The 47,522-nt window shown below is 73.1% G+C and carries 45 protein-coding genes and 1 pseudogene; 28 read left to right on the forward strand and 18 right to left on the reverse strand.

Annotated elements, in window-relative coordinates; genetic code table 11:
• Positions 1–152: 152 nt before the first annotated feature.
• A complete protein-coding gene (locus ABD323_RS03425; RefSeq protein ID WP_344438913.1) occupies positions 153–1,745 on the forward strand; it encodes a multicopper oxidase family protein in 1,593 nt (530 codons plus the stop codon).
• Positions 1,746–1,801: 56 nt separating this feature from the next.
• A complete protein-coding gene (locus tag ABD323_RS03430; RefSeq protein WP_344438916.1) occupies positions 1,802–2,251 on the forward strand; it encodes a hypothetical protein in 450 nt (149 codons plus the stop codon).
• A 72-nt stretch (positions 2,252–2,323) separates the two neighbouring features.
• Here the strand turns inward: ABD323_RS03430 and ABD323_RS03435 are convergent, their stop codons facing one another.
• On the reverse strand, positions 2,324–2,608 hold the full coding sequence (locus ABD323_RS03435) for a hypothetical protein (protein ID WP_344438921.1): 285 nt from the start codon (positions 2,606–2,608) through the stop codon (positions 2,324–2,326).
• 751 nt (positions 2,609–3,359) lie between these two features.
• Here ABD323_RS03435 and ABD323_RS03440 point away from each other — a divergent pair.
• Positions 3,360–4,529: a PLP-dependent cysteine synthase family protein gene (locus ABD323_RS03440; RefSeq protein ID WP_344438923.1), complete on the forward strand. Its 1,170-nt coding sequence runs from the start codon at positions 3,360–3,362 to the stop codon at positions 4,527–4,529.
• A gap of 8 nt (positions 4,530–4,537) precedes the next feature.
• Positions 4,538–5,806: an MFS transporter gene (locus ABD323_RS03445; protein WP_344439024.1), complete on the forward strand. Its 1,269-nt coding sequence runs from the start codon at positions 4,538–4,540 to the stop codon at positions 5,804–5,806.
• 86 nt (positions 5,807–5,892) lie between these two features.
• Here ABD323_RS03445 and ABD323_RS03450 read toward each other — a convergent pair whose 3' ends face one another.
• A complete protein-coding gene (locus ABD323_RS03450) occupies positions 5,893–6,414 on the reverse strand; it encodes a hypothetical protein (protein WP_344438926.1) in 522 nt (173 codons plus the stop codon).
• 5 nt (positions 6,415–6,419) lie between these two features.
• Complete coding sequence (locus ABD323_RS03455; RefSeq protein WP_344438928.1) at positions 6,420–6,608, reverse strand: hypothetical protein; 189 nt, start codon at positions 6,606–6,608, stop codon at positions 6,420–6,422.
• Positions 6,609–6,724: 116 nt separating this feature from the next.
• On the opposite strand from ABD323_RS03455, the gene ABD323_RS03460 reads away from it, so the two are divergent.
• Positions 6,725–7,390, forward strand: a complete 666-nt coding sequence (locus ABD323_RS03460; RefSeq protein ID WP_344438931.1) for a TetR/AcrR family transcriptional regulator — start codon at positions 6,725–6,727, stop codon at positions 7,388–7,390.
• 374 nt (positions 7,391–7,764) lie between these two features.
• Here the strand turns inward: ABD323_RS03460 and ABD323_RS03465 are convergent, their stop codons facing one another.
• Positions 7,765–8,229: a hypothetical protein gene (locus ABD323_RS03465; RefSeq protein ID WP_344438934.1), complete on the reverse strand. Its 465-nt coding sequence runs from the start codon at positions 8,227–8,229 to the stop codon at positions 7,765–7,767.
• Positions 8,226–8,909, reverse strand: a complete 684-nt coding sequence (locus tag ABD323_RS03470; protein ID WP_344438936.1) for a hypothetical protein — start codon at positions 8,907–8,909, stop codon at positions 8,226–8,228. Before ABD323_RS03470 ends, ABD323_RS03465 begins: the two co-directional genes overlap by 4 nt.
• A gap of 537 nt (positions 8,910–9,446) precedes the next feature.
• Between ABD323_RS03470 and ABD323_RS03475 the strand changes: the two genes are divergently transcribed.
• Complete coding sequence (locus ABD323_RS03475; protein ID WP_344438939.1) at positions 9,447–9,731, forward strand: hypothetical protein; 285 nt, start codon at positions 9,447–9,449, stop codon at positions 9,729–9,731.
• Between the two features lie 83 nt (positions 9,732–9,814).
• Positions 9,815–10,003, forward strand: coding sequence for a hypothetical protein (locus tag ABD323_RS03480; protein ID WP_344438941.1), 189 nt, complete (start codon positions 9,815–9,817; stop codon positions 10,001–10,003).
• Between the two features lie 24 nt (positions 10,004–10,027).
• On the opposite strand, the gene ABD323_RS03485 is transcribed toward ABD323_RS03480, so the two are convergent.
• The 4 genes from ABD323_RS03485 to ABD323_RS03500 all read right to left on the reverse strand — a co-directional run bounded on the left by ABD323_RS03485 (position 10,028) and on the right by ABD323_RS03500 (position 13,041).
• Complete coding sequence (locus ABD323_RS03485) at positions 10,028–10,252, reverse strand: hypothetical protein (RefSeq protein ID WP_344438943.1); 225 nt, start codon at positions 10,250–10,252, stop codon at positions 10,028–10,030.
• Positions 10,253–10,497: 245 nt separating this feature from the next.
• Positions 10,498–11,634 carry a phosphate ABC transporter substrate-binding protein PstS gene (gene pstS, locus ABD323_RS03490; protein ID WP_344438945.1) on the reverse strand — a complete coding sequence of 379 codons (1,137 nt, stop codon included), beginning with the start codon at positions 11,632–11,634 and terminating at the stop codon, positions 10,498–10,500.
• Between the two features lie 197 nt (positions 11,635–11,831).
• Positions 11,832–12,500, reverse strand: a complete 669-nt coding sequence (locus tag ABD323_RS03495) for a class I SAM-dependent methyltransferase (protein ID WP_344438947.1) — start codon at positions 12,498–12,500, stop codon at positions 11,832–11,834.
• A 25-nt stretch (positions 12,501–12,525) separates the two neighbouring features.
• Positions 12,526–13,041, reverse strand: a complete 516-nt coding sequence (locus tag ABD323_RS03500; RefSeq protein WP_344438949.1) for a MarR family winged helix-turn-helix transcriptional regulator — start codon at positions 13,039–13,041, stop codon at positions 12,526–12,528.
• A gap of 280 nt (positions 13,042–13,321) precedes the next feature.
• Between ABD323_RS03500 and ABD323_RS03505 the strand changes: the two genes are divergently transcribed.
• From ABD323_RS03505 to ABD323_RS03540, 8 genes are all read left to right on the forward strand, one after another.
• On the forward strand, positions 13,322–14,650 hold the full coding sequence (locus ABD323_RS03505) for a SulP family inorganic anion transporter (protein ID WP_344438951.1): 1,329 nt from the start codon (positions 13,322–13,324) through the stop codon (positions 14,648–14,650).
• Positions 14,651–15,104: 454 nt separating this feature from the next.
• Positions 15,105–15,335, forward strand: a complete 231-nt coding sequence (locus tag ABD323_RS03510; protein WP_344438953.1) for a hypothetical protein — start codon at positions 15,105–15,107, stop codon at positions 15,333–15,335.
• A gap of 84 nt (positions 15,336–15,419) precedes the next feature.
• Complete coding sequence (locus ABD323_RS03515; RefSeq protein ID WP_344438955.1) at positions 15,420–15,836, forward strand: BlaI/MecI/CopY family transcriptional regulator; 417 nt, start codon at positions 15,420–15,422, stop codon at positions 15,834–15,836.
• 4 nt (positions 15,837–15,840) lie between these two features.
• Complete coding sequence (locus tag ABD323_RS03520; protein ID WP_344438958.1) at positions 15,841–16,770, forward strand: M48 family metalloprotease; 930 nt, start codon at positions 15,841–15,843, stop codon at positions 16,768–16,770.
• 288 nt (positions 16,771–17,058) lie between these two features.
• Positions 17,059–17,919, forward strand: a complete 861-nt coding sequence (gene lgt / locus ABD323_RS03525) for a prolipoprotein diacylglyceryl transferase (RefSeq protein WP_344438960.1) — start codon at positions 17,059–17,061, stop codon at positions 17,917–17,919.
• Entirely contained in the window at positions 17,916–18,731 is an 816-nt protein-coding gene (locus ABD323_RS03530) for a phosphatase PAP2 family protein (RefSeq protein WP_344438962.1), read from the forward strand. The genes lgt and ABD323_RS03530 overlap by 4 nt, the downstream gene beginning before the upstream one ends.
• A gap of 51 nt (positions 18,732–18,782) precedes the next feature.
• A complete protein-coding gene (locus ABD323_RS03535) occupies positions 18,783–19,001 on the forward strand; it encodes a hypothetical protein (protein WP_344438964.1) in 219 nt (72 codons plus the stop codon).
• Between the two features lie 127 nt (positions 19,002–19,128).
• Positions 19,129–20,166: a sodium-dependent transporter gene (locus tag ABD323_RS03540; protein WP_344438966.1), complete on the forward strand. Its 1,038-nt coding sequence runs from the start codon at positions 19,129–19,131 to the stop codon at positions 20,164–20,166.
• Positions 20,167–20,192: 26 nt separating this feature from the next.
• Here ABD323_RS03540 and ABD323_RS03545 read toward each other — a convergent pair whose 3' ends face one another.
• Positions 20,193–20,843, reverse strand: coding sequence for a phosphatase PAP2 family protein (locus ABD323_RS03545; protein WP_344438968.1), 651 nt, complete (start codon positions 20,841–20,843; stop codon positions 20,193–20,195).
• 602 nt (positions 20,844–21,445) lie between these two features.
• Between ABD323_RS03545 and ABD323_RS03550 the strand changes: the two genes are divergently transcribed.
• From ABD323_RS03550 to ABD323_RS03565, 4 genes and pseudogenes are all read left to right on the forward strand, one after another.
• Complete coding sequence (locus tag ABD323_RS03550) at positions 21,446–22,888, forward strand: MFS transporter (RefSeq protein WP_344438970.1); 1,443 nt, start codon at positions 21,446–21,448, stop codon at positions 22,886–22,888.
• 5 nt (positions 22,889–22,893) lie between these two features.
• Positions 22,894–23,343 carry a luciferase domain-containing protein gene (locus ABD323_RS03555; protein WP_344438974.1) on the forward strand — a complete coding sequence of 150 codons (450 nt, stop codon included), beginning with the start codon at positions 22,894–22,896 and terminating at the stop codon, positions 23,341–23,343.
• A 268-nt stretch (positions 23,344–23,611) separates the two neighbouring features.
• Positions 23,612–25,680: pseudogene (locus ABD323_RS03560) on the forward strand (thioredoxin domain-containing protein).
• Positions 25,681–25,774: 94 nt separating this feature from the next.
• Complete coding sequence (locus tag ABD323_RS03565; protein WP_344438977.1) at positions 25,775–26,617, forward strand: GNAT family N-acetyltransferase; 843 nt, start codon at positions 25,775–25,777, stop codon at positions 26,615–26,617.
• 23 nt (positions 26,618–26,640) lie between these two features.
• Here ABD323_RS03565 and ABD323_RS03570 read toward each other — a convergent pair whose 3' ends face one another.
• The gene (locus ABD323_RS03570) at positions 26,641–27,600 is read right to left on the reverse strand and encodes a hypothetical protein (RefSeq protein WP_344438979.1); all 960 of its coding nucleotides are present in this window, start codon (positions 27,598–27,600) and stop codon (positions 26,641–26,643) included.
• A gap of 257 nt (positions 27,601–27,857) precedes the next feature.
• Between ABD323_RS03570 and ABD323_RS03575 the strand changes: the two genes are divergently transcribed.
• Together ABD323_RS03575 and ABD323_RS03580 are read left to right on the forward strand one after the other, a co-directional pair.
• The gene (locus ABD323_RS03575) at positions 27,858–28,523 is read left to right on the forward strand and encodes a papain-like cysteine protease family protein (RefSeq protein WP_344438981.1); all 666 of its coding nucleotides are present in this window, start codon (positions 27,858–27,860) and stop codon (positions 28,521–28,523) included.
• 10 nt (positions 28,524–28,533) lie between these two features.
• Positions 28,534–29,436, forward strand: coding sequence for a hypothetical protein (locus tag ABD323_RS03580; protein ID WP_344438983.1), 903 nt, complete (start codon positions 28,534–28,536; stop codon positions 29,434–29,436).
• 79 nt (positions 29,437–29,515) lie between these two features.
• On the opposite strand, the gene ABD323_RS03585 is transcribed toward ABD323_RS03580, so the two are convergent.
• Both ABD323_RS03585 and ABD323_RS03590 read right to left on the reverse strand, forming a co-directional pair.
• Complete coding sequence (locus tag ABD323_RS03585; RefSeq protein ID WP_344438986.1) at positions 29,516–30,172, reverse strand: TetR family transcriptional regulator; 657 nt, start codon at positions 30,170–30,172, stop codon at positions 29,516–29,518.
• A gap of 46 nt (positions 30,173–30,218) precedes the next feature.
• On the reverse strand, positions 30,219–31,886 hold the full coding sequence (locus ABD323_RS03590; RefSeq protein ID WP_344438988.1) for a DHA2 family efflux MFS transporter permease subunit: 1,668 nt from the start codon (positions 31,884–31,886) through the stop codon (positions 30,219–30,221).
• 246 nt (positions 31,887–32,132) lie between these two features.
• On the opposite strand from ABD323_RS03590, the gene ABD323_RS03595 reads away from it, so the two are divergent.
• Positions 32,133–32,591 (forward strand): hypothetical protein, encoded by a 459-nt coding sequence (locus tag ABD323_RS03595; RefSeq protein ID WP_344438990.1) that lies wholly within the window; start codon positions 32,133–32,135, stop codon positions 32,589–32,591.
• Here the strand turns inward: ABD323_RS03595 and trhA are convergent.
• Positions 32,484–33,260 carry a PAQR family membrane homeostasis protein TrhA gene (trhA, locus tag ABD323_RS03600; protein WP_425555846.1) on the reverse strand — a complete coding sequence of 259 codons (777 nt, stop codon included), beginning with the start codon at positions 33,258–33,260 and terminating at the stop codon, positions 32,484–32,486. The two genes, ABD323_RS03595 and trhA, sit on opposite strands and share 108 nt — an antisense overlap.
• A 267-nt stretch (positions 33,261–33,527) precedes the next feature.
• Between trhA and ABD323_RS03605 the strand changes: the two genes are divergently transcribed.
• Complete coding sequence (locus tag ABD323_RS03605) at positions 33,528–35,354, forward strand: phosphoenolpyruvate carboxykinase (GTP) (RefSeq protein WP_344438994.1); 1,827 nt, start codon at positions 33,528–33,530, stop codon at positions 35,352–35,354.
• A gap of 121 nt (positions 35,355–35,475) precedes the next feature.
• On the opposite strand, the gene ABD323_RS03610 is transcribed toward ABD323_RS03605, so the two are convergent.
• From ABD323_RS03610 to ABD323_RS03620, 3 genes are all read right to left on the reverse strand, one after another.
• Positions 35,476–36,690 (reverse strand): pyridoxal phosphate-dependent aminotransferase, encoded by a 1,215-nt coding sequence (locus ABD323_RS03610; protein ID WP_344438996.1) that lies wholly within the window; start codon positions 36,688–36,690, stop codon positions 35,476–35,478.
• Between the two features lie 129 nt (positions 36,691–36,819).
• Positions 36,820–39,252 carry a protein kinase domain-containing protein gene (locus ABD323_RS03615; RefSeq protein WP_344438998.1) on the reverse strand — a complete coding sequence of 811 codons (2,433 nt, stop codon included), beginning with the start codon at positions 39,250–39,252 and terminating at the stop codon, positions 36,820–36,822.
• Positions 39,253–39,426: 174 nt separating this feature from the next.
• Positions 39,427–41,796, reverse strand: a complete 2,370-nt coding sequence (locus tag ABD323_RS03620; RefSeq protein WP_344439000.1) for a protein kinase domain-containing protein — start codon at positions 41,794–41,796, stop codon at positions 39,427–39,429.
• Between the two features lie 307 nt (positions 41,797–42,103).
• Here ABD323_RS03620 and ABD323_RS03625 point away from each other — a divergent pair, with 307 nt between their 5' ends.
• The 3 genes from ABD323_RS03625 (at position 42,104) to ABD323_RS03635 (ending at position 43,670) form a co-directional block, all read left to right on the forward strand.
• Positions 42,104–42,607, forward strand: coding sequence for a prepilin peptidase (locus tag ABD323_RS03625; protein WP_344439002.1), 504 nt, complete (start codon positions 42,104–42,106; stop codon positions 42,605–42,607).
• A gap of 87 nt (positions 42,608–42,694) precedes the next feature.
• The gene (locus ABD323_RS03630) at positions 42,695–43,309 is read left to right on the forward strand and encodes a GNAT family N-acetyltransferase (RefSeq protein ID WP_344439005.1); all 615 of its coding nucleotides are present in this window, start codon (positions 42,695–42,697) and stop codon (positions 43,307–43,309) included.
• A gap of 10 nt (positions 43,310–43,319) precedes the next feature.
• The gene (locus ABD323_RS03635; RefSeq protein WP_344439007.1) at positions 43,320–43,670 is read left to right on the forward strand and encodes a hypothetical protein; all 351 of its coding nucleotides are present in this window, start codon (positions 43,320–43,322) and stop codon (positions 43,668–43,670) included.
• Positions 43,671–43,816: 146 nt separating this feature from the next.
• Here ABD323_RS03635 and ABD323_RS03640 read toward each other — a convergent pair whose 3' ends face one another.
• A complete protein-coding gene (locus ABD323_RS03640) occupies positions 43,817–45,451 on the reverse strand; it encodes a chitinase (RefSeq protein WP_425555847.1) in 1,635 nt (544 codons plus the stop codon).
• A 396-nt stretch (positions 45,452–45,847) separates the two neighbouring features.
• Here ABD323_RS03640 and ABD323_RS03645 point away from each other — a divergent pair, with 396 nt between their 5' ends.
• Entirely contained in the window at positions 45,848–46,642 is a 795-nt protein-coding gene (locus ABD323_RS03645) for an isoprenyl transferase (protein ID WP_344439012.1), read from the forward strand.
• A gap of 246 nt (positions 46,643–46,888) precedes the next feature.
• On the forward strand, positions 46,889–47,522 hold a 634-nt coding region (locus ABD323_RS03650), incomplete at its 3' end, for a PIN domain-containing protein (protein WP_344439014.1).

Raw genomic sequence — 47,522 nt, forward strand, 5'->3', positions numbered from 1 at the left:
CAGGTCGGGCGCGCCCCCGCCGGACCTGTCGAAACTGTCGGTCTCTCGCACCTAGGACCCGGCGGAGCGGGCCCCTCCCCGGACCCGCTCCGCCGCTCGGCCCGCCCTCGCGCGTTAGCGACGCGCCCTTGCGACGACGAGAGACAGTTCCCATGACGATGATCAACCGCCGCTCCGTCCTGCTGGCCGGACTCGGCCTGGCCGGCTCGGGAGCGCTGGCCGCCTGCTCCAGCAGCAACGCCTCCTCCAGTTCTCCTTCCCTGCTCAGCCCTTCCAGCAGCCCCATCGCCCAGGCCGAGAGCAAGCGCCGCAGCACGGGCCGGGAGAAGGCGGTGACGCTGACCGCCACCGCGGGATCCATGGACCTGGGCGGCAGGAGCGTCCAGACCTGGCTGTACGGCGACCTGCCGCAAGGCGGCCTGCGCCTGTCCGCCGGTGACACCCTGGTCGCCACGCTGAACAACCACCTGCCGGCCGCGACCTCGATCCACTGGCACGGACTGGCCTTGCGCAACGACATGGACGGCGTCCCGCCGGTCACCATGCGCCCGGTGCAGGCCGGCGCGAGCTTCACCTACCGCTTCGTGACCGAGCAGCCCGGCACCTACTGGTTCCACCCGCACACCGGGGTCCAGCTCGACCGCGCTCTCTACGGCCCGCTGATCGTCGAGGACCCGAAGGAGCCGCTCTCCTACGACGCCGAATGGGTCGTGGTCCTGGACGACTGGCTCGACGGCGTCACCGGCACCCCTGACCAGGTCCTGGCCGAGCTGCGCAAGGGCATGGGCGGCATGGACATGAGCGCCGCCCCGTCGTCGTCGAGCGCAATGGACATGAACGGCATGGGCGGCATGGACATGGGAGGCGGCGCGTCCCCCTCGCCGTCCGGCGGCACGGCCGGGATGTCGAACTTCATGCTGATGGGCGCCACCAGCAAGCTGCTGGGCGTCGACGCCGGGGACGTCAACTACCCCTACCACCTGGTGAACGGCCGGCTTGCCACCGCACCGGACGTCTACCAGGCCAAGCCCGGCACCCGGGTAAGGCTGCGGATCATCAACGCCGGCGGCGACACCGCCTACCGCCTGGCCCTCGGCGGCCACCGGATGACCATCACCCACACCGACGGCTACCCCGTGCAGCACGAGGACGTGGACGCGCTACTTCTGGGGATGGGAGAGCGCTACGACGTCCTCGTCACGCTGAAGGACGGCGTCTTCCCGCTGACCGCGCTGGCCGAGGGCAAGAACGCCGCCGGCATGGCACTGGTGCGCACCGGCTCCGGCGCCGCCCCCGCGCCCACCACCAGGCCCGTCGAGCTGGACGGCCGCCTCCTGCGCTCCACCGACCTGCGCGCCGACGACTCCGCCCAGCTGCGGGCGAAGAGGGTCGACCGGACGCACCGGATCGAGCTGACCGGCGGCATGGCCAAGTACGACTGGGCGCTGAACGGCAAGCCCTTCGACATGAACAACCCCACCGCCAACCCGTTCACGGTCAGCAGCGGCGAGCGGGTGCGCCTGCAGTTCGTCAACAAGACCACCATGTGGCACCCCATGCACCTGCACGGCCACACCTTCCAGGCCGGCGGCCAGGGCCCGCGCAAGGACACCGTCATCGTGCTGCCCGGCGCCACGGTCGAGTGCGACTTCGACGCCGACAACCCCGGCCAGTGGCTGACGCACTGCCACAACCTGTACCACGGCGAGACCGGGATGATGGGCCTGGTCGCCTACACCGGCTGAGCCACGCGGCACCGCCACCCACCAGCCCGCCCGAGAACAGGAAGGACGACCCGGCTGTGCGCACTGACGATCCGGCACGCAGTCGGCCGTGGACCCGGGCGGCGGCGATGTTGGCGGTGGTGCTCGGGCTGATCCTGATGCATGGCAATCCGGCTGCGGCAGCCGGCGGGTGCCACGGCACCATGTCCTCACCGGCCGTCACAGCCGGCACGACGATGCGTCAGGCTTCTGAGCCCGTAGCCGCGGTCCGCCCACGGGCGCCCCTCCTCTCACTGGGCTCGGCGACCTGGGAGTCGTCGTCGGCGATGGACGGGACCCTGTGTGTGTCCACGTCCGCGCGGGGCGGCCCTTTCCTCCCGCCCGCAGGTCTGCTCGCGGCACTCTTCGTGATCCTTCTGGCGGCTCCGGTTCTGCGGCTCGTGTCCGCAGCGGCGGGTGTCCGCCGCCGAGGTCCGCCGGTCGGCGGACGGGGCGTCCTGCTCCTGGTGTGCGTGATGCGGAACTGAGGAACGCCGCCGCGCCCTCGTTCCGGAGGGGCGGCGCCGTGTCCTGCCGATCCGCGCGTGATTCAGTCGCGCTCACCTTGAAGGAAGATCATTCATGTCTGCTTCCCGCCTGCCTGTCCGCCGCCGTACCGCCGCCGTGGCCGTGGTCACCGCTGCGCTCGCCCTGACGCTTGCGGCCTGCGGCTCCTCCGGCTCCCCCATGCCGGGGATGAGTGGTGGCTCGATGTCCCCCAGCTCCCCCTCGGTGAGCCCGTCGTCCTCGCCGAGTCCGATGCCGTCGATGAGTTCCTCGCCGACCAGCCCGATGCCCTCCATGAGCGGCATGGACATGAGCGGCATGCCCGGCATGCCCGGCATGCCGAGCAGCTCCGCTTCCGCCGGATGACAACGAGAGTCCGCTGAGAGCCGCTCGCGACGCACCCGCCACGATGGAGGGGCATCGCGAGCGGCTCGACCGCAGGACGAGGCGGCCCGGAGTTCCCGAAACGCGACAGTTCACCCGTAAGTAGTCAAAGAATTACAGAGAGGCACATTTCATCTACGATCACTGCCATGGGATCGTGTCAGGGACGGCAGCGGACGGCGCGCACGCTCGCCGCCGCCGTACTGGCCGTCCTGGCCCTGCTTACCGTGGGGCACGCACTGCTGTGCGCGCACTCTTCGGGCTCCGAGTTCCGACTGGCGGGACTGGCTGAGACATCCGCGGGGCCCGTCACTGATGTCTCGGGCGCGGGCTCCCATGCCGCCCCTGTCGACGGCCGCGCCTTCGCGGCTGGGTGCCACGAAGGCGGAGTCGAGTGCTGTGAGCCTGCCGACAGCCCGGCTGATCTTCGAGCCGCCGCGGGCGGCCCAGCCGTGCCGACGCTGATCGCGCTGGCCTGGCTCCTCGGCGCACTGCCCGGCTCCCGCCGTTCTCAACCCTCTGCTCTTCGCCGCACCGGACCGCCCGGCATGGTCGGCCCATGCGTCCTCTCCCTCACCTGCGTCAGTCGCACCTAAGCCGGCCCGCTGCCGACCCGGATTCCGGGCGGCAGCTCTCGGCCCGCCCTCTGCAAGCACATTGACGCTCGGCGCTCCCGCACAACGGGGCCCGGAAGGACGCACACTCATGAGCACCACCGTGCGCGGTTCCACCCGCGCCAACCCCTACCCCTCGCCCATCGCCCACGACCTGCCCCAACCTGCCGGAGCACCCCGCAACACCCCCTCCGAACTGGTCGGCAACACCCCCGTCCTTTGGATCGCGCAGCCGCTCAGCTCTGCCCCACGCGGGTTCTGGGCGAAGCTGGAGGGCGCCAACCCCGGGGGTATCAAGGACCGCCCCGCCCTGCACATGGTCGCCGCCGCCCGCAGCCGCGGCCAGCTCCTGCCCGGGGCGCCCATCGTGGAGTCCACCAGCGGCACGCTCGGCCTCGGCCTCGCCCTGGCGGGCGCCACCTACGGCCATCCGGTCGTCCTGATCACCGACCCGGGCATCGAGCCGCTGATGCTCCATCAGCTCCGGGCCCTGGGGGCCCGGGTCGAGACCGTGGCCGAGCCACACCCGCTCGGCGGCTGGCAGGAGGCACGCCGTACCCGCGTCCGAGAGCTACTCCACGACACGGCGAACGCCTGGAGCCCCGACCAGTACAACAACCCGGACAACGCGGCCGCTTACACCGGCCTCGCCCTGGAACTGGTCTTCCAGCTCGGCCGGATCGACACCCTCGTCGCAGCCGTCGGCACCGGCGGCCACTCGGCGGGAACCGCCCGCGCTCTGCGCAAGTTCTTCCCCGAACTGCGCCTGGTCGGCGTCGACTCCATCCACTCGACCATCTTCGGCCAGAGCGCCGGGCCGCGGCTGATGCGCGGGCTGGGCAGCAGCATCCACCCCGGCAACGTCGACCACGCGGCCTTCGACGAGGTGCACTGGGTCGCACCCCACGAGGCGGTGTGGACCTGCCGCCGCCTGGCCCGCCACCACTGCGCCAGCGGCGGCTGGAGTGTCGGCGCGGTCGCCCTGGTGGCCGGCTGGCTGGCCCAGACCCAACCGCCCGGCGAGCGGATCGCCGCGATCTTCCCCGACGGCATGCTCCGCTACTGGGACACCATCTACAGCGACGACTACTGCCGCTCCCACGACCTGCTCGAGCGACCCCCCGCGCGGGAACCCGACGAGATCGCTACCCCGGACGAGCGCACCGTCGAGCGGTGGACCCGCTGCACCCGCGTCACACCACCACCCGGATCCCGCGCGGGCCAACCCGTGACGACCAGCGCGACGGGGGCCCGCCGGTGAGCGCCGCGATGGCCGGTTTCCGGTCCTTCAGCGCACCGGTGCGCCTGCTGATGGTCCAGCAGTTCACCATCAACACCGCCTTCTACATGCTGATGCCCTACCTGGCCGCCCACCTCGCCGGCGGACTCGGCATGGCGGCCTGGGCGGTCGGGCTGGTGCTCGGCGTGCGCAACCTCAGCCAGCAGGGCATGTTCCTCGTCGGCGGCACGCTCGCCGACCGGCTCGGCTGCCGCCGCATGATCATCGCGGGATGCGTGCTGCGCACCGCCGGCTTCGCTCTGCTGGGCCTCGCCGACACCCTGCCCGCGCTGGTGGCCGCGTCGGCCGCCACGGGATTCGCCGGTGCGCTCTTCAACCCGGCCGTGCGGGCCTACCTGGCCGAGGCGGCCGGCGAGCGGCGGGTGGAGGCGTTCGCGCTGTTCAACGTCTTCTACCAGACAGGTATGTTCGCCGGGCCGCTGATCGGCCTGGCCCTGCTGGCCTGGGACTTCCAGGCCGTCTGCACGGTGGCGGCGCTGCTCTTCCTCGCGCTCACCGCGGTGCAGCTGCGGATGCTGCCCGACCTGCCCATCGTCCCCGCTGAGAAGACCGGGGCCCGCGGGGTGCTCGCCGACTGGCGCACCGTTGTCTCCAACCGGCCGTTCCTGCTCTTCTCCGCAGCCATGATCGGCTCCTACGTGCTGTCGTTCCAGGTGTACCTGGCGCTGCCCCTGGGGGCCGAGCACACCGCCCCCGGGCGCGGGGCCGCGGTCACCACCGTGCTGTTCGCCGTCTCGGCGGCCATCGCGGCGCTCGGCCAGGTGCGGATCACCGCGTGGGCCAGGAAGCGGTGGTCGCCGACCCGCTCCCTGGTCTACGGGCTGGCGGTGATGGCCGCAGCCTTCCTGCCACCGCTCACCGGGGACCACGTCCTGTCCCGCTCGGACACGCCGTCGCACTGGGTGCAGGCGGTGGGCCCGCTGATCGCCACCGCCGCGCTGATCGCCGTCGCCACCACGCTGGTGTACCCGTTCGAGATGGACACCATCGTCTCGCTGTCCGGCGGCCGGCTGGTAGCTACGCACTACGGGCTGTACAGCACCGTCACGGGCCTTGGGATCACTGTCGGCAACCTGGCGACCGGCGCACTCTGGGACGCCTGCGCAGCCGCCGGCCACCCGCGGCTGCCGTGGCTGGCGCTGACCGCCGTCGGCATCCTGTGCGCGGGCGCCGTCGCGCTGCTTGCCCGCTCCGGGGCCCTGGAAGGCAGCCGCCCCGAGGTCCTCGCAGCGGCCTGAAACACCGACACGAGCCGCGCACCTCGGGACGGCCTGTCAGCCCCCGGCCAGTGCCGGCTTCGGCGCCCCGACCGGCACAGGCGCGGTCAGCGGTTGACCGCGCTGACGGTGCCGGCCTGCCAGCGCTGTCCGTAGCGCGTGCGGCCGGGCGGCTTGTAGACCGACAGCGCCGTCGCCACCAGCAGGGCCAGCAGGGCGACACCGGCTTCAACCACCAGTTGGACCCGCAGGCCGTGCAGTTCCCCGCCCGACCACGTCGCTCCGGCGGCCGCACGAGCGATGGAGCCGATCGGCCCCATGTGCACCAGCAGCACGAGCGTGGACAGCACGGTGATCACGAGCTTGATCGCCACCCAGTAGTACCGCACCAGGCCCCAGGAGGTGCCGAGCGAGGACACCACGCCGGTGCCCAGCGAGGCGAAGCACAGCGGCACGATGACGAACCAGCCGACCAGCCCCATCACCAGGTAGGCGGAGCGCACCAGTTGGGCGTCCGTACTGGTCAGGCCGGCGACGGCGAGCGCCAGGAAGACGGCGACCGCGCCGACCCAGCCGACCGAGACCGTCACGTGCGCGGTGAGCGCCAGTTTGCGCACACGGGGCGTCATGGCCATCAGTGGCGCCCCGCCATGCCGCCCATGCTGCCGGCCAGGTGCACGATCAGGAACACCACGACCAGGACGCCGGCGGCGATCCCGAACGCGTTCACCCAGCGGGGCCGGGTGCCGACCGCGCTGCGGCCAGGGTCTCGACCGGTGCTCGTGCTGTCGCCATGGCCGGGCGAGGGGGGCAGGTCAGACATGTGCGTGTCCTCCGTCGCGTGCGGGTATCGGGAAGTGCATGGCGGCAGCTTTTGCGATACAGACTGTCTCTGTCAAGTCATGGTGTCACGACCCCGGCGCCCCGTATGCTGGGGTGGTGCCGAAGCTGTGGAACGAGACCATCGAGGCGCACCGCCACTCCGTGCGCGACGCGATCCTGGACGCAACGGCTGCCACGGTTGCGCGCGACGGGCTGCTCGCGGTCACGATGTCGCGCATCGCCCAGGAGACCGGCATCGGACGGGCGACCCTGTACAAGTACTTCCCGGACGTCGAAGCCATCCTGACCGCCTGGCACGAACGCCTGGTCACCGCGCACCTGCAGCAGCTCACCGCCGTCCGCGACGGGGCCACCGGAGCCGGCGAGCGGCTCGAAGCCGTGCTGACGGCGTACGCGCTCATCTCCCATGAGAGGCACGAAGGTCACGGGAGCGAACTCGCGGCGCTGCTCCACCAGGGCGAGCACATCGCTCGAGCACATCAGCAGCTCAGGGACCTCGTTCGCGAGCTGATCACCGACGGCGCGAAGGCCGGCGACCTGCGCGAGGACGTCGCACCGGACGAACTCGCGGCCTACTGCCTGCACGCCCTCTCGGCGGCCAGCAGCCTGCCCTCTGGCGCGGCGGTTCGACGACTGGTCGCGGTCACGCTGGCGGGGCTGCGCCCGCAGGCCACAGCCATCGAATCCTTCATCGGGCACGGTGGCGTCGCGCCCCAGGATCGGCACCGGCACGACCAGCACCATCGGCACAGCGCCCACTGAGTACTGGGTCGACGTCGAAGACACGCCGGTTGCCCGCTCCGCGTCGCCCGGCGCGACGCCGCCGCTCGGCAAGGACCACAGCCCGGTTGGTCGAACGACGGTAACGACAACACCCCGACGCCGAACGGGAACGCGATCCACGACCAGCGTCGGGCCGCGGCAGGCAGCAACATCGATGCGGCAAGCGGTGGCTCGGCATCCGACCCGTCCACCCGCTCCGCCTTGGGCTGCGGCCACCGCGACGAGCAAGCTGATAAACCGTCATCCCACCGAGGCGTCCGGCCGGAGCAGCGTCTGCGGCCGGACACCCCGGTGTTCGTTGGCTCGGAAGCCTTGTTCTGCGGCCGCAGCCGAGCGGAGGTGGGCGCGCCCGCTCAGGCGCCGGTCCGTACAGCGCAGGTGCCCGCGGGGGAGAGGACGAAGGTCGCGAGGGTCTGGCCTCCCGCCGTCACCGTCACTGCAGCGCCGCACACCTTCTCGAGCGGCCCCAGCCCGTCCTCCCCGCTGGAGGGGCAGGTGCCGGTACAGGTCCTGCTCCAGGCGAGGACCCGGTACCGCCCGCCAGGCAGCTGTCGGGTCAGGGCTATCGGCCGGTCCGGGTACCTGCTCTCGACCACCGCCTTCCCGTCGGCGGCTTCAACCCTCGTGTACCACAGGGTGCGTGGCAGCGCCGCGCCGTCCTGGGCGAGGGCGAGGGTGCCGCCCTCAGAGGGCTGCGACAGCGTCGCGGCCTGCTTCTGCGCGACGGGAGAGGCGCTGCTCCGCTCGGTCTGCGGTTGGCCGCCGCAGCCGGCGAGGAGCACGGCTGCGGCGGGCACCAGGAGGGCGAGTTTGTTCACTGCACCCAGTCGATCATCGTGACGACGTTACCGGTCTTGACCAGGCTCGTGTTCCGGCTGGACGAGGGCGCCGGGGTGGACGCGTCGTCGTGGCTGCCGTAGATGGTTGCCAGCTGGTCGTAGTCGTGCTGGTTGGGGTGCTGGCTGGGGCCGGGGTCGCTCGCGTACTCCATGCAGGTGCCGAGGTTGGGGGCGCTCGGGTCTGCGCTCTGGTGGCCGAGGCCGAAGGTGTGGCCGACCTCCTGGCACATCACCCGCTGCCGTTCTGCGGCGCTGGCGCCGGCCAGGTAGCTGTCGTTCATCTTGGCGCTGGCCTGGTTGATGTGCGTCCCGTCAGCGGTGTCGATCGAGGCGAGGCCCGACCAGCCGGTGTTGCCGTAGGCGTAGTTGCAGACCTGGACGGCGCCGAGCGGCATGGCGCAGTCGCTGCGGTTCGCGTCGTCGGCCGAGCCGGTGACGAGGGTGTTCTTGAGGTAGTCGCTCTGGTTCCAGTCGCTGTTGGCGCTGGTGAGGCTGTCGCTCCAGTCGGAGGTGACGCTGCTGGTGATGTTCAGCTGGACGGCGCCGGTGCGTGCCCAGTGGTAGTTGCCCCAGCTGTGGTCAGCCAGGGCCGGGCCGGTGCTCAGCGCGAGCAGCCCGCCGGCGGCGAGTACGGCAGCGCCTATTCGCGTGATCCTCATGGGATCGGGTCCTTCCGATGTGGGGATGTGGGGGCGTCAGGCGTCCGGTGGGTGCGAAAGCCTGACGAGTGCCTGGCAAATCACTGGGAAGAAGTGATTTCGGCAGGGCAGAACCTACGCGGTGTGATATGGGCACGACAAGCGCTTCGCGAAGAATTCTCCACCGAGCCGCGATCAGCAGGCGTGCTCCTCGGGGAAAGTGACGTACCGTCACATATGGTGGGAACGCAGCCTGGACTTCGCCGCACATCCCTGACCTGGAGGGAACCGCGCGCGAGTGGCTCTCGTCCAAGCGGCATGCCTACTGTCTCCGCGCGCCCGGCCATCGTCACGGCAGTCCTGGCCGCCGGACTCCTTCTGGGAGCTGCCGGGCCTGCTCAGGCCTCCTGCGTCTCGGCGACGCCACCACCGTCGCCGTACCGGTTCACCGGCACAGTGCTCTCAACCGCCGACCAGGGACGAGCGGCCCAGGTCAAAGCCGATGACGGGCGGACCGTCGAGGTCGACGGCTCACCCTCCTCAACGGGAGCCACCAGCGTGGACCGCACCTACAGCGTGGGCCTGCGCTACGAGTTCCACCCGCTCAACTCCTCGAGCCCCTACCACGACAATGCCTGCACGGCTACCCGGGTCGTGCAGGCGTCGGAGCAGGGCGGCCCTGCGCCCGCGGACGCCCGCACGGACGGCCTGGCCGTGGCCCATGCCGATCGCTCCAACGGGCATACGAAGCTGTGGACTTCAGCAGCGATCGGTGGCCTGGTGGTCGTCGCGCTGGCCGCCGTCGCGCTGGCCAGGCAACTCGGGAACTCCGACGCCGGCTGAACAACGTGCGGAAGCCTCCCACCGTCCACCGCTCACCGCCTGGGGGGCACCGGCCCGTGCTCGGGGCCCGCCCGGCGTGAACCGTGGTGGCCACCGGCGAGCTGGGACGCACCATCGCGCTCACCGCCGATGTCGCCTCGGTGACCCCGCAGCCCGGCCATGATGGCGTGCTGCACCTGGCCGGCACCTTCGACGCCGGCCACTCCACCCTGACCTGGGGCAACGCCAGCAAGGCGCTGGCGACCTGGGACTTCGAGGTCGAACTCGACTGACGCCGGCCGGCCGTGCGCAGGTGTTCAGCCGCGCCCGGTCGACCGCTCAGCGCGACGGGCGCGGACGGCCAGGTGGCCTTGCCGCAGGCCGACGCCCGCCCAGAGCACCGCGACGGCCAGCAGCCAGTGCGCCGGGACGGTCAGCGCGACGGCGCCCAGCAAGAGCGCGACCGCCAGATCGAGTGCGGCCGAGCGTGCGTCGCCCTTCCAGCTGTCCCGGCTGCGTGACGGCCACGGCGGGGATCTCATCGGCTGTCACCTCTCCTCGGTGTCCATCGCCCGGCACGGCAGCAGGGTTCGCCCCGCGAGGCCTGAGACCAAGCCCCTCGGGAGCAGATTACATCTGCTCCCGACATAATCGGCGGGTGAGCAGTCTCCCGGGGTCGAGACGTGAGCCGCTCCGGCCACGGCTGCGCCGCCGCGCGAACATCTCGCTCGCGCGGCGGCGATACCAGTCGACAGCGGTGGCCTGGGCCGGTCTATCTGCGCGGCTGTCAGCCGAGATTGCTGACGGCGGCCTTGACCTTGCCGCTGACGGCGGCGGGCATCGGGACGTAGCCCTTGCCGCCGATGGCCTGCTGGGCGCTGTCGGAGGCGATGTAGCCGAGGAAGGACTTCAGGGCGTCCAGAGTGTCAGGCTTGTTGCCCTTGTCGCAGGCGATCTCGTAGGTGACCAGGACGATCGGGTAGGCGTTCTCGGCCTTGGTGCCGTAGTCGAGCTGCAGGGCCAGGTCGCTGCCGGTGCCGACCACGGTGGAATTGGCCAGCGTGGTGGCGGCGTTGGCGGCGGTGGCCTCAACGGGCTTGGATGCGCCGGTGGCGATGGCGGCGCTCTTGAGGCTGTTCTGCTGGGCGTAGGACAGCTCGACGTAGCCGATCGAGTTCTTGACGGACTTGATCTGCGCGGAGACGCCCGCGCTGCCGTTGGCGGACTGGCCGCCCTTGCCCTTCCACGACTTGTCCGCGGCGGCTGCCCAGGCGCCACCGGAGGTCTTGGCGAGGTACGAGGTCAGGTTGAAGGTGGTGCCGGAGTCGTCCGAGCGGTGGAACGCCTGGATGTCGGTGGCCGGCAGGGTCACACCGGGGTTGAGCGCGGCGATGGCCGGGTCGTTCCACTTGGTGATCTGCGAGTCGAAGATCTTCGCGGTGGTCGGGCCGTCCAGGGTGAGCTTGTCCACGCCGTCGACGTTGAAGACGATCGAGACCAGGCCGGCGACCATCGGCAGGTCGATCGCCTGGCCGCCGGTGCAGGCGGCCTTGGAGGCGGTGATGTCGGCGGGCTTGAGGGCGAAGTCGGAGCCGGCGAAGGAGATCTTGCCCTGGGTGAACTGCTGGACCCCGGTGCCGGAGCCGCCGCCGGCGTAGTTGACGGTCGTGCCGGAGCAGGCGGTGCCGTAAGTGGTCTTCCACAGGTCCATGGCGGGGCCCTGCGCGGTCGAGCCGGCGGCCAGCAGCGGCGCCTGCTTGCTCGCGCAGGCGATCGCGGCCGGGGAACTCGCCGCAGCGCCGGACGAGCCGGTGCTGCTCGCGGTGGTGTTGTTGTCGGTGCCGCAGGCGGCGAGCGACAGCGAGCTGACGAGCGCCACGGCACCGATGGCGAGGGCCTTGGCGCGGCGGTTCCGCTGGATCATCACGAAGTCTTCCCTCTCGTGGGCCGCGTTCCGTGCCGCGCCGGTGCGCTCAGCCGGACAGGAAGGGCCTGGTACTGCCGGGCCCCGATGGCCGGCTGCTACGACAGACTGTAGAAGTTCGAGGTGAACGCGATTCTAGACGGCATGTGAACCATGAGTGAACCAGGTAGGGACACCAGGCGGAGCCCCGGAAGGGGTTAGGCAGGCAGGACCTGGGTGACCCGCCACAGCCGTCGGGGCAGCGCACCTTCCTCGAACGGCTGGACCTCGACCAGCTGCCAGCCGTCGGCGAGGGTCTCGACCAGGTCGCGGGAGAAGTAGTGCACACCGAACCCGCCGTGCTCCCAGATGTCGTCGCCCAGGTCGGTGCCGGCGCCGAAGTGGGCGTCGTCGGTGTGCCGGACGGTGTAGACGAAGGTGCCGCTCGGCCGCAGCACCCGCCGGACCTCGGCGACCACCGCCTGGATCTCCCGTGTGGACAGGGCCATGCACAGCAGCATGTGGGCGAAGACGGCATCCACGGACGCTCCCGGCAGGGGCAGCGCGGTGCGCACGTCGTGGACGGTGGTGGTCACGCGCTCCGCGAGGTCTGCGGCTTGCGCCGCCTCGCGCAGCTGGCCGAGTCCCACGGCGCTGAAGTCGGTTGCGCGGACGGTGAAGCCGCTGCGGGCCAGGAACAGCGCGTCGCGGCCGTGGCCGGCGCCGAGTTCCAGCACCTCGCGGGCGCCGGCCGCCCGGAAGACCTCGGCGGCGTGGCGAGCGGGCGTCGATGGCTCCTCGCCGTACATGCCCGGGTGGGCGGTGTAGGTGCGCTGCCAGTGCTCGCGCTGCGCCTGGGCGACTGCGTCCTGACGGTGGTCGGCCACGATCAGCCTCTTCCCGGACAGTTCATCAGGTGTCGCCGTCCCCGGGTTCGATGTCGAGGGCGTCGTGCAGTCCCCGCACCAGCGAGCCCATCGCGGGCAGCGCGGCCACCAGGGCGGCGCGCTCGTCGTCGGCGAGGCCGTCCAGGGCGGTGGCGATGCGCTGCTCGTGGGCGCGCTGCCATGCCTCCAGCCGCTCCACTCCCGTCGCGGTGAGCTGCACCGAGGCCCGGCGCCGGTCGCTCAGGTCGGTGCCGCGGTCGACCAGGCCGGCCGCCATCAGCCGGCTGATCAGCCCGGAGACGGTGTTGGGGGCAAGACGCAGCCGTCGGGCGAGCTGGCCTGCCTGGGCGGGCTGGGACTCGGCGAGCGACTGGAGGATCTCCACCTGGGCGATCGGCAGCGTCTCCCACGGGTAGTCCGAGCGGATCGAGGCCCGCAGGGCGCGGCGCAGGCCCGTTATCGCCTCCGTTAGCAGGCGGGCGTCGAGGGTGGGCTGCGGTGGGGCCGGCCGGAGGCCGGCGGGCGAGGGCGGACTGGCCATGGAGCAACCCTAACCACGCGAACGGGCAGGCGAGGCATCCGCGGACCCGTGCGCGTGCGGCCAGTGGCCGCGACAGCGCCGAGAGTCCCGCCGAGCGAAGGCAGGTCGTATACGCCGCGGTTCGCGGCGGCGCGCCGCAGCAGGGCGGCGAACCACTCGAACGGTGGACACCTGCGCGGCGTGTCCCGGTGGGTGCCGCATTCGTTCCACCAGGCTGAGGCAGCGCGGCCGATGTGCCCGGGCTCGGCGCCGCGCCCGGCATCGGTTGGTGGTGTATCGCGTGGACCTGGTCGAGAGCGAGACGGTGAGCACGGCGGTGGCTTGCGGGCAGGAGCCGCCTGGGCGCCTTCGGGGCGCGGCGCGGCTGGTCGGCGTGGACCTGCTGGCGGGTCTGATCACGGCGCTGTTCAGCATCCCCGAGGGCATGGCGTACGCGGCGTTCGCCGGCTTCGATCCGGTGGCGGGCCTGTACGCGGGTGTGGCGCCGGCCGTGGTCGGATCGCTGCTGGCGGGCAGCCCGCTGATGGTGACCACGTTGACCAGCGCGATCGCGCTGACCTCACGCACCGCCTTGCACCACGCGCACCTCGCGCCGGGCGACGGGGCGAACGTGGCGGCGCTCGGCCTGCTGGTGGGCGCGGCGATGGCCGCCTTCGCCGCGCTGCGCGTGGGCTCGCTGCTGCGGCTGATCTCACCCGGCGCGATGGCGGGGTTCTCGGCCGGGATCGCGGTGCAGATCATCGCGGGGGCGCTGCCGGATGCCACCGGCTACCGGGCCGGGTACCACAACCGGTTGCTGCGGATCGTGGCCTGGGCGCTGCGGCCGCAGGAGTGGTCGCTGCGCGCGGCGTTGGTGGCCGCGGTGACCGTCGCGGTGTGGGCGCTGGCGCATGCGGCGCGGCGCACCAGGCCCTTCGCGGTGCTGGCCGCCCTGGTCGTGGTGGCGGGCGGGGTGTGGGCGTGCCGGGTGGCGGTTCCGCTCGCGAGTTCGCTGGGCGCGGTGCCCTCCGCTCTGCCGTCGCTGTCGGTGCCCGCGTGGGACGTGCTGCCGCGCCTGGTCCCGGGCGCGAGCGCGGTCGCGCTGGTCGCGCTCGCCCAGGCCGCGGGCATCCACCCGCCGCCGCCTGAGCGGGCCGTCGGCGCCCGGCGCCGGGTCTGGGGCAGCGACCTGTGGGCGCAGGCGGCTGCGAACCTGGTGGGTGCGTTCTTCCAGGCCCTGCCGGCCGGAGGTTCGCTCTCACGCACCGGCGTCGCGGTTGCGGCCGGTGCCCGCACGCGGTGGGCCGGCGCGGCCTCGGGAGTACTGCTGGCCGTGTTGGTGCTCGGGCTGGGGGATGCGGCCGGGCGGATTCCGCTGCCGGTCATCGGGGCGCTGCTGATCGTGATCGGCGTGAAGCTGATCACGGGGCGCCTGCCGGCGCTGCGGGCGGCCTGGCGCGACGGGCGCTGGGAGCAGGCGGTCCTGGCGGTCACGTTCCTGGCGACCACGCAGTTCCCGTTGCAGTACGCGTTGCTGCTCGGGCTGGGCCTGTCGCTCGTGCGACGTCGCGCGGGCACTGGGGTGGGGCGCGTCGAGGTCACCGTCGCCGAGGGCGCCACACCCGCGTGAGCACGCCTCGGTGGGCGAGCACCCGGTCGGTTCCGCTTCGGCGCCAGGTCGTGGGGCGTTCGGGTCGGCTGGCACACTCCCTGGGTGACCACTGTGCAGCCGATGTCCCGCCAAGCCTTGCTCCGCCGCGGTTTCGGGCTCGAATACGCGACACTGAGCTGGAACGTGATGGGCATCGCCGTCCTCGCGACAGCCGCGATCAGCGCCCGCTCGGTGGCACTGGCCGGGTTCTGCCTGGACTCCCTGATCGAGATCGGCGCCTCGACGGTCGTCATCTGGGAGCTGTCGGGTACCGGTGAGGCCCGGCAGAAGCGTGCGCTGCGGCTGATTGGCACAGCCTTCGCCCTCCTCGCCGTGTACCTGTTCACGCAGTCGACGACCGTACTGGTCACCGGATTCCACCCCCCGTCACTCCGCGCTGGGCACCGGCTGGACCGCGGCGACGGTCGTCGTGATGTTCGCCCTGGCCGCCGGCAAGGCCCGCACCGGTGCGGCACTGGACAACCACGTACTGACGACGGAGGGCCGGGTCACACTGATCGACGGCCTGCTCGCCGCTGCGGTGCTTCTCGGCCTGCTGCTCAACACCACGGCCGGCTGGTGGTGGGCCGACCCGGCCAGCGGCTACGTGCTGGTCTTCTACGCCGCCCGCGAGGTCAGGGAGATCTTCTTCGCCCGTCACTGAAGCCTCGGGGCATACTGCTGGCGTCGCCGTGCCGCGAACGTTCGGCGGGCGAGGTGGGCGGGACCGAGGAAGGTGTTGGGGAAGATGGCTGACCGCACGGACCAGGGCGGCGGGAGCGGGCGCCGGGCGGCCGGCGAGCTGGAGAGCAGCGTGCTCGCGGTGCTGTGGGCCGCCGATTCGCCGCTGACGGCCACGCAGGTCAACGAGCGGCTGCCCGGGGAGCTGGCGTACACCACAGTGGTGACGATCATGTCGCGGCTGCACGACAAGGGCACCCTGCGCCGTGAGCGGGCCGGGCGCAGCTACGCGTACGCGCCGGTGCGCGACGAGGCCGCCCACACCTCCCGGCTGATGCACTCCCTGCTGCACCACGGCTCGGACCGCGAAGCCGTGCTGGCCCGGTTCGTCTCGGACCTCTCCGACGAGGACGAGCAGCTGATCCAGCGCCTGCTCCTCGGCGGCGAGGGCGATGCGGGCGGTGCGGCCGGACAGGGCCGCTGACGCCGTGGGCCCGAGCTACGTCGCGCCGTTCGCGACCAGCGCTGCTCTGGCCGGGCTCGCCCCGTACCTGTCCCGGCGCCTCCCCGCGCGCCCGGCCGCCTGGTCCCTGGTGGCGGGTGCCCTGGTGGCGGCCTCCGGGTGGATCGGGGGTCTGGCGCTGCTGGCCTTCACCGGGCTGGGGCAGATCAGGGCGGTGGCCAACCAGGGCCCGTGGTCCGTGTGGTACCTGCAAACCCAGGAACCGGTGAGCCGGATCGGGGCCGGGGTGTGCGGCACGGTGCTGCTGGCCTGCGCCGTCCTGCTGGCCCGGGCCTCCTGGCAGCGGGGCCGGGTGCTGGTCCACGCCCACCGACAGTGCCGTCAGCTGCCGGCGGGAGGCGAGCTGGCCGTCGTGGAGGACCCTGTCCCGGATGCCTTCGCCCTGCCCGGCGCGCCGGGGCGCGTGGTGGTGTCCACCGGCATGCTGCGGGCAGTGTCCAGCGTCGAACTGGAGGCGCTGCTGGCCCACGAGCGAGCACACCTGCACCACCGCCACCATCTGTTCCTGCTGGCGCTGAGGCTGGCCGCCGCCGCCTGCCCGCTGCTGCACCCGCTCGCCCGCGAAGGCGCGTTCGCCATCGAGCGGTGGGCCGACGAGGAGGGTGCCCGCGCGGTCGGCGATCGCACCGCGATGGCCCGCGCCCTGGCCCGGGCCGCCCTGGCCGGCAAGCGTCACGGCCGCGCCACGCCGCTGCTGGGCGCTACCGGCGGACCGGTGCCGCGACGGATGCGCTCCCTGCTCTCCCCACTGCCCCGCATTCGCCGAACGGCCCTGGCTGCGGGGATCGTCCTGGCGGTGGCCTGCTGCCTGAGCCTGGTCCTCGCCGCCCACACGACCGAGCAGCTCTTCGAGACCGCGATGCGCGTCTACGTGCTGCGCCACCCCGCGCACTGACCCGGTCTGCAGCCGCACGACGGGGCCGGCGAGAGGCGGCCACCGCCGGCAAAGCGGCCCCGGCTCGCCGTACGGGGGATGGCGAGCCGGGTACCTGCGGCGGTGGCCGCTCGGCAAAAACTACTACACGCTGTAGATTGCTGACCAGTCGCGCCGTCAGGCACATCACGCACGGGCTGCCCAGGGCAAAACGATGCTGCTGCAGAACTAATCTGTCTCCGATGTACTGTGATGGCCGTCGCGTGGCGGGTCCGCCGCCACGCCCGCCTCACCGGGAGAACGGCCTCCATGCAGCTCGCCTACCTGCCCAGCCCCTCCCAGGGGGTCTGGCACCTGGGGCCCGTCCCGATCCGCGCGTACGCGCTGTGCATCATCGCCGGAGTCGCCGCAGCCGTGTGGCTGACCCGCAAGCGGTGGTCCGCGCTCGGTGGCAACCCGGACGACATCTCGGACATCGCGGTGTGGGCAGTGCCGTTCGGCATCGTCGGCGGCCGGCTCTACCACGTGATCACCGACCCGGAGCTGTACTTCGAGCCCGGGCGGCAGCCGATCCGGGCCCTGTACATCTGGGACGGCGGGCTCGGCATCTGGGGCGCGGTCGCACTCGGAGCGGTGGGGGCCTGGATCGGCTGCCGCCGCCGGGGCATCCGCCTGTCCGCCTACGCGGACGCCCTCGCGCCCGGCCTGGTGCTGGCGCAGGCGATCGGCCGCCTGGGCAACTACTTCAACCAGGAGCTGTACGGCAAGCCGACCCACCTGCCCTGGGGCCTGCTGATCGACCCGGCCCACCGGCCCGCCGCCACCCCCGACGTCGCCACCTACCAGCCGACCTTCCTGTACGAGCTGCTGTGGGACCTCGGCGTCGTTGTCCTGCTGCTGTGGGCGGACCGCCGGTTCAACCTGCACTCGGGGCGGCTGTTCGCGCTGTACGTGGCCGCGTACACCGCCGGGCGCGGCTGGGTGGAGGCGCTGCGCGACGACCACGCCAACCACATCCTGGGCCTGCGCCTGAACGACTGGACCGCGTTGATCGTCTTCATCGCCGCCATCGCCTACCTGCTGGCCACCCGCAACCGCCCCGCCCTGCCTGGCGGACTGGGGTACCGGCAGGAAGCCGCCGGCACCGAGCAGAGCGAGGACCGGCCGTGACGCTCTCCCCGACCCGCCAGCGCCCGGCCCAGAGCGCCGCCTCCACCACGTCGGCGGCGCTGCCGCGCGCCCGCCGGGGCCTGCTGCCCACCGGGTGGATACGGGCGGGCCGTCCCGCCTGGTGGGCCGAGCTGCTGCTCATCGGCATCGGCTGGTCGCTCTACAACGCGGTCCGCAACGCCGTCCCCGCGCACCGCGGCGCCGCCCTGCACCGGGCCCAGCATCTGCTGGACCTGGAGAAGCAGCTGCACGTGGGCTTCGAGCTGACGGCCAATCACGCGGCCGACCGGATCACCTGGCTGATCGTCGGGATGAACTACTACTACGCCACGCTGTACATGGTCGTCCTGGTCGGAGTGCTGCTCTGGCTCTACTTCCGCCACCCCGAGCAGTACCGAGCGGCCCGCACCGCCCTGTGCACCGCCTCGGCCACCGCCCTGATCGGCTTCTACGCCTTCGCGCTGGCCCCGCCGCGCTTCCTGACCGCCGACGGGTTCATCGACACCGTGGTCGCGCACCACACCTGGGGCTCTTGGGCGTCCAGTTCGGTCGACAGCGTCTCCAACCAGTACGCCGCGATGCCGTCCATCCACATCGCCTGGGCCACCTGGTGCGCCGTCGTCCTCTACCGGCTCGCCAAGCACCGCATCGTCCGGGCCCTGGGCCTGCTCTTCCCGCTGAGCACCTTCGCGGTGATCATCTGCACCGGCAACCACTTCGAGGCCGACGCGGTGGCAGGCGCACTCACCATGGCCGGCGGCTTCGCCGTGCAGCGCCTGCTCACCGGCCGCCCCGCGCTCGCTCGCACGTAGCGCGGCGCAGCCTGCCGCACCCCCATTCGATCGGCTGAGGACAGGGCGCCGGTGGACCTCGTACGCAGCGACACCACCATGTGGACCGCGATAGGCGCGACCGCGCTGGACTTCGGCGCGGTGATCGCCCTGCTCCTGGCGCTCGCCGCTCTGCTCTTCCCTTCGGCCCGGCGCGCGCCGACCGGGGCGGGCCCCGGCCGCTTGCTTCTCGCCCTGCTCCTGACCGCGGGCGCCGTCGCCTCCGTGGCCTGGACGATCGCTCACTCCTGAGTGCGCTCCTGACCGATGGTCACCCGCAGAACACCTCATGACTTTCCGCATATGATCCATCACTAAAGGTAATCATCGCGTGCATCCGGCGACGGCGGAATGGGCTGAGGTGCTAAGTGGAGGTGGCATGCAGCTCGGGGCTCTGGTGGCATCGGGGGTGGCGGCCGGTCAGCGACGGTTGTTCGCACTGATGATGGGCTGCTACGCCCTCGCCCTGGTGGCCCCCGGCCCGGGGCTCGCGCTTCGGCACACGAGCGTGCCGCTGGTGGGCGCGCACGGCTCGGTGTCCCTGCTCCTGCTGGCGGCGATGCTCTTCGCTGCCGGCACGAACTGCCGCATCGGGGAGCTCGGGCAGCTCGCCCGACGCCCTGGGCGCCCGATGCTGGGCATCACCGCCAACGCCCTGATGCCGCTCCTGCTGCTGCCGGCGCTCGCGGCGGCGACGGGCCTGTGGCACGATCCGCGCGAGGCCGACAGCGTGGTCGTAGGGCTCGCCCTCGTGCTCTCCATGCCGATCGCGGGCGGCGCCGCCTCCTGGGGGCAGGCAGCCGGCGCGGACACCGCCCTGGCGGTGGCGATGGTCCTCGGCTCAACCGTGCTCAGCCCGCTGACAATCCCCCTCGGACTGGGCCTGGCCGGCCTGCTGACGCTGCCGCACTCCACCGCGCAGCTCCAACTGGCAGGCGGCGTGGCAGGCGGGGCCTTCGCGGTCGGCTCAGTGGTCCTGCCGTGCCTGGCCGGAGTGGGCTTGCGCCTGCTGGCCGGCGAGCGGCGGATGCCGCGGCTGCTGCCCTTCATCAAGGCCGTGAACCTGCTCGACATCCTCCTGCTGTGCTACTCCAACGCCTCCGCTGCCCTCGGGCACCTGCTGCGCCGCCCGGACCCCGACGCGATCGCGATGGCCGTCACGGCCGCAGCCCTGGTCTGCGCGGCCGGCTTCCTCCTCGGCGCGGTCCTAGCCCGCCTCCTGCGCGCCCGGACGCCCCAGGCGGTCGCCCTCACCCTGGCCTCGGGGATAAACAACAGCAGCGCGGCCTCCGTCCTGGCGGGTACCTGCTTTCCCGGCCGTCCCGGGGTGCTGCTCCCGGTCCTGTCCTACAGCCTGCTGCAGAAGGCGATCGCCGCCCGGGCGGCCCGGGGCCGACGGGCGGCGCGCGACTCCTGAATCACCCGCCGCCTGGCGGGAGCCTGTCAGCGGGAGGCGGCGTGCGCACCGGCCGGGTCGGCGATCAGGACCGGGCGCAGCGCCCCGGCGCGCAGGCGCCCGACCAGCGGGGCGGCCGTGCGGCCCAGCATCCAGCTGACCAGCAGGGCCACGGGCAGGGCGATGGCGGCGGCACCGAGTACGTCGTGCGGGTAGTGGGCGCCGACGTAGACGCGGGTGAACGCCTCCAGCACGGCGAAGGCGGCGGCGATCGCGGACAGGCGGCGGTCAAGCAGGAACAGCGCGGCCACCGTTCCGGCCGCCACCGTGGTGTGGCCGCTGGGGAACGCGTAGTCAGAGGGGGCTGGGCACGCGTCCACGAAGTAGTCGTGGGGCAGCGAGTAGCAGGGGCGCACCTCGGCGACGATCTTCTTGACCACCTCGGCGACGGCGAAGGCGGTCACCACGGCCACCGGCGCCGCGAGCGCGAGAGTCATGTCGGTGGTGTCGCTGCGCCGGGCGCGCCACCAGCCCATGATCATCAGGACCGCGAACACCCCGAGCCCGGCGTTGGTCCACAGTTCGATGGGGGTGTTGAGCCACTTGGTGTCGCGGGCCAAGCCGGTGACGGAGGTGAACAGCGAGCCGTCGATGCCGGAGCCGTCGAACGCAAGCCGAAGTGCGGGGGAAGGTGTCATCGCGCGGGATCTCTCACTCGGGGCGCCCGGGCAGGCGGGGGCCACAGCCGTCCTGGACAGCCCAGCCAAACTTCTACACGGCGTAGATTGTCTACGCGACTGTAGACGCTGACACGCGAGCGGCCAACCTGTGAACGCCAGGCGACGGCTGGATGGATGAGTTCCGCACTCCGTCGGACACCGGCCACAGTGAAGCCGGGCCACATCGGGCAGGGAGAAAGAACTCCCTCGAAGGGCCAGTGGGTCGGCGTCCACCGGATCGACCAGGTATTCGGCGATCCCGCCGTCGGCCCGGACTGGTCCGCGCCATCGAAGGCGCACTCACGGGTGCCCCGGCGGGGACGTTCGCCCGGGTCGACCCCTGCACCCCACAGCGGCAACGCCCAGCCCCAGCCAATAGGGGCACGGCCGAGGGGTGCGCGCTAAGCTACTACAAGCTGTAGATGCGCCTGAAGGTGGCGCTCCATTGGGGCGAGATATTGCATCTGTTGCCGACATAATCGGTCACAGATGTAATATGGTGATGTGACCGGCACCCCTGTGGAGCCGGCTGCCCCCGCGCATCCGCGCCCGGGCGGGACACTCCCCTGGGGGACGTCACCATGGCCGTACGCGTCGATCGGCCCCACCTCTCGCCCGCGCACCTGCGCACCCTGCTCACCACCGAACGTCCACGCCCCGACCGGATACGCACGTCGCCGTGGGCCTGGCGCCTGGCGGTCGGCACGGTCTGCTTCGGCGCCTTCATGGGTCAACTCGACGCCAGCATCGTCACCCTCACCTACCAGCCGCTGCGCACCGAGTTCCACAGCACCCTCGCCGGCGTCGAGTGGGTCTCCCTCTCCTACCTGCTCACCCTGGTCGCCATCCTCGTCCCGGTCGGACGCCTCTCCGACATCCGCGGCCGCAAGCTCATGTACCTCTACGGCTTCGCCGTCTTCACCGCCGCCTCCGCCGCCTGCGGCCTGGCCCCAGGGCTGGCCGCCCTGGTGGCCTTCCGCCTAGTGCAGGCGATCGGCGCTGCGCTCATGCAGGCCAACAGCGTCGCGCTGGTCACCACCAGCGCCCCGCCCGACAAGATGCGCGCAGCCCTCGGCATGCAGGCCGCCGGACAGGCCATCGGACTCGCCCTCGGCCCCACCATCGGCGGCGCACTCGTCGCCACCCTCGGCTGGCGCTGGGTCTTCGGCGTCAACGTACCCATCGGGATCCTCGCCCTCGTCGCCGGCCACTACCTGCTCCCGCGCACCCGCCAATGCGCCACCGGCACCCGCATCGACCCGCTCAGCGTCCTCCTGCTGGCCTGCTCGACCACCACCGCCCTGCTCGCCCTCTCCATCGCCTCCGGACTCGGCCTGCCCGCCTGGACCGCACTGCTGCTCACGGCAGCAGCCGTGGCGGCCGGATGGGCGTTCCTGCGCCGCCAGGCCCACTGCGCCCATCCGCTGCTCGACCTCGCCCTGCTGCGCACCGGCCGACTCGGCCCGGGCCTGCTCGCCGGACTCTGCTGCTACCTCGTGCTCTTCGGCCCTCTCGTCCTCGTCCCGGTCGAACTCGCCCGGCACGGCAGCACACCGCTGGCCATCGGCCTGGTTCTGACCGCGCTCCCGCTGGGGTTCGCCCTGGCCGCCACCACCGCAGAGCGTCTGCTCCCCGCCGCCTGGAGCGACCAGCGGCGAAGCCGCGTCGGCGCGCTCGGCTGCGTCCTCGCTCTGGCACTGCTGGCCGCGCTGCCCCTGCACGTCGGCGTGCTGCCCTATCCGCTGGCCCTGCTCGGACTGGCGCTCGGCGTGTTCGTCCCGGCCAACAACACCCTGGTGATGCGCGCCATCCCCACCGCCTCGGCCGGCACCGGCGGCGGCATGGTCAACATGACCCGCGGCCTGGGCACCGCCATCGGCGTCGCCGCCGTCACCCTCGCCCTGCACCTGGCCCCCGGCGACTCCGGCGCGTGCACCGCAGCCCTCACCCTGCTGGCCTTCGCGGTCCTCGCTCTCGTGACCACCCTGCCGGGACGGCCACCCGCCCACCGAACCGGAGCCTGACCACCGTGGACGACACCTCCTTCGAGGCCGCCCTGCGCAACTGGCCCGGCCTGCACACCGCACCGGCCAGCTGCGGCACCGGCTGGGGCGCGCGCACCGACTACCGGGAGGTCATCCACCTGCACAGCACCCACCAGGCCGACATCCACCTCTCCAACGCCATCATCGAACACCTACGCCCCGAACTCACCGAATCCGCACACCTGCGGCTTCACCCGGGCAGCGGCTGGGTCACCGTCCACCTCGACCACCCCGAAGCCGGCGACCTGGTCCTCACACTCGTCAGTCTGGCCCTGGCCGCCAACACCGTGGTCAAGACCGACCACCTGACCTGGCGCGCCCCCTGCCCCCGCCACCAGACACCGCCCCCTCGGCGCCAGGACGCCGACGGCACCGCCGACCCCGAGCCAAGCGCACCCGCTCCGGCCAGCGCCCCCCGCGCAGGCAGACGGTAACGACAGCCGCCTTGACGGCGTGAAACCCGTCGGCCGACACCGACCTGGCAGTCGCACAGTGGACGCTGGAGGCACAGGCGAGGCCGCCAGAGCCCGGGCGCTGAAGAGCCCGGAGTGCGGGCCAGCGCCAGGACGGGCTACGGCTTCGGGCTCCTGTAAGGACTGCGGTGGGCGTGGTGTCCGGCGGCCAGGGCCCAGGTCGACCAGACCAGCACGTAGCGCGCCAGCGAGCTGGGCTGGACGGTCCGGATCGTGCGACGATGCCGGTATGAACCGACTCGCGAACGCGACGTCGCCGTACCTGCTCCAGCACGCCTCCAATCCGGTGGATTGGTGGCCATGGGGAGAGGAGGCGATGAATGAAGCTAAGCGACGGGACGTCCCCATCATGTTGTCGGTGGGGTATGCGTCCTGTCACTTATGCTTTTAATAATTTACTGGTGTCACGTGATGGCGCACGAGTCCTTCGAGGACGAGGTGGTGGCGCGGTACGTCAACGAGCGGTTCGTCGCGGTGAAGGTGGACCGTGAGGAGCGGCCGGACGTGGACGCCGTGTACATGGAGGCGGTGCAGGCGGCGACCGGGCAGGGTGGGTGGCCGATGACGGTGTTCCTGACGCCCGGCAAGGACCCGTTCTACTTCGGGACGTACTTCCCGCCCGAGCCCCGGCACGGGATGCCGTCGTTCCGGCAGGTGCTGGAGGGGGTCGACGCGGCCTGGCGGGAGCGGCGGGACGAGGTCGGCGAGGTGGCCGGGCGGATCCGGGCGGAGCTGGCCGAGCGGGCCGGCGTGTACGGCGCGGGGGCCGGGCCGGGGGCGCCGGGGGAGGCGGAGTCGGAGCAGGCGCTGGCGGAGCTGGCGCGGGGCTTCGACGCCGCGCGCGGGGGGTTCGGCGGGGCGCCGAAGTTCCCGCCGTCGATGGTGCTGGAGTTCCTGCTGCGCCACCACGCCCGCACCGGTGAGGAGTCGGCGCTGGCGATGGCCGCGCGGACGGCCGAGGCGATGGCGCGTGGCGGGATCTACGACCAGCTCGGCGGCGGGTTCGCGCGGTACTCGGTGGACGCCGGCTGGGTCGTGCCGCACTTCGAGAAGATGCTCTATGACAACGCGCTGCTGATCCGGGTCTACCTGCACCTGTGGCGGGCCACCGGGGACCCGTTGGCTCGGCGGGTGGTGCTGGAGAGCGCGGACTTCCTGCTGCGTGAACTGCGCACGCCCGAGGGCGGGTTCGCCTCCGCGCTGGACGCGGACAGCGTGGACGAGGAGAGCGGGAAGTCACTCGAGGGGGCCTACTACGCGTGGACCCCGGAGCAGTTGACCGAGGTGCTGGGGGTCGAGGACGGTGCCCGGGCGGCCGGGTGGTTCGCGGTGACGCGGGGCGGCACCTTCGAACACGGGCGCTCCGTCCTGCAGTTGCCGCGGGACGCGGACGACCCGGAGGGCTTCGCCCGGGTCCGTGCCGGGCTGCTGGCGGCCCGTGGCGGGCGTCCGGCGCCGGCCCGCGACGACAAGGTGGTGGCGGCCTGGAACGGGCTGGCGATCGCCGCGCTGGCGGAGAGCGGGGCGCTGCTGGGGCGGCCCGACCTGGTGGAGGCCGCGGCCCGCGCCGCCGACCTGCTGCTGGCGGTCCATCTGACCGCCGAGGGACGGCTGTTGCGCACCTCGCGGGACGGGCGGCCGGGCCCGAACGCGGGGGTGCTGGAGGACTACGCCGACACCGCCGAGGGGTTCCTGGCGCTGTACGCGGTGACCGGGGAGGAGTCCTGGCTGGCGCTGGCCGGCGGACTGCTCGACACGGTGCTGAAGCACTTCACCGACGAGGCGTCAGGAAGCCTGTACGACACGGCCGATGACGCCGAGGAGCTGATCCGGCGGCCCCAGGACCCGACCGACAACGCGGCGCCGTCCGGCTGGACGCCCGCCGCCCAGGCGCTGCTGACGTACGCCGCGTACACCGGCTCGGAGCGCCACCGGACCGCCGCCGAGCGGGCGTTGGGCGTGGTGGGTGCGTTGGCGAGCCGGGCGCCGCGGTTCGTCGGCTGGGGGCTGGCGGCCGCCGAGGCGCTGCTGGACGGGCCGCGCGAGGTGGCGGTGGTCGGGCCCGCGGACGATCCGCGGACGGCCGTGCTGCACCGCACCGCGCTGCTGGGCACCGCACCGGGCGCCGTGGTGGCGCTCGGCGACCCCGCGCAGGCCTCGGAGGTGCCGCTGCTGGTGGCCCGGCCGCTGCTCGGCGGGGCACCGGCGGCCTACGTCTGCCGGCACTTCACCTGCGACGCGCCGACGTCGGAGCCGGCCGTGCTGGCCGGGCGGCTGGGCGTGCGGGTCGAGGAGTAGGCCGGGGCGCCGGGTGGGGCAGGCCGGGCGCCGGGCGGGGCGCCCCGGGGAAATCCTGGTGCGCGCGCCCCGCCGGCCGGGCCAGGATCGGCGGATGACCTGGACCCTCTCCGACTCCCTCGAGGAGTTCCGCGCCCGGGCGGCCGACCACCTGGCCGCCCACCCCGTGCAGAACACCGTGCTGTTGACCATCGTGGACCGCCTCGCCGCGGGCGGCCCGGCCGGCGGTGACCCCGCGCTGCCCCCGCTCTTCGGCTGGTGGCGACCCGCCGCGGGGGCTCCGGTGGCCGGGGCCTGGGTGCAGACCCGCCCGCAGCCGGTCCAGTTGAGCCGGATGCCGATCGAGGCGGCCGTCGAGCTCGCGGCGGTGCTGCCGGCCGGCGAGCTGTCCGGGATCTCCGGCGAGGTCGCGACGGCCGAGGCCTTCGCCGCCGCCTGGAGCGAGCGCACGGGCGCGGTGACCGAACCGCACGAGAGCCGGCGGCTGTACCGGCTGGGCGAGTTGTCGCCGCCGTCGGTGGCGGGGCGGCTGCGCCTGGCCGGCGAGGACGACCGGGAGCTGGTGGTCCGCTGGTTCACCGCCTTCGCGGTGGATGCCGGGGTGCGGCTCCAGGGGATCGAGCGGATCGCGGCGCGCCGGCTCGCCGCCGAGGAGATGTGGCTCTGGGAGGACGGCGGGCGCGCGGTGGCGATGGCGGCGGCCTCGCCGGTGCTCGCGGGCATGTCCCGCATCGGACCGGTCTACACCCCGGTCGAGCGGCGCGGGAACGGCTACGCGAGTGCGGCGACGGCCGGCGTCTCGCAGCTGGCGCGCGAGCGTGGCGCGGCCGAGGTGCTGCTCTTCACCGATCTAGCCAACCCGGTCAGCAACTCGATCTACCAGAAGATCGGTTACCGCCCGGTGGAGGACGGCGCGTCCCTGGACTTCCGCTACTGAGCGCCGGCGGGTCCGCTGCCGGCTCAGTCCCAGTCCCAGCGGATCCCCAGCAGGCAGGGGGCCAGGCCGGAGGCGACCAGGTGCACGCAGTGGTGCCCGTCCAGGGTGAGTTCCTCGCTCGCGTACGGCGCCGCGCCCGGGGCGCTGCTGGTGAAGCGGTGGCAGCGCACCGGCAGCGCGGCGGGGTGGAAGGTGACCTGGAGGACGTACTGCCCCGCGCCGGCGTTGAAGCCGCGCACGTACTCGTTGCTGGGGGTGGGTGAGGGCGCGTCGTCGAAGCCGTAGCCGAGCAGGTGCGTCTCGCCGGTCCGCAACCGGCGGTCCAGCAGGAGTTCGGCGATGACGATCCGCGAGGCCTGGTCGCGCCGGACCCGACCCGGGCGGCAGTTCTCCTCGGCCCGCACCGCCACCCGCCGCACGTCGCAGCCCGGGTCGCCCTGGTAGATCGCCAGGTAGCGGTCGATGCCGTCGCGGTGGGCGCGCACCGCGTGCTGCGAGTCGCGGCGCAGCAGGCCGCGCTCGGCGCCGATCCTGATGCGTTCGAGGTGCACCACGGTGTGCAGTCCGGTGTCGCGCGGGCCGGGCAGCTCGGCGAGCAGCTCGTCGACGGCGCTGGCCGGTGCGATCAGGTCGCGGTAGGGGCGGGTGGGGACGGCGGCGTCCGCGCCGGTGTCGGCGGCGCTGCCCGCCGGCCGGGTGCGCGGGCCGAGCAGCCGGGTCAGCGAGTGCGCGGGCAGGTCGAGGACGTCTTCCAACACTCTGACCGCGCGCAGTGATTCGGCCCGTTCGGGCCGGCGCCGGCCCTGCTGCCAGTAACTGAGACTGGTCACGCCGACGTGCACGCCGCGCTGTGCGAGGTGCTCCTGGACGCGGTGCAGGGCCAGGCCCCGCGCGGTCAGCGCGGTGCGCAGGGCGAGATGGAACGGACCGGTGCGCAGCACCGTTGCCAGGTCGGGCAGCGGCGCGCGCCGAGTGCGCGGCACGGCGACCTCCTCCAGGCGTGGTGGTGGTGAATATTCACACGTCCGCGGCCTCTTGTCACCCTTGCGGAGAGCAGCGGCCGCAGCCGTTCACACTCACGGGGCGCTGTTCACACCGGGGTTGTGAGCGCCCACAGCGCCGTTGACCAGCGACGGTCAACGGCCCGATGCTCGGTCACACCCCGCCGCCGATCCGGACGGTGGCGCGGTTCGCGTGTCCCCCACTTCCTTTCCCTGCCTTCTCGCAAGGAGGAAACGCCATGTCCGCTCCCGATCCGGCCCGGTCCCGGCCGAGACTGCGCAAGGCGCTCGCGGTCGCCGCCCTCACGGTGCTCGCACCGGCGCTGACCGCTGCCGCCACCACCCCCGCCTCGGCCGCCGCGGTGCCTGCCCCCACGCAGGTCCGCCCGGCCGCCGCCACCGGCGCGGTGACCAACGCCACCGGTACCTCGAAGAAGCTCAACATCACCATGCAGCAGCAGCAGAACTCCAACTGGTGCTGGGCCGCCAGCGGCGACACCATCGCCAGCTGGTTCGGCTACGACTACAGCCAGAACCAGTTCTGCAACGCCGCGTTCGGCCGTTCCATCAACTCCACCTGCCCCAACAGCCAGGCGGCGCTGGACGACGTGCAGAACGCGCTGAGCTACATCGGCATCAACCCGGGCCGCTACGTCAACGGTTACCTGTACTACAGCACCGTGCAGAGTGAGATCAACAACAACCGTCCGGTCGAGAGCCGGATCCAGTGGTCCTCGGGCGGCGGCCACATGGAGGTGCTGTACGGGTACGACACCAGCAGCAACTGGGTGTACTGGGGCGACCCGTGGCCCTCGGACACCCGCTACAACTGGGCGAGCTACTCGTACTACGTCAGCAACAACTCGTTCTCCTGGACCCACTCCCTGTACCAGATCGGCGCGTGAGGAGGCAGCCATGACGATCCGTCAGACATCCCAGCGGGCGGCCGTGTCGCTGTTGCTCGCCGCGTCGGCCGGCCTGCTGGCCGCGCCGCTCGCCCAGGCCGACAGCGCCCCGCAGTCCCAGTCGCAGGCACAGCAGCAGGCACAGCAGCAGTCGCAGCCGCAGGCGCAGTTCCAGGCGCCGGCCGCCGTCCCGTCGGATGACCTCGCGGCGGCCCAGGCCGCGGTGCGGACCCCGGCGGTGCTCGACCAGCTCGGTCACTTCTTCGCCCGCAAGGGGGTCCCGCCGAACCAGAGCATCCAACTCGGTGCCGCCGCCGAGGCGCAGGCCGCCGCCCAGGCCGCTCCGCGGATCAGCGGCGCGACCGTGCCGGTCTACACGCTCGACGCCGGCTTCGTCACTGGCACCCGGGGTGCGCCAGTGGCCCGGGTCGACTTCACGGCCACCAAGGTGGTCTCCGCGGACGGCCAGGCCGCCTCGGTCTGGGCGGTCCGGCAGAACGGCGGCTGGCAGGTGGTCAACATCGCCTCCGGCAGCGACGAGAACGACTACGCGGCGCAGGGCACGGCGAGCGGCGGCGGTACGGTCTTCCGCGAGCCGCAGGTCAACGCCTGGTACGTGCTGCGCGGCGGTCGGGTGCTGCCGCTGGACGCCGAGGCGCGCAGCTCGGTGGGCGCCGGCGGGGTCAGCCTGGCCGCGTACCAGCAGTTGGTGCACCAGCGGTACGGGGACAAGCTGCCCGGCTCGGCCTACGACAAGGCCGGGATGGGCGGCGGGTTCTCGGCGCAGGCGGCACCGGCCGCCACGGCCGCCACCGGTCTCCCGGTCGCGGCGCTCACGGCCGCCGCGGCGCTCGGGGTGACCGCGCTGACGGGGGCGGGGCTGGCCGCCCGCCGCCGGCGCGGGCGGCGCTGAGCCGCCCGACCGGGGCCGGGTGCCCCCGGGGAGCGCCGTCGCTCCCCGGGGGCACCCGGCGTGCTGGGGTGGCGGGGGCTCAGGACCCGAAGCCCCGCTCCAGGCCGGCGATGGTCCGGTCCAGCAGGTCGGCGATGTCCTCCTCGCCGTCGTGCTCGGCCCAGTACAGGATGGTCTCCGCGCTCGCCGCGGCGAACGCGGCGGCGAGCGTGCGCATCTCGAGCGTCGGCGTCTGCACGCCGGCCCGCCGGGTCAGTACGGTGAGCACCACCTCCTGGGGCTGGGCGGCCTGCTGGAGCATCCGGGCGCGCAGCGCCGGCACCTCCTGCACCAGCCGCAGCCGGAAGAGCAGTTCCTCGCGGTCGTGCTCCATCAGGGCCCGCAGCATCGGCACCACGGCCATCCGGGCGGAGCGGACGAACGACTCGTCGGCCGGCCGGGCCAGCAGGGCGGCGGCCATCGGCGGGTCGTACTCGTCGCTGAGGACCAGGTCCTCCTTGGTCGGGAAGTAGCGGAAGAAGGTGGCCGGCGAGACCTGCGCGGCGGTGGCGATCTGGTCCACCGTGGTGGCGTCGTAGCCCTGCTCGGCGAAGAGCCGGTAGGCCTCGCGGCGCACCGTGCGCCGGGTCTGCTGCTTCTTGCGCTCGCGCAGCGACTGCGGCTCCCGGAACAGCTCGGCGGCCAGGTCACCGGGCTGGGACGCTGAGGGGGCCGCGGTCGGCTGCGCTTCGTTCATGCCAGCGATTGTCCGCGATCGACCGGCGCCGGGGCCAGCGGCGCGGTCACCCGGCCCTCCGCGCGCTCCCGACCCCCGAGCCGCCCGCCGCCCCGCCGCCCACGACATCCGCCGCCGAGCCGCCCGCCGCCCCGCCGCCCGCCGCCCCCGCGTCGGTGTCGTGGCGCGGCATCCGCAGCGCGATCAGCAGCGCGGAGAGCGCGGCGACCACCGCGGAGAGCACCAGCACCACGTCCATCCCGTGCACGTACGCGCCGTGCGCCGCCGCGGCCAGGTCCGGGCGGGCCAGCTGCCGGGCGATGGCGTCGGCGGCGAGCACCGACTGGCCGGCCTGGTGCGCGAGACCGCCGCTCAGGCCGCCCCCGCCCAGCGCGCCGGTGTGCAGCGCGCCGCGGTAGGCGCCGGCGAGCAGGCTGCCGAAGGCCGCCACGCCGATCGCGCCGCCGACCTGGCGCAGCGTCTGCAGCAGGCCGGAGCCGACGCCCGCCCGCTCCCTGGGCAGGTGCGCCATCGCGGCGGCGGAGGCCGGGATCAGCGCCATGCCCAGGCCGAAGCCGAAGAACGGCACCCAGCAGGCGGCCCAGCCGTAGCCGTCCGCCAGGCCGGTGCGGCTGCCGGCCAGGGAGGCCGCGCCGAGCACCAGCAGCCCGGTGACGATCACCGCGCGCGAGCCCAGCTTCCGCGCGAGGCGCTCGCTGAGCTTGGCGGCGACCACCAGGCCCGCCATCATCGGGGTGATCCGCAGCCCGGTGCCCATCGCGTCCACGCCCTGCACGCCCTGGAAGTAGAGGGGAAGCACGAAGAAGGCGCCGAGCATCACCAGCGAGACCAGGAAGACGGCGACCGACGCCCACCGGTAGCCGCGGTCGACCAGCAGGGAGAGGTCCAGCATCGGGTGCGCCTGGCGCCGGCTGCGCACCACCAGCGCGGTGAGCGCGAGCACCGAGCCGGCCAGCATGCCGATGACCAGGGCGTCGGACCAGCCGCGCTCGGGGCCCTCGATGATCCCGTAGGTGAGCGCGGCCAGGCCGCCGGCGGCGAGGGTGGCGGCCAGCGGGTCGATCGCCGGGGTGGCCGGGTTGCGGGACTCGGGCAGCAGCACCAGGCAGGCCACGATGCCCACCGCGACCAGCGGCAGGTTGATCAGGAAGACCGAGCCCCACCAGTAGTGCTGCAGCAGCAGCCCGCCGAGCAGCGGCCCGAGCGGCGCGCCGGCCGCGGTGGCGGCGGTGACGGTGGAGATGGCCCGGCGCCGCTCGGCGGCCGGGAAGAGGCCGGGGATCACCGCCATCGACATCGGCATCACCAGGGCCGCGGCCAGGCCCATCGCGGCGCGCGCCGCGATCAGCGTGCCGGGGCTGTCGGCCAGCATGCCGGTGAGCGAGGCCAGCCCGAACAGGCCCAGGCCCCCGGTGAGCAGCCGGCGCCGGCCGATCCGGTCGCCGAAGAGTCCGGCGGGCAGCAGTAAGGCGGCGAAGGCGAGCGTGTAGGCGTCGACGATCCACTGCTGCTGGCCGGTGGTGGCCTGCAGGGCGCTTGCCATGGTGGGCAGCGCGACGTTGAGGATCGTCTGGTCGAAGCCGAGCACCAGGACGCTGAGCGCCACGGCGACCAGCGCGATCCAGCGCCGCGGGTGGCCGGTGTCCGGGGAGTCGGCGCCGTCCGGGGCGGTGCCGGTGGGCGGGGCGGAGGAGGGCGGGGCGGATGCGCGCATGGTGAACCTCCGGGCAGGCTGGCGAGGCCGATAGAGAGTCGATGTCAAATGAAAGTAACTCTCAGAATTTTCGGACCGTCAAGTGCCCAGCTCCGAGGGGGTGCGCCGATCCCGGTGTCGCTACGGACTGCGTTCGCAGCACCGGGAGTTGATGAAACATTGATGCACTGTTCGCCCGCCGACGACCACGCGCCGTCACGCTCCGTGGATACGATGGGCCATTGGGTTGTCACGGGAGAGGTGGCGGTGGCCGTGAAGGATGCGCGGGATCTTCAGCTCTGGGGCACGGTCGCCGTGGTGGGGGCCGCACTGGCCGTGGTCGCCGCCTACCTGGCCGACGGGGCCCCGCTGGTGTGGGCGGTCGCCACCGTGGAGGTGCTGCTGGTGATGGTCTACGTCGGGCGCCGGTTCCGCTACATGGCCCGCCGGGCCGGGGCCACGCGGGCGGCCGGCCGGGCCCGGGCGGCGGCGGTCCAGCCCGGCGCGCGCGCCGGTGCCGCCCACTGCGAGCGCTGCCGGCGGGTCCATGAGCAACGCGCGGAGAGCGCCGCCCGGCGGGCGACGCTCTCGGTGACGGGGGCCGTGGAGGAGCCGGGCTCAGCGGGCCACGTTGTAGGCCACCAGCGAGACACCCACGTACTGGACGATGAAGGCCCCGAGGGTGAAGGCGTGGAAGACCTCGTGGAACCCGAACCATCGTGGTGACGGGTTGGGGCGCTTGAGGCCGTAGACCACCCCGCCGGCGCTGTAGAGCAGCCCGCCGATGACCAGCAGGGTGATCACGGCGACGCCGCCGGTGCGCAGGAAGTCGGGCAGGAAGAAGACCGCCGCCCACCCCAGCGCGAGGTAGCAGGGCGTGTAGAGCCAGCGCGGCGCGCCGACCCAGAAGACCCGGAACGCTATCCCCGCCAGTGCTCCGCCCCAGACCAGCCAGAGCAGCAGCTGCCGGCGCCCGCCGTCCAGCAGCAGGATGGTGAAGGGCGTGTAGGACCCCGCGATGATCAGGAAGATGTTCGCGTGGTCGAGCCGGCGCAGCACCGCGTCGCCGCGCGGGCCCCAGGTGAAGCGGTGGTAGACCGCGCTGACGCCGAAGAGCAGCCAGGCGCTCGCCGAGTAGACCGCGCAGGCGATCCGCGCCTGGGTCGAGCCGGCCAGGCAGATCAGCACGATGCCGGCGGCCAGGGACGCCGGGAACATCCCCGCGTGCAGCCAGCCGCGCCAGGCCGGCTTGAGCGGCGGCGCGGCCGAGTCCGCTGGGGCCGATGAGGGTATTGAGACTGATGGGGCTGATGAGCCCCCGGTCGATGTCGGGTCGTCGCCGGGCCGGCTGGGTTCGCCGGCGAGGGCGTGATGATCCGCAGTCATGGCGCTCATGCTACCTACGGGCGCGTAGGTTACTGATAAGTAGGAAGTGGCTCTCATCACTTTTGGCCATTCTGGAGTACTCGGCTGTGATCGGGACGACTCCCGGCTCTGCCGCTTCCGCCCTCACGCGCGTCAGTTTTTAGCCATTGAGTAGTAAAACTTGCGGCAAAGCCGCCATCGCGCCATGTTGGCGCCCAAAAGGCGGAGCTACGCTGCAAGCACCCTCAAACCCCCGGACGTCTGCTCAAGGCCGAGCAGGCGCGAAACGGAGCGATCGTGTCGTACGAGAACTCTGCCGTCAGCGCAGCCGCCCCCACCCGCCACCACCGCCTGCTGGCCTGGGTCAGCGAGATCGCCGAGCTCACCGAGCCGGACCGCGTCGAGTGGTGCGACGGCTCGGAGGAGGAGTACCAGCGCCTCGCCGAGCTCCTGGTGGCGCAGGGCACCTTCAGGAAGCTCAACGCCGAGAAGCGGCCCAACTCCTACTACGCCGCCTCGGACCCGAGTGACGTCGCGCGGGTCGAGGACCGCACCTTCATCTGCTCCGAGCAGGAGAAGGACGCCGGCCCCACCAACCACTGGAAGGCCCCCGCCGAGATGCGGGAGATCTTCTCGGGCGCGAACGGGCTGTTCAAGGGCGCCATGAAGGGCCGCACGATGTACGTCGTGCCGTTCTCGATGGGTCCGGTCGGCTCCCCGCTGGCCGCGTACGGCGTCGAGATCACCGACTCCGCCTACGTCGCGGTCTCGATGCGCGTGATGACCCGGATGGGCCAGGCCGTGCTCGACCAGCTCGGCGAGGACGGCGAGTTCGTCAAGGCCGTGCACACCGTCGGGGCCCCGCTGGCCGAGGGCGAGGCCGACGTGGCCTGGCCGTGCAACACCACCAAGTACATCTCGCACTTCCCCGAGACCCGCGAGATCTGGTCCTTCGGCTCCGGCTACGGCGGCAACGCCCTGCTGGGCAAGAAGTGCTACGCGCTGCGGATCGCCTCCACGATGGCCCGCGACGAGGGCTGGCTGGCCGAGCACATGCTCGTCCTCAAGCTCACCCCGCCCACCGGCGAGGCCAAGTACATCGCCGCGGCCTTCCCGAGCGCCTGCGGCAAGACCAACCTCGCCATGCTCCAGCCGACCATCCCGGGCTGGAAGGTCGAGACGATCGGCGACGACATCGCCTGGATGCGCTTCGGCGCCGACGGCCAGCTGCGCGCCATCAACCCGGAGGCCGGCTTCTTCGGCGTCGCCCCCGGCACCGGCACGGACACCAACGCCAACGCCATCGACACCCTGTACGGCAACACGGTCTTCACGAACGTCGCGCTGACCGACGACGGCGACGTCTGGTGGGAGGGCCTGACCGAACAGGCCCCCGCGCACCTGATCGACTGGCGCGGCAACGACTGGACGCCGGACAGCGACACGCCGGCCGCCCACCCCAACGCGCGGTTCGCCGTCCCGGCCGCGCAGTGCCCGACCATCGCCCCGGAGTGGGAGGACCCGGCGGGTGTGCCGATCTCGGCCATCCTCTTCGGCGGCCGCCGGGCCACCGCGGTCCCGCTGGTCACCGAGTCCTTCGACTGGCAGCACGGCGTCTTCCTGGGCTCCAACATCGCCTCCGAGAAGACCGCCGCCGCCGAGGGCACGGTCGGCGAGCTGCGCCGCGACCCGTTCGCGATGCTGCCCTTCTGCGGCTACAACATGGGCGACTACTTCGCGCACTGGCTGAAGCTGGGCGCGCAGGCCGACGCCGCCAAGCTGCCGAAGATCTACTACGTCAACTGGTTCCGCAAGAACGCCGACGGGCAGTTCGTCTGGCCGGGCTACGGCGAGAACAGCCGCGTGCTCAAGTGGATCGTCGAGCGCCTGCAGGGCAGCGGCGAGGGCGTCGACACCCCGATCGGCATCCTGCCGGCCGAGGGCGCCCTGGACCTGGACGGCCTGGACCTCAGCGCCGCGGACCTGGAGCTGCTGCTCACCGTGGACGCCGACATCTGGCGCCAGGAGGCCGCGCTGATCCCGGCCCACCTGGAGCTCTTCGGCGAGTACACCCCCACCGAGCTGTGGGACGAGTACCGGGCGCTGGTCAAGCGCCTGGGCTGACCCGGACCAGGTCCGGCCGTCGCTGCACCAGCGGCGCGGCGGCCGGACCGCAGACGTGTGACCGCAGGCCGGGCCCCGAGGGGGTCCGGCCTGCGGTTGTGCTCTGCGGCTGCAGCTTCGTCTACGGCTGGACGTAGCCCGCCAGGAAGTCGCCGATCCGGGTGACCGCGTCCTCGATCTCCTCCGGGCGCGGCAGCGTGACCAGGCGGAAGTGGTCCGGCTCGGGCCAGTTGAAGCCGCTGCCCTGGACGATCAGGATCCGCTGGGAGCGCAGCAGGTCGAGCACCATCTGCGCGTCGTCCTTGATCTTGTACACCGCCGGGTCGAGCCGCGGGAAGGCGTAGAGCGCGCCCTTCGGCTTGACGCAGCTGACCCCGGGGATCTCGTTCAGCAGCCGGTACGCGGCGTCGCGCGACTCCAGCAGCCGCCCGCCCGGCAGGATCAGGTCCTTGATCGACTGCCGGCCGCCGAGCGCCGCCGCCACCGCGTGCTGGGCCGGCATGTTGGCGCACAGCCGCATGCTCGCCAGCACGGTCAGGCCCTCGATGTAGCTGCGGGCGCGGTGCCGGTCGCCGGAGAGCACCATCCAGCCGGAGCGGAAGCCGGCCACCCGGTACGACTTGGACATCCCGTTGAACGTGACGCAGAACAGGTCCGGGGCCAGGGTGGCCAGCGGGACGTGCACCGCGTCGTCGTAGAGGATCTTGTCGTAGATCTCGTCCGCGTAGATCACCAGCTTGTGCTGCCGGGCGAGTTCGACGATCCCCTCCAGCACCTCCTGCGGGTAGACCGCGCCGGTGGGGTTGTTGGGGTTGATCACCACGATCGCGCGGGTGCGGTCGGTGATCTTCGCCGCGATGTCCGCGAGGTCCGGGTACCACTCGGCCTGCTCGTCGCAGCGGTAGTGCACGGCGGTACCGCCGGCCAGGCTGACCGAGGCGGTCCACAGCGGGTAGTCGGGCGCCGGCACGAGCACCTCGTCGCCGTCGTCCAGCAGCGCGGTCATGGCGAGCTGGATCAGCTCGGAGACGCCGTTGCCGAGGAAGACGTCCTCGACGGTCAGCCCGTGCAGCCCGCGCTCCTCGTACTGCATGACCACCGCGCGCCGGGCCGCCAGCAGGCCCTTGGAGTCGCCGTAGCCGTGCGCGGAGGAGAGGTTGCGCAGGATGTCCTGGAGGATCTCCGGCGGTGCCTCGAAGCCGAACGCGGCCGGGTTGCCCGTGTTCAGCTTGAGGATGCGATGCCCCTGGTCCTCCAGTCGCATCGCCTCGTCGAGCACCGGGCCGCGGATGTCGTAGCAGACATTGGCGAGCTTGCTGGACTGGATGACCTGCATGCGGTCACTGTACGGCTCGCCAACCCCCGGCCGGGCGTGTTCTTGACCACGGGGTGCCGCGGGTGAGGCGCTCACGGGCCGGGCCTGCGGGAGCCACGGCCGGCGGGTGCGGGCGTCACGTCGGGGGCGTCACGTCGGGGGCGGGGCGGGTGGTGGGGCGCCCACCGGCGCGGGCAGCGCGTACAGGGAGCGGCCGAAGGCGGCGTAGAGGAAGGCCTCGTCGCGGGCGAGCTGCCAGCCGGAGCCGAACCGGGAGTCCGGCGCCAGCACGCCGTCGACCCGCCGGCGGGCCAGGTCGACCCGGTAGAGCCGACCGAGTGCGCCGGGCAGGAAGAGGCTGTCGCCGACGACCAGCGGCCGGGCGCCGGAGGGCGGTCCGGGCAGCGCCAGCTCCCAGAGCGGGGTGCCGTCCAGCGAGTCGAAGGCGCTGAGCCGGGGCTCGCCGTCGGCGGCGAGCACCTGGTCCCGGTGGACGGCGGCCGGGGTCCACGCGCCGTCCGCGGCGCCGGCGGGACCGCGGTGCCACAGCTCGCTGCCGTCCGCCTGGCTGATCGCCTGCAGGGTCCGCTCGTCCTGGCCGATCGGCAGGTAGAGCTGCCCGGTGTCGGGGGTGAACCAGCTGCAGCGCCGTGGGGCGGCGGTGGCCGGGTAACTCCAGAGCACTGCTCCGTTCAGCGGCTCCCGCACCACGACGTGACCACTGCTCTCGGCGAAGAGCAGTGCTCCGGTCTGCGTGCGGCCGCGGTAGGCGGAGGCCGTGGTGTTGATCCGCCCGGTCGCCTCGATGGCCTCGGTGAACGACCAGCGCACGTCCCGGGTCGCCACCGAGAGCCCGAACCAGGCGTAGCGGTCGGCCAGTCCGGCGGCCGGCACCGGGCCGCCCCCGTAGACGGCGCTGTCGTTGGCCGCCACCAGCGTGTCCGGGACGATCGGGCCCTCCGCTGTCGGCACCGAGGAGACCGTCCAGTTCACGCTGCCGTCGGCGGCGTTGAGGCAGTGGATGGTCCCGCCGGCCAGCACGTAGCAGAACCGGCCGGCCACCTGCGGACCGGTCGCGGCCGCGGCGGTCGGGTAGGACCACTGGACCACGCCGGTCAGCTGCTGGAGCGCGACCAGCCGGGCGCCGTCGGTGCAGAGCACCAGCCGCTCGTCCGGGGCCGGGACGAACTCCAGGTCCGGGTGGCTGACCTGCCACTGCGGCACCAGCGTCTGCGGCGGCGGCACCGGATCCGACCGGCGGAGCGCGGTGGCCACCGCCACCCCTCCGACCGCCAGGCCGGTCGCGACCCCGGCCCCGCCGAGCAGCAGGCCGCGGCGGGAGAGCGGTCGGGTCGGGGTCGGCGGGGACGGCGGGGGCGGTGAGGTCGGCGAGGTCGGGGGCAGCGGGGTCGACGGGGTCGGCGTCGGCGGCGTGGACGGGGGCGGGGGTGCGCCGTGGGGGCGCCCGCCCGCCGCGCCGGTACGGCTTCGAGGGGCGGTGGGCCACGGCCGCCGGCGGTCCGGCGGTCGCAGGTACCCGTCGGCCTCCCGCACCTCCCGGGCCAGCTCCACCAGCGCCGCCTGGGGCAGCCAGCCCCGGGCGAACGCGGCGGCATCGGCCCGGGCGTCGGCGTCGGCGTGGGCGTCGGCATCGGTCGCGTCGTCGTCGGCCCGGGCCACCGCGCCCGGCGTGGCCCGCAGCCGTTCGCCCAGGGCACGCGCCGTCGGCCGGTCGGCGGGATCCCGCGAGAGCGCCTCGGCCAGCACCGGCCGCAGCGAGGCGGGCACCGCCCGCAGGTCGGGACCGGGGTGGACCAGCCGACCCAGCGGCCCCGGCAGCACGGTCGGCTCCGCCGGCTCCCACGCCCGGTCCCGCTCCTGCTCCGGCTCCCGTTCCCCCGCACCGCCCGCCGGCCGCACGCCGCCCGGTGGCCCGTGCGGGTCGGCGGCCAGCGCGGGGGCCAGCACGGCGGCCAGCGCGTACACGTCGCCCGCCGGCCCGGCCCGGAACCCGGCCGCCTGCTCGGGCGGCATGTAGCCGGGCGTGCCGAGCACCGCGCCGGTGCGGGTCAACGCCGGTGCCCCGGCGATCCGGGCCAGCCCGAAGTCGATCACCCACGGCCCGTCCGGGGTGACCAGCACGTTGGACGGTGTCAGGTCCCGGTGCGCCAGCCCCGTCGCGTGCAGCGCGGTCAGCGCCCGGGCCACCGCGGCGCCCAGCAGGCGGACCGCCGGCTCGGGCAGCGGCCCGCAGCGCGCCACCAGCTCGCCCAGGGCCAGGCCCGGTACGTACTCGGTGGCCAGCCACGGCGGTTCGGCCTCCGGGTCGGCCGCCAGCAGCGGCACCAGGTGCGGACCGGCGACCGCGCGCGCGGCCGTCACCTCCGCCCGGAACCGGGGCCGGTAGTCGTGCCCGCGGGCGTACTCGGCCCCGACCACCTTGACCGCCACCGTGCGCGCCGTGGCGCCACGTCCCGATCGGGCCAGGTAGACCCGGCCCATGCCGCCGGCGCCGAGCAGCGCCAGCAGTTCGTAGGGACCGGCGGTGCGCGGGTCGTCCGGCCCGAGTGGCTCTGGCGCCATGCGGCTGATCCTCCGTGCGACGGTGGTGACGACTGGTCAGCTCACCACTGTGACGGGAGGGATGGGCCGCGGGGAAGGGTGGCGTCCCCCTCTCCGCGGCTCCGGTCGGCGCGAGCCGCTCGGCGAGCCGGGGTCAGACGTCGATCCGCTCGGCAGTCCGGTCGGCGATCCGGGTCAGACCGGCGGCAGGGCGTAGATCGTCGCGCCGAAGGTGGCGAAGAGCCGCTCGCCGTCCGTGCTGAGGAACCAGTCGTCGCCGGTGTTCAGGCCGTTCTTGAAGGTCCAGCGGATCCTGGCCTGCTTGACGTCGATCGCGTAGACGCCCTCGTCGCCCGCGCCCGGCACGAAGAGCGTCTCCTTGACCAGCAGCGGCGCGGCCAGCGCGGAGGGGCGCCGCGGGACCGGGCAACTCCACAGCTTCGTACCGTCCTTGGCGCTCCAGGCGGTGACCGCCGCGGTGCCGTCGGTGCCGTAGACCACGCCGTTCGCCACCGTCACCGGCGTGTACATCCGCTGCTCGCCCGCCGGGACCCGGTTCTGCCAGACCTGGCCGCCGTCGGACAGCCGGACCGCCTGAAGGCCGTTGCCCCCGGCCAGGCAGTACGCCTGGGTGGCGTCGGCGGCGAACGGGAAGGCCGCCTTGGCGCCGGTGGCGGCGAACCAGAGCTGCCGGCCGTCCTGGCCGCTGCGCGCCACCAGGTTCTCCTGGTCGTCGGTGTAGTACAGCGAGCCGCCCGCGACCAGGCTGTCGACCAGCGGGTCGGTCCCCGCCTTGCGCTGCTGGAACCAGAGTTGCTGCGAGCCGGCGAGCGAGAAGGCCAGCACGCCGTCGGTTCCGGTGGTGCCGGCCTCGCCGGCCGGCAGGATGCTCGCCAGCAGGTAGACGGCCTGCTGGTCGGCGCCGAGCAGGATGCCGGGGGAGATCGTGTTGCCGCCGGGGTCCTTGCGGGCGGACTTCCAACTCGGTTGCCCGCTCACCGAGTCGTAGCCACTGACCGCGTCGAAGCTGCTGGTGTAGACCCGGCCGGCGCCGACCGCCGCGAAGGTGGCGCTGACGTCCCGGCGGGCCCACTTCTCCTGGCCGGTCACCGCGTCGATCGCCACCAGGCCCGCGCCCTGCGGGTGCACCATGCCCCGGGAGACCAGCGCGGGCGCACTGGAGAGCCGCCCCTGCGCGGGGTAGGTCCAGAGCGGCTGTGGCGGGACGCCGTCCGCGCGCGACTGCGAGGGGACCGGGACGGGCTGCGCGGAGCCGCCCGCCGAGCCACCCGCCGAGGCGGCCGGGGAGCCCGCGGGGGTGGTGGAGCCGGCCGAGCCGCCCGCCAGCGGCTTGCCCGGGCCGCCGCCGGACCCGGAGAGCGCCCAGCCGATGCCACCCGCCGCCGCGAGCGCGAGCGCCCCGCCGCCGGCCAGCAGCAGACCGCGCCGCGACGGCCGGTCGCCGGTGGCGGTGGCGGTGCCGGTGGTCGCGCCGGCGGTGGTGGGCGGCAGCGGTGTGGTGGGTGCGGTGGGAGCGCCGGAGCCGGAGGAAGCGCCCAGCCGCACCGTGCCGCCGTCGCCGCCGCCCGTGGTGGCCGCGCCGTCCACCGTGGTCGGTGCGTACGGCGTGGCCTGCGCCTGCGCCTGCGCCTGCGCCGTCCCGCGGGCCGGCGTCTCCATGTCCATCACCGTCGCCGCGTGCCGGGCCAGCGCGGAGGCGACCGGCACCGGAAGCCAGCCGTCGCGCAGCGCGGCCTGCGCGCCGTCCGGCGCCAGCAGCCCGACCAACTGCTCGGGCGTGGGCCGCCGGGCCGGGTCCTTGGCCAGGCAGCCGCCGATCACCTCGCGCAGCGCCGGCGGCAGCGCGCCCAGCTCCGGCTCGTCGTGGACGACCCGGTAGAGCTGGGCGGCCGCTCCCGAGTCGCTGTCGAACGGGCCGTGCCCGGTGGCCGCGTAGAGCAGCACCGAGGCGAGCGAGAAGACGTCGCCGGCCGGGCCCATCGGCCGGCCCGACGCCTGCTCGGGGCACATGTAGCCGGGCGAGCCGACCACCACACCGGTCCGGGTGAACTGGTCGCCGTCCATCGCCCGGGCGATGCCGAAGTCGATCAGCCGGGGACCGTCGGCGGCCAGCAGCACGTTGGACGGCTTCAGGTCCCGGTGCACGAGTCCGGCCGCGTGCACCGCCCGCAGCGCCTGCGCCAGGCCCGCGCCGAGCGCGCGCACCGAGGACTCGGGCAGCGGACCGTGCGTGCGCACCGCCTCGGTCAGCGACGGGCCCAGCACGTAGGCGGTGGCCAACCACGGGATGGGGCCGCCGAGTTCGGCGTCCACCACGGGCGCGGTGTAGGCCCCGTCCACCGCCCGGGCGGCCGCCACCTCGCGGCCGAACCGTTCGCGGAACTCGGCGTCCCCGGCCAGTTCGGTGCGGACCACCTTGACGGCCACCGTCCGTCCGCCCGCCGAACGGGCCAGGTACACCCGGCCCATGCCGCCCTCGCCCAGCCGGGCGAGCAGTCGGTACGGGCCGATGGCCTCGGGATCTGTGCTGTCCAGCGGTTCCATGGCAGGGCTCCCCGTTCGGTGCTCGTGCGATCGCGTGATCGATCGTCACGATTCGCTCGACCCGTGATCGTACGGGTCCTAGGCTCGGCGCAGCAGAGGCAGGGGAGAGGAGCAGCTGTGATCGGAACGGTCCTGGGAGCACTCGCCGGCGCCCGCCGCCCCCGGGCTGGGGGCCGCGGCCACCCGGCTCGCGGTCCCGTACGGCGAGCCGGCCCACGTCTGCGACTGCGGCCGCGCCTCGCGCCTGCTGGCTCCGGGGGGCCGCTGCCCGGGCTGCGCCGCGCGGCTCGGACCGGCGCCGCTGACGGTGGAGGCGGTCGCGGTGCTGGTCGGCGCGGCGGTCGGGGCCTCGGCGAGCTGGCCGCTGGGCCCGCTGCTGGTCTACGTCGCCCTGCTCGCCGTCGTGCTCGCCTTCGTGGACGTCGCCGTGCACCGCCTGCCCGACTCCCTCACCCTGCCGCTGGCGCTGGGCACCGCCGTGCTGCTGACGGCGGCGGCCCTGCTCGAGGACCGCCCGGCCGTGCTGACCCGCTGCCTGCTCGGCGCCGGCGCCCTCTTCCTCTTCTACGGCCTGCTGGCCCTGCTCGGCCCGATGGGCCTGGGCGACGTCAAGCTCGCCCCGACCCTCGGCGCGGTGCTCGCCTGGTACGGCTGGCGCACCCTCGTCGACGGCGCCTTCGCCGGCTTCCTGCTGGCCGCCCTCTGGGGACTGGCGCTGCTCCTCACCGGCCGCGCCAAGGCCAGGGATCCGCTGCCCTTCGGCCCCTGCATGCTGCTCGGCGCCCTGCTGGCGCTGCTGACGACGACCTGAACCGCCGGGCACGCCGGTGCGGGCACCCCGGGCACGGGCACCCCGGGCACGGCCGGCCGGGGCCGGGCGCCTGGCAGGATGTCGCAGATGAGCGAGCAGAACGTCACCCTGACGACCTGGCACCTGGAGCAGGACTCCGCCGCCCACGTCCGTGCCGTGCCCGCGCCCGCGGGGCTGGAGCTGCGGATCGTGCGGGCGGAGCTGATCGGGCCGGAGTTCGCACGGTTCCTCTACACGGCGGTGGGCGGCGCCTGGACCTGGACGGACCGGTTGCCGTGGACCTACGAGCAGTGGGCGCGGTGGCTGGCCAAGGACGGGTCCGAGACCTGGGTCGCCTGGGTCCACGGGACCCCCGCGGGGTACGTCCAGTTGGAGCCGCACCCGGACGGCGTGGTGGAGATCGCCTACTTCGGCCTGCTGCCGGCCTTCATCGGCCGGGGACTCGGCGGGCACCTGCTCGGCGTCGGCCTGCAGCGTGCCTGGGACCTGGCCGAGCGCCACCCGGACCTGCCGGCCACCCGGCGGGTCACCGTGCACACCTGCTCGCTGGACGGACCGGCCGCGCTGCACACCTACCAGGCGCGCGGCATGCTCCTGTTCCGCACCGAGACGACCGAGCAGCCGGCGCTCGTCACCCCGGGCCCCTGGCCGGGCGCCGGGCCCACCACCGGCGCGGCGGGAGTCGGTTCGCGGACGACGTAGGCTCTCGGACATGAAGGCTGGGGATGGGGACGGAGCCGGGGTCGGGGACGAGGTCGGGGACACCGACGGCGACGCGCAGGTGATCGGGAGCGGCCGCCGGGCGGCGACCGTCGTCACGGCCGTCGTGCTGAGCCTGGTCGCGGGCGGGCTGCTGGTGCTGCTCGGTGCGCGGTTCGGCTGGCACCTGGGCTTCGCCTGGCTGGCGGCGAAGGGCGTGGCCAAGGCCGCCGTCGCGGTGCCGGTCGCCGCCCTCGCGGTGGCCGCCTGGTGGCGCGCACGCCGCTCCGCGCAGAGCGGCGGCGACAGTGAAGCCGACAGCAGCAGCACCACCGCCGCCACCAGCACCACCGGCGCCGAGTAGCCAGCGCGCGGTCAGCACGGGAACCGACCGCCGTGGGCACCGACGACGGCGGGGCGCCGCACCTGTTCGGTGCGGCGGGCCCCGCCGGGTGCGCTCCCGGCCCCTCCCTCAAGAGGCCGTCCGCGCGGGGGACGTGCGGCTGGTGGCTACTTCATGCCGTGCGCGTGGTTGCCCACGTTGGTGGAGAAGTCGTTGCCGTTCTTGGCGTCCCAGTTGGTCGACCAGGCCATCGCGCCACGGATGGTGGGCCACTTGGCCGGCGGCACGAAGCTGCCGCAGTTGGTGCCGGTCGCCAGGCAGTCCAGCGCGTTGTTCACCACGGTGGAGTTGACGTAGCCGCCGCCCGCCGCCTGGCTGGAGGCCGGGACGCCGATGCCCACCTGGGACGGGTCGAGGCCGCCCTGGATGTGCGTGCAGACCTGGCTGGTGATGAAGTCCTCGGTGCCCTGGTTGTAGACCTTGCCGTCGCAGCCGGGCATGCCGCCGGAGTTGTAGAACTGGGTGTTGACGACGGTGAGGATGTCCTTGACGCCCAGCGCGAGCTGGAAGTAGCCGCTGCTGGTGGTGTACATGTCCAGCGTCTGCGGGGCCATCGTCAGTACGAAGCCGCTGCCGACCTTGCTCGCCAGGCTGTGCAGGCCCTGCGCCATGTAGGTCGGGCTGATGCCGTTCTCGAGGTCGATGTCGACCCCGTCGAAGCCGTACTGCTGGATCAGCGCGTAGGCGCTGTTGGCGAAGTTGGCGGCCGCGGTGGCGTCGCCCACGGTGATCGCGCCGTTCTGGCCGCCGATCGACAGCACGACCTTCTTGCCGGCCGCGTGCTTGGCGGCGATGTCGGCCCGGAACTGGGCGTCGGTGTAGCCGCCGAGGTTCTTGGCGAGGGTCGGGTCGAGGGTGAAGGTGATGCCGCCGGTCTTGGACGGGTCGGCGTCGGCGAAGGAGACCGCGATGATGTCGTAGTTCGCCTGGACGTCGGCGAGCTTCTGGTCGGTGGCGCCGTTGTCGAAGTTCTGCCAGTAGCCGGTGATGACGTGCTTGGGCAGCCCGGTCGACGGCGGCGGCGTGGTGGTGGAGGTCGGCGTCGGGGTCGGCGTCGGCGTCGGCGTGGGCGTGGGCGTGGGCGTGGGCGTGGGCGTGGGCGTGGGCGTCGGGGTGGGAGTCGGCGTGGGCGTCGGCGTCGGCGTCGGGGTGGGAGTCGGCGTGGGCGTCGGCGTCGGAGTCGGCGTGGGCGTGGGCGTGGGCGTCCCCGTCCCGCCCGGCCCGGTCAGCGTGATGTCGTCCGCGTCGTACGCGCCCTGCCCGTACCACCCGTGCACGTAGAGCGTGACGCTCCTGGTGCTCGCGCCGGTGGTGAAGGTGCTGCTCAGCTGGTTCCAGGAGGTCTGGCTCGACCAGCTGCTCGGGTCGGTGCCGCCGGTGCCGCTGGCGCCCAGGTAGACGTACGGGCCCTGCACCCAGCCGGCCAGCGTGTAGCTGGAGTTGGGCTGCACGGCGATGGTCTGGGTGCACTGCGCGGTGTCCGAGCCGCTCGGCGTGGCCTGCAGCGCGCCGGTGCCGCTGTGCACCGGGGAGCCGACCGCGCTCGCGGTGCCCGTGCAGACCCAGCCGGTCAGGCCGGACTCGAAGCCGCCGTTGGAGACCAGGTTGCCGACCGCGGCGCTCGCTCCGCCGGCGAAGAGGGCCAGGCCGGTGCCGGCCAGGGCGAGCGCGGTGGTGCCGGCGGCCAGCGCGGGCAGCGCACGGCGGCGGCGACGGTGGGTGGGGATGACCGTCCGGGTCATACGGGCCATGACGACTCTCCTGGGGGAGGAGGAGAGGAGCCGCCGCGGTGGGGGTCGCGGCGGCCCCGCGTGGGGGAGGGAGGTACCGCAAATCAGCTGCGAGGAGCAGCGGTTGAACGCGCAACCGCTTGACGAACAAGCTGGACTAGACCAATGGCATGCGTCAAGCACCGATCCGCCGACTTACGACTCCGTTAAGGATCCGGAGACCTGACCGTGTCCGGCCGTCCCGGGCGGGTCACCGCAGGTCGTGAGTCGATCGCCGGGAGTGCGGGAGGGCTTCCGCGACCTGCGGCTTTCCTCCTGGCCAGGGGGTCGGAGTAGGCTTCTGCGGGACCCGTGGCAGCGAGGGCCGGGGGATCTGAGGGGGCGAGAGCTCAGAGGGGCTGAATCGTGATGGGTCTGCGTGATCTGGTCGACCGCACGCCGGGTCTGCGAAGCCTGTTGGGCGGCATGTACCGCCTCTACGGCCAGCGGGTCGAGGCGCACCTGGCCCGCACCCCGCACCACGTCGCCGTGATCATGGACGGCAACCGCCGGTGGGCCAAGGCGGCCGGCGGCACCACGGCCTACGGTCACCAGCGCGGCGCCGACAAGATCGCCGAGTTCCTCGGCTGGTGTGACGAGACCAAGATCGAGGTCGTCACCCTCTACATGCTCTCCACCGACAACCTCTCGCGCCCCGCCGACGAGCTGGTCCCGCTGCTGGGCATCATCGAGGACGCGGTGGCCAAGCTGGCCGAGGTCCGCCGCTACAAGATCCGCCCGATCGGCACCCTCGACCTGCTGCCGCAGCGCACCGCGGAGATCCTCAAGACCGCGGCCACCAACACCGCGCACCTCGAGGGCATCACGGTCAACGTCGCGGTCGGCTACGGCGGCCGCCACGAGATCGCCGACGCGGTCCGCTCGCTGCTCCAGGAGCACGCCGACCGCGGCACCTCGATCGAGGAGCTGGCCGAGCTGCTGGACGTCGAGCACATCGCCGAGCGCCTCTACACCAAGGGCCAGCCCGACCCCGACCTGGTGATCCGCACCTCGGGGGAGCAGCGGCTGTCGGGCTTCCTGCTCTGGCAGAGCGCGAACAGCGAGTTCTACTTCTGCGAGGCGTACTGGCCGGCCTTCCGCAAGGTCGACTTCCTGCGGGCGCTGCGCGCCTACGGCGAGCGCAACCGCCGCTACGGGGGCTGACCCGCGTCCGGAGTCCGGGGAGCGGTGGCCCGCACTCCGGACGAACCGGAGGCCGACATTCCATCGGGATGTTCCCGGGCGGGCCCCCACGGCAAACCTTCACCAGGAGTGATCTCCGAGTTCACCTCCGGCGGCATGCCCGACGCCTCGTCAGGGCATACACATGGCAGACCGGCACCCTGCCCATCGGGGTCGCGGGGGCCGGTGAGCCGCGGGTGACGCAGGGTCGCCCGCCCTGGAGGCCTAGTGGTCAGTACCAAGAGCCGCCGGACACCAGACCGGCGCACGTACGTCCTTGACACCAGCGTGCTCCTGGCCGACCCGCTCGCCATGACGCGCTTCGAGGAGCACGAGGTCGTGCTCCCGATCGTGGTGGTCACCGAGCTGGAGGCCAAGCGGCACCACCCCGAACTGGGCTACTTCGCCCGGCAGGCCCTGCGTCTGCTGGACGACTACCGGGTCCGGTACGGCCGGCTCGACGAGCCCATCCCGGTCGGGGAGATCGGCGGATCCATCCGCGTCGAGCTGAACCACTCGGACCCCTCCGTGCTGCCGGCCGGCTACCGGGTCGGCGGCGGCGAGGCGGACACCCGGATCCTCGCGGTCGCCCGCAACCTGCAGGCCGAGGGGTACGACGTCACCGTCGTCTCCAAGGACCTGCCGATGCGGATCAAGGCCAGTGCGGTCGGCCTGCTCGCCGAGGAGTACCGGGCGGAGCTGGCGGTCACCTCCGGCTGGACCGGCATGGCCGAACTCCAGGTGCCCGGCGACCAGGTGGACGAGCTCTTCAGCGCACCGCACGACGCCGCCGTCCAGGTGGACGGCGCGGACGAGCTGCCGGTGCACACCGGGCTGGTGCTGGCCTCGGAGCGTGGTCGGG

Origin of the sequence: Kitasatospora nipponensis, from assembly GCF_039528135.1 — a bacterium.
Lineage (GTDB): Bacteria > Actinomycetota > Actinomycetes > Streptomycetales > Streptomycetaceae > Kitasatospora > Kitasatospora nipponensis.

What these genes read in the sequence shown, in the direction of transcription:
- ABD323_RS03425 (WP_344438913.1), top strand. Translation starts at nt 153, where the DNA reads ATGACGATGATCAACCGCCGCTCCGTCCTGCTGGCCGGACTCGGCCTG.
- ABD323_RS03435 (WP_344438921.1), bottom strand. Translation starts at nt 2,608, where the DNA reads ATGCCGGGCATGCCGGGCATGCCGCTCATGTCCATGCCGCTCATGGAG.
- ABD323_RS03440 (WP_344438923.1), top strand. Translation starts at nt 3,360, where the DNA reads ATGAGCACCACCGTGCGCGGTTCCACCCGCGCCAACCCCTACCCCTCG.
- ABD323_RS03445 (WP_344439024.1), top strand. Translation starts at nt 4,538, where the DNA reads ATGGCCGGTTTCCGGTCCTTCAGCGCACCGGTGCGCCTGCTGATGGTC.
- ABD323_RS03450 (WP_344438926.1), bottom strand. Translation starts at nt 6,414, where the DNA reads ATGACGCCCCGTGTGCGCAAACTGGCGCTCACCGCGCACGTGACGGTC.
- ABD323_RS03455 (WP_344438928.1), bottom strand. Translation starts at nt 6,608, where the DNA reads ATGTCTGACCTGCCCCCCTCGCCCGGCCATGGCGACAGCACGAGCACC.
- ABD323_RS03470 (WP_344438936.1), bottom strand. Translation starts at nt 8,909, where the DNA reads ATGAGGATCACGCGAATAGGCGCTGCCGTACTCGCCGCCGGCGGGCTG.
- ABD323_RS03485 (WP_344438943.1), bottom strand. Translation starts at nt 10,252, where the DNA reads ATGAGATCCCCGCCGTGGCCGTCACGCAGCCGGGACAGCTGGAAGGGC.
- pstS (WP_344438945.1), bottom strand. Translation starts at nt 11,634, where the DNA reads ATGATCCAGCGGAACCGCCGCGCCAAGGCCCTCGCCATCGGTGCCGTG.
- ABD323_RS03500 (WP_344438949.1), bottom strand. Translation starts at nt 13,041, where the DNA reads ATGGCCAGTCCGCCCTCGCCCGCCGGCCTCCGGCCGGCCCCACCGCAG.
- ABD323_RS03510 (WP_344438953.1), top strand. Translation starts at nt 15,105, where the DNA reads ATGTTCGCCCTGGCCGCCGGCAAGGCCCGCACCGGTGCGGCACTGGAC.
- ABD323_RS03515 (WP_344438955.1), top strand. Translation starts at nt 15,420, where the DNA reads ATGGCTGACCGCACGGACCAGGGCGGCGGGAGCGGGCGCCGGGCGGCC.
- lgt (WP_344438960.1), top strand. Translation starts at nt 17,059, where the DNA reads ATGCAGCTCGCCTACCTGCCCAGCCCCTCCCAGGGGGTCTGGCACCTG.
- ABD323_RS03540 (WP_344438966.1), top strand. Translation starts at nt 19,129, where the DNA reads ATGCAGCTCGGGGCTCTGGTGGCATCGGGGGTGGCGGCCGGTCAGCGA.
- ABD323_RS03545 (WP_344438968.1), bottom strand. Translation starts at nt 20,843, where the DNA reads ATGACACCTTCCCCCGCACTTCGGCTTGCGTTCGACGGCTCCGGCATC.
- ABD323_RS03550 (WP_344438970.1), top strand. Translation starts at nt 21,446, where the DNA reads ATGGCCGTACGCGTCGATCGGCCCCACCTCTCGCCCGCGCACCTGCGC.
- ABD323_RS03565 (WP_344438977.1), top strand. Translation starts at nt 25,775, where the DNA reads ATGACCTGGACCCTCTCCGACTCCCTCGAGGAGTTCCGCGCCCGGGCG.
- ABD323_RS03575 (WP_344438981.1), top strand. Translation starts at nt 27,858, where the DNA reads ATGTCCGCTCCCGATCCGGCCCGGTCCCGGCCGAGACTGCGCAAGGCG.
- ABD323_RS03580 (WP_344438983.1), top strand. Translation starts at nt 28,534, where the DNA reads ATGACGATCCGTCAGACATCCCAGCGGGCGGCCGTGTCGCTGTTGCTC.
- ABD323_RS03585 (WP_344438986.1), bottom strand. Translation starts at nt 30,172, where the DNA reads ATGAACGAAGCGCAGCCGACCGCGGCCCCCTCAGCGTCCCAGCCCGGT.
- ABD323_RS03590 (WP_344438988.1), bottom strand. Translation starts at nt 31,886, where the DNA reads ATGCGCGCATCCGCCCCGCCCTCCTCCGCCCCGCCCACCGGCACCGCC.
- trhA (WP_425555846.1), bottom strand. Translation starts at nt 33,260, where the DNA reads ATGAGCGCCATGACTGCGGATCATCACGCCCTCGCCGGCGAACCCAGC.
- ABD323_RS03610 (WP_344438996.1), bottom strand. Translation starts at nt 36,690, where the DNA reads ATGCAGGTCATCCAGTCCAGCAAGCTCGCCAATGTCTGCTACGACATC.
- ABD323_RS03615 (WP_344438998.1), bottom strand. Translation starts at nt 39,252, where the DNA reads ATGGCGCCAGAGCCACTCGGGCCGGACGACCCGCGCACCGCCGGTCCC.
- ABD323_RS03620 (WP_344439000.1), bottom strand. Translation starts at nt 41,796, where the DNA reads ATGGAACCGCTGGACAGCACAGATCCCGAGGCCATCGGCCCGTACCGA.
- ABD323_RS03630 (WP_344439005.1), top strand. Translation starts at nt 42,695, where the DNA reads ATGAGCGAGCAGAACGTCACCCTGACGACCTGGCACCTGGAGCAGGAC.
- ABD323_RS03635 (WP_344439007.1), top strand. Translation starts at nt 43,320, where the DNA reads ATGAAGGCTGGGGATGGGGACGGAGCCGGGGTCGGGGACGAGGTCGGG.
- ABD323_RS03640 (WP_425555847.1), bottom strand. Translation starts at nt 45,451, where the DNA reads ATGACCCGGACGGTCATCCCCACCCACCGTCGCCGCCGCCGTGCGCTG.
- ABD323_RS03645 (WP_344439012.1), top strand. Translation starts at nt 45,848, where the DNA reads ATGGGTCTGCGTGATCTGGTCGACCGCACGCCGGGTCTGCGAAGCCTG.